The sequence below is a fragment of the Klebsiella sp. GG_Kp173 genome (assembly GCF_040062415.1).
In the GTDB taxonomy this organism is placed as follows: Bacteria; Pseudomonadota; Gammaproteobacteria; order Enterobacterales; family Enterobacteriaceae; genus Klebsiella; species Klebsiella quasipneumoniae.
On the sequence record NZ_JBEAFZ010000008.1, the window covers coordinates 1 to 57,131 of the forward strand.

At 57.8% G+C, this 57,131-nt stretch carries 53 protein-coding genes, 1 pseudogene and 1 other annotated feature (1 of these 55 running past the window's edge); of the genes and pseudogenes, 41 read left to right on the top strand and 13 right to left on the bottom strand.

Annotation, left to right across the window (positions count from 1 at the left end):
• Positions 1-225: 225 nt before the first annotated feature.
• A complete protein-coding gene (rsmC, locus tag ABLU50_RS07005) occupies positions 226-1,254 on the bottom strand; it encodes a 16S rRNA (guanine(1207)-N(2))-methyltransferase RsmC (RefSeq protein ID WP_087833135.1) in 1,029 nt (342 codons plus the stop codon).
• A gap of 102 nt (positions 1,255-1,356) precedes the next feature.
• Here rsmC and ABLU50_RS07010 point away from each other — a divergent pair, with 102 nt between their 5' ends.
• The 13 genes from ABLU50_RS07010 to deoD all read left to right on the top strand — a co-directional run bounded on the left by ABLU50_RS07010 (position 1,357) and on the right by deoD (position 13,839).
• Complete coding sequence (locus ABLU50_RS07010) at positions 1,357-1,770, top strand: DNA polymerase III subunit psi (RefSeq protein WP_004886506.1); 414 nt, start codon at positions 1,357-1,359, stop codon at positions 1,768-1,770.
• Positions 1,739-2,185: a ribosomal protein S18-alanine N-acetyltransferase gene (rimI, locus tag ABLU50_RS07015; RefSeq protein ID WP_064151059.1), complete on the top strand. Its 447-nt coding sequence runs from the start codon at positions 1,739-1,741 to the stop codon at positions 2,183-2,185. The genes ABLU50_RS07010 and rimI overlap by 32 nt, the downstream gene beginning before the upstream one ends.
• A 14-nt stretch (positions 2,186-2,199) precedes the next feature.
• The gene (gene yjjG, locus ABLU50_RS07020) at positions 2,200-2,877 is read left to right on the top strand and encodes a pyrimidine 5'-nucleotidase (protein WP_087833134.1); all 678 of its coding nucleotides are present in this window, start codon (positions 2,200-2,202) and stop codon (positions 2,875-2,877) included.
• Positions 2,878-2,967: 90 nt separating this feature from the next.
• Positions 2,968-4,557: a peptide chain release factor 3 gene (gene prfC / locus ABLU50_RS07025; protein WP_002887711.1), complete on the top strand. Its 1,590-nt coding sequence runs from the start codon at positions 2,968-2,970 to the stop codon at positions 4,555-4,557.
• Between the two features lie 219 nt (positions 4,558-4,776).
• A complete protein-coding gene (gene osmY / locus ABLU50_RS07030) occupies positions 4,777-5,397 on the top strand; it encodes a molecular chaperone OsmY (RefSeq protein ID WP_017901234.1) in 621 nt (206 codons plus the stop codon).
• 129 nt (positions 5,398-5,526) lie between these two features.
• On the top strand, positions 5,527-5,688 hold the full coding sequence (locus ABLU50_RS07035; protein WP_002887716.1) for a DUF1328 family protein: 162 nt from the start codon (positions 5,527-5,529) through the stop codon (positions 5,686-5,688).
• A gap of 153 nt (positions 5,689-5,841) precedes the next feature.
• A complete protein-coding gene (locus tag ABLU50_RS07040; protein ID WP_004886521.1) occupies positions 5,842-6,915 on the top strand; it encodes a patatin family protein in 1,074 nt (357 codons plus the stop codon).
• Positions 6,912-7,706, top strand: coding sequence for a metal-dependent hydrolase (locus ABLU50_RS07045; protein ID WP_017901233.1), 795 nt, complete (start codon positions 6,912-6,914; stop codon positions 7,704-7,706). Before ABLU50_RS07040 ends, ABLU50_RS07045 begins: the two co-directional genes overlap by 4 nt.
• Positions 7,707-7,835: 129 nt before the next feature.
• Positions 7,836-9,113, top strand: a complete 1,278-nt coding sequence (locus ABLU50_RS07050; protein WP_017901232.1) for a NupC/NupG family nucleoside CNT transporter — start codon at positions 7,836-7,838, stop codon at positions 9,111-9,113.
• A 415-nt stretch (positions 9,114-9,528) separates the two neighbouring features.
• Positions 9,529-10,308 carry a deoxyribose-phosphate aldolase gene (deoC, locus tag ABLU50_RS07055; RefSeq protein ID WP_004886530.1) on the top strand — a complete coding sequence of 260 codons (780 nt, stop codon included), beginning with the start codon at positions 9,529-9,531 and terminating at the stop codon, positions 10,306-10,308.
• A gap of 109 nt (positions 10,309-10,417) precedes the next feature.
• Positions 10,418-11,740, top strand: coding sequence for a thymidine phosphorylase (gene deoA, locus ABLU50_RS07060; protein ID WP_087833133.1), 1,323 nt, complete (start codon positions 10,418-10,420; stop codon positions 11,738-11,740).
• A 52-nt stretch (positions 11,741-11,792) separates the two neighbouring features.
• Positions 11,793-13,016 carry a phosphopentomutase gene (gene deoB, locus ABLU50_RS07065; protein ID WP_004886536.1) on the top strand — a complete coding sequence of 408 codons (1,224 nt, stop codon included), beginning with the start codon at positions 11,793-11,795 and terminating at the stop codon, positions 13,014-13,016.
• 103 nt (positions 13,017-13,119) lie between these two features.
• On the top strand, positions 13,120-13,839 hold the full coding sequence (gene deoD / locus ABLU50_RS07070; RefSeq protein ID WP_004886539.1) for a purine-nucleoside phosphorylase: 720 nt from the start codon (positions 13,120-13,122) through the stop codon (positions 13,837-13,839).
• Positions 13,840-13,928: 89 nt separating this feature from the next.
• Here deoD and lplA read toward each other — a convergent pair.
• Together lplA and ABLU50_RS07080 are read right to left on the bottom strand one after the other, a co-directional pair.
• Positions 13,929-14,944 (bottom strand): annotated as a pseudogene (lplA, locus tag ABLU50_RS07075) (lipoate--protein ligase LplA).
• A complete protein-coding gene (locus tag ABLU50_RS07080; RefSeq protein ID WP_017901229.1) occupies positions 14,944-15,591 on the bottom strand; it encodes a YtjB family periplasmic protein in 648 nt (215 codons plus the stop codon). Before ABLU50_RS07080 ends, lplA begins: the two are co-directional and overlap by 1 nt.
• A gap of 104 nt (positions 15,592-15,695) precedes the next feature.
• Here ABLU50_RS07080 and serB point away from each other — a divergent pair, with 104 nt between their 5' ends.
• The 3 genes from serB to nadR are packed head-to-tail and all read left to right on the top strand — an operon-like array spanning position 15,696 to position 19,313.
• The gene (serB, locus tag ABLU50_RS07085; RefSeq protein ID WP_004886545.1) at positions 15,696-16,667 is read left to right on the top strand and encodes a phosphoserine phosphatase; all 972 of its coding nucleotides are present in this window, start codon (positions 15,696-15,698) and stop codon (positions 16,665-16,667) included.
• Between the two features lie 9 nt (positions 16,668-16,676).
• The gene (gene radA / locus ABLU50_RS07090; RefSeq protein ID WP_002887800.1) at positions 16,677-18,059 is read left to right on the top strand and encodes a DNA repair protein RadA; all 1,383 of its coding nucleotides are present in this window, start codon (positions 16,677-16,679) and stop codon (positions 18,057-18,059) included.
• A gap of 21 nt (positions 18,060-18,080) precedes the next feature.
• Positions 18,081-19,313 (top strand): multifunctional transcriptional regulator/nicotinamide-nucleotide adenylyltransferase/ribosylnicotinamide kinase NadR, encoded by a 1,233-nt coding sequence (gene nadR / locus ABLU50_RS07095; protein ID WP_057213322.1) that lies wholly within the window; start codon positions 18,081-18,083, stop codon positions 19,311-19,313.
• A gap of 256 nt (positions 19,314-19,569) precedes the next feature.
• On the opposite strand, the gene ettA is transcribed toward nadR, so the two are convergent.
• Positions 19,570-21,237, bottom strand: a complete 1,668-nt coding sequence (gene ettA, locus ABLU50_RS07100) for an energy-dependent translational throttle protein EttA (protein ID WP_004204211.1) — start codon at positions 21,235-21,237, stop codon at positions 19,570-19,572.
• Between the two features lie 228 nt (positions 21,238-21,465).
• Here ettA and sltY point away from each other — a divergent pair, with 228 nt between their 5' ends.
• A complete protein-coding gene (gene sltY, locus ABLU50_RS07105; protein WP_004204212.1) occupies positions 21,466-23,403 on the top strand; it encodes a murein transglycosylase in 1,938 nt (645 codons plus the stop codon).
• Positions 23,404-23,491: 88 nt separating this feature from the next.
• Positions 23,492-23,821, top strand: coding sequence for a trp operon repressor (gene trpR, locus ABLU50_RS07110; protein WP_004204213.1), 330 nt, complete (start codon positions 23,492-23,494; stop codon positions 23,819-23,821).
• Here trpR and yjjX read toward each other — a convergent pair.
• Positions 23,808-24,323 carry an inosine/xanthosine triphosphatase gene (yjjX, locus tag ABLU50_RS07115; RefSeq protein ID WP_087833131.1) on the bottom strand — a complete coding sequence of 172 codons (516 nt, stop codon included), beginning with the start codon at positions 24,321-24,323 and terminating at the stop codon, positions 23,808-23,810. The genes trpR and yjjX overlap by 14 nt on opposite strands.
• A 113-nt stretch (positions 24,324-24,436) precedes the next feature.
• Between yjjX and gpmB the strand changes: the two genes are divergently transcribed.
• On the top strand, positions 24,437-25,084 hold the full coding sequence (gpmB, locus tag ABLU50_RS07120; RefSeq protein ID WP_004204216.1) for a 2,3-diphosphoglycerate-dependent phosphoglycerate mutase GpmB: 648 nt from the start codon (positions 24,437-24,439) through the stop codon (positions 25,082-25,084).
• On the opposite strand, the gene robA is transcribed toward gpmB, so the two are convergent.
• The gene (robA, locus tag ABLU50_RS07125; RefSeq protein ID WP_004204217.1) at positions 25,081-25,950 is read right to left on the bottom strand and encodes an MDR efflux pump AcrAB transcriptional activator RobA; all 870 of its coding nucleotides are present in this window, start codon (positions 25,948-25,950) and stop codon (positions 25,081-25,083) included. The genes gpmB and robA overlap by 4 nt on opposite strands.
• Positions 25,951-26,159: 209 nt before the next feature.
• Here robA and creA point away from each other — a divergent pair, with 209 nt between their 5' ends.
• From creA to creD, 4 genes are read left to right on the top strand one after another with little or no spacing between them, the layout of a single operon-like run.
• Entirely contained in the window at positions 26,160-26,633 is a 474-nt protein-coding gene (creA, locus tag ABLU50_RS07130) for a protein CreA (protein ID WP_004204218.1), read from the top strand.
• Positions 26,634-26,645: 12 nt separating this feature from the next.
• A complete protein-coding gene (gene creB / locus ABLU50_RS07135) occupies positions 26,646-27,335 on the top strand; it encodes a two-component system response regulator CreB (protein ID WP_087833130.1) in 690 nt (229 codons plus the stop codon).
• On the top strand, positions 27,335-28,759 hold the full coding sequence (gene creC, locus ABLU50_RS07140) for a two-component system sensor histidine kinase CreC (RefSeq protein ID WP_087833129.1): 1,425 nt from the start codon (positions 27,335-27,337) through the stop codon (positions 28,757-28,759). The genes creB and creC overlap by 1 nt, the downstream gene beginning before the upstream one ends.
• A 59-nt stretch (positions 28,760-28,818) precedes the next feature.
• Positions 28,819-30,177: a cell envelope integrity protein CreD gene (gene creD / locus ABLU50_RS07145; RefSeq protein ID WP_057213326.1), complete on the top strand. Its 1,359-nt coding sequence runs from the start codon at positions 28,819-28,821 to the stop codon at positions 30,175-30,177.
• Between the two features lie 63 nt (positions 30,178-30,240).
• Here the strand turns inward: creD and arcA are convergent, their stop codons facing one another.
• Positions 30,241-30,957, bottom strand: coding sequence for a two-component system response regulator ArcA (gene arcA / locus ABLU50_RS07150; RefSeq protein WP_002887843.1), 717 nt, complete (start codon positions 30,955-30,957; stop codon positions 30,241-30,243).
• 95 nt (positions 30,958-31,052) lie between these two features.
• On the opposite strand from arcA, the gene yjjY reads away from it, so the two are divergent.
• The 6 genes from yjjY to thrC all read left to right on the top strand — a co-directional run bounded on the left by yjjY (position 31,053) and on the right by thrC (position 37,315).
• On the top strand, positions 31,053-31,193 hold the full coding sequence (gene yjjY / locus ABLU50_RS07155; protein ID WP_004146984.1) for a protein YjjY: 141 nt from the start codon (positions 31,053-31,055) through the stop codon (positions 31,191-31,193).
• Positions 31,194-31,590: 397 nt separating this feature from the next.
• Entirely contained in the window at positions 31,591-32,277 is a 687-nt protein-coding gene (locus tag ABLU50_RS07160) for a tRNA/rRNA methyltransferase (protein ID WP_057213328.1), read from the top strand.
• A 210-nt stretch (positions 32,278-32,487) separates the two neighbouring features.
• Positions 32,488-32,556 (top strand): thr operon leader peptide, encoded by a 69-nt coding sequence (gene thrL / locus ABLU50_RS07165; RefSeq protein WP_004222578.1) that lies wholly within the window; start codon positions 32,488-32,490, stop codon positions 32,554-32,556.
• Positions 32,495-32,612: a sequence feature (Thr leader region), on the top strand. It overlaps the preceding gene by 62 nt.
• 25 nt (positions 32,613-32,637) lie before the next feature.
• Complete coding sequence (thrA, locus tag ABLU50_RS07170) at positions 32,638-35,100, top strand: bifunctional aspartate kinase/homoserine dehydrogenase I (protein ID WP_087833128.1); 2,463 nt, start codon at positions 32,638-32,640, stop codon at positions 35,098-35,100.
• A gap of 1 nt (position 35,101) precedes the next feature.
• Positions 35,102-36,031 carry a homoserine kinase gene (thrB, locus tag ABLU50_RS07175; protein WP_002887853.1) on the top strand — a complete coding sequence of 310 codons (930 nt, stop codon included), beginning with the start codon at positions 35,102-35,104 and terminating at the stop codon, positions 36,029-36,031.
• A 3-nt stretch (positions 36,032-36,034) separates the two neighbouring features.
• Positions 36,035-37,315, top strand: coding sequence for a threonine synthase (thrC, locus tag ABLU50_RS07180; protein WP_002887863.1), 1,281 nt, complete (start codon positions 36,035-36,037; stop codon positions 37,313-37,315).
• Positions 37,316-37,363: 48 nt separating this feature from the next.
• Here thrC and yaaA read toward each other — a convergent pair whose 3' ends face one another.
• Both yaaA and ABLU50_RS07190 read right to left on the bottom strand, forming a co-directional pair.
• Entirely contained in the window at positions 37,364-38,137 is a 774-nt protein-coding gene (yaaA, locus tag ABLU50_RS07185; protein ID WP_087833127.1) for a peroxide stress protein YaaA, read from the bottom strand.
• Between the two features lie 77 nt (positions 38,138-38,214).
• Complete coding sequence (locus tag ABLU50_RS07190) at positions 38,215-39,645, bottom strand: sodium:alanine symporter family protein (RefSeq protein WP_004204227.1); 1,431 nt, start codon at positions 39,643-39,645, stop codon at positions 38,215-38,217.
• Positions 39,646-39,847: 202 nt separating this feature from the next.
• Between ABLU50_RS07190 and tal the strand changes: the two genes are divergently transcribed.
• From tal to ABLU50_RS07205, 3 genes are all read left to right on the top strand, one after another.
• Positions 39,848-40,801: a transaldolase gene (gene tal, locus ABLU50_RS07195; RefSeq protein WP_004204228.1), complete on the top strand. Its 954-nt coding sequence runs from the start codon at positions 39,848-39,850 to the stop codon at positions 40,799-40,801.
• A 99-nt stretch (positions 40,802-40,900) separates the two neighbouring features.
• Positions 40,901-41,488 (top strand): molybdopterin adenylyltransferase, encoded by a 588-nt coding sequence (mog, locus tag ABLU50_RS07200; protein ID WP_004204229.1) that lies wholly within the window; start codon positions 40,901-40,903, stop codon positions 41,486-41,488.
• Between the two features lie 119 nt (positions 41,489-41,607).
• Entirely contained in the window at positions 41,608-42,909 is a 1,302-nt protein-coding gene (locus ABLU50_RS07205; RefSeq protein WP_004204230.1) for an MFS transporter, read from the top strand.
• 56 nt (positions 42,910-42,965) lie between these two features.
• Here ABLU50_RS07205 and satP read toward each other — a convergent pair whose 3' ends face one another.
• From satP to ABLU50_RS07220, 3 genes are all read right to left on the bottom strand, one after another.
• Positions 42,966-43,532, bottom strand: coding sequence for an acetate uptake transporter (gene satP / locus ABLU50_RS07210; RefSeq protein ID WP_004204231.1), 567 nt, complete (start codon positions 43,530-43,532; stop codon positions 42,966-42,968).
• Between the two features lie 88 nt (positions 43,533-43,620).
• Entirely contained in the window at positions 43,621-44,370 is a 750-nt protein-coding gene (gene msyB, locus ABLU50_RS07215) for an acidic protein MsyB (RefSeq protein ID WP_060656767.1), read from the bottom strand.
• A 28-nt stretch (positions 44,371-44,398) separates the two neighbouring features.
• Positions 44,399-44,803 carry a DUF2541 family protein gene (locus ABLU50_RS07220; RefSeq protein ID WP_087833126.1) on the bottom strand — a complete coding sequence of 135 codons (405 nt, stop codon included), beginning with the start codon at positions 44,801-44,803 and terminating at the stop codon, positions 44,399-44,401.
• A gap of 396 nt (positions 44,804-45,199) precedes the next feature.
• Between ABLU50_RS07220 and dnaK the strand changes: the two genes are divergently transcribed.
• The 4 genes from dnaK to nhaR all read left to right on the top strand — a co-directional run bounded on the left by dnaK (position 45,200) and on the right by nhaR (position 50,639).
• Positions 45,200-47,116 carry a molecular chaperone DnaK gene (gene dnaK / locus ABLU50_RS07225; RefSeq protein ID WP_004204234.1) on the top strand — a complete coding sequence of 639 codons (1,917 nt, stop codon included), beginning with the start codon at positions 45,200-45,202 and terminating at the stop codon, positions 47,114-47,116.
• 87 nt (positions 47,117-47,203) lie between these two features.
• The gene (gene dnaJ / locus ABLU50_RS07230) at positions 47,204-48,337 is read left to right on the top strand and encodes a molecular chaperone DnaJ (RefSeq protein WP_002887955.1); all 1,134 of its coding nucleotides are present in this window, start codon (positions 47,204-47,206) and stop codon (positions 48,335-48,337) included.
• A gap of 176 nt (positions 48,338-48,513) precedes the next feature.
• Entirely contained in the window at positions 48,514-49,689 is a 1,176-nt protein-coding gene (nhaA, locus tag ABLU50_RS07235) for a Na+/H+ antiporter NhaA (protein WP_087833137.1), read from the top strand.
• Positions 49,690-49,742: 53 nt separating this feature from the next.
• On the top strand, positions 49,743-50,639 hold the full coding sequence (nhaR, locus tag ABLU50_RS07240; protein ID WP_323084021.1) for a transcriptional activator NhaR: 897 nt from the start codon (positions 49,743-49,745) through the stop codon (positions 50,637-50,639).
• A gap of 108 nt (positions 50,640-50,747) precedes the next feature.
• On the opposite strand, the gene rpsT is transcribed toward nhaR, so the two are convergent.
• Complete coding sequence (gene rpsT / locus ABLU50_RS07245) at positions 50,748-51,011, bottom strand: 30S ribosomal protein S20 (protein WP_002887965.1); 264 nt, start codon at positions 51,009-51,011, stop codon at positions 50,748-50,750.
• Positions 51,012-51,340: 329 nt separating this feature from the next.
• Between rpsT and ribF the strand changes: the two genes are divergently transcribed.
• The 5 genes from ribF to ispH form a co-directional block, all read left to right on the top strand.
• Positions 51,341-52,279 (top strand): bifunctional riboflavin kinase/FAD synthetase, encoded by a 939-nt coding sequence (gene ribF / locus ABLU50_RS07250; protein WP_004204236.1) that lies wholly within the window; start codon positions 51,341-51,343, stop codon positions 52,277-52,279.
• Positions 52,280-52,322: 43 nt separating this feature from the next.
• Complete coding sequence (gene ileS / locus ABLU50_RS07255; protein ID WP_087833136.1) at positions 52,323-55,139, top strand: isoleucine--tRNA ligase; 2,817 nt, start codon at positions 52,323-52,325, stop codon at positions 55,137-55,139.
• Positions 55,139-55,639 carry a signal peptidase II gene (gene lspA / locus ABLU50_RS07260; protein ID WP_017901219.1) on the top strand — a complete coding sequence of 167 codons (501 nt, stop codon included), beginning with the start codon at positions 55,139-55,141 and terminating at the stop codon, positions 55,637-55,639. Before ileS ends, lspA begins: the two co-directional genes overlap by 1 nt.
• 116 nt (positions 55,640-55,755) lie before the next feature.
• Positions 55,756-56,205, top strand: a complete 450-nt coding sequence (gene fkpB, locus ABLU50_RS07265) for an FKBP-type peptidyl-prolyl cis-trans isomerase (RefSeq protein WP_004204241.1) — start codon at positions 55,756-55,758, stop codon at positions 56,203-56,205.
• 1 nt (position 56,206) lies between these two features.
• Positions 56,207-57,131 carry the 5' portion of a 4-hydroxy-3-methylbut-2-enyl diphosphate reductase gene (gene ispH, locus ABLU50_RS07270; protein WP_002887979.1) on the top strand. 26 nt of this gene lie beyond the right edge of the window, so only the first 925 of its 951 coding nucleotides appear in the window; it begins with the start codon at positions 56,207-56,209; its stop codon lies beyond the right edge, outside the window.

The window sequence follows — 57,131 nt, forward strand, 5'->3', positions numbered from 1 at the left end:
CGTAAGGACACTAACACCTGAAGCTAGCGCGTCTACCAATTCCGCCACCTTCGCATACCATCGACACTATGAAAGTATCGTTACCACGGAGGCGCATTCTAGTGGTTTTCGGCGACACGTCAATAGTTAATTATGCAGGTTGTATCGATTGCTGCAAAAATGGGCGGATTTGCCCGCAGGAAGCGCCAGCGGCACCAGGAGCGGGCCGCCGGCGTGAAAAGACGATTATTTTTTCGCCTGACGGGTCATGATGGTGCGATAGACCTTAAAACGTCCGGTCTGGGCGATCACCTCATGGAAGCCGAACGTCTCATCCAGCACCTGCGGATACGGCAGGAAGGCGTTGGCGACAATGCGCAGCTCGCCGCCGCTGTTGAGATGGCGAACCGCGCCGCGGATCAGCGCCTGGGCGGCTTCGAGGCTGGTCTGCAGGCCGTCATGGAATGGCGGGTTGGAGATGATCATGTCGAAGCGGCCATTGACCTCGGAGAAGACGTTGCTGGCAAACACATCGCCAGCCAGGTCGTTAGCGGCAAGCGTCGCGCGGCTGGCTTCAACCGCCGGGGCGCTGACGTCGCACAGGGTGAGGCGCACTTTCGGCGAATGGCTGGCCAGCGCGGCGGCCAGCACACCCGCGCCGCAGCCGACGTCCAGCACTTTCCCTTTGGTATGCGGCTCGAGGGTGGAGAGCAGCAGCTGGCTGCCGACGTCCAGACCGTCGCGGCTGAAGACGCCCGGTAGGGTTTTAATCGTCAGATTATCCAGTGTGTATTCGCCCCAGAAAGCTTCGGCGTCGAAGGCGGGCTGCTTTTCCAGACGGCCATGATAGAGGCCACAGCGGCGAGCGCTATCCACTTTGTTTAATGGCGCGTATTCAGCCAGCATCTGCTCCGCGCTGCGGACGCCGCTGCGGTTTTCACCGACGACGAAAATGTCGCTTCCCACCGGCAGCAGAGAGAGCAGGTTCATCAGCTGGAACTGCGCCTCTGGTTTGTTCTTTGGCCAGTAGTAGATCAGGGTGTCGCACTCGGCGACGTCAGCCGCCTCAGCCACTAAGCTAAAACGGACGGTGTCACCCATCTGGCGGCTGAGGACCTGCCAGTGGTGGAACTGCTGGGTGTGGGCGCGGCTGGCCGCGGTATCCAGACGCGCAGGCAGGTCATCCTGCAGGTCACCGGCAAACAGAACGCGGGCGGACTCGAAATCATCACTGTGGCGCAGCAAGACTTCACTTGCCGGGGTAAAAGCGGACATGAAACACTCCTTCATTAAGACTGGCGCCGATTATAGTAGTTTGTTGGCGCAGATACGACGGATTTGCTATATTGCGCGCTTGTTTAACAGGAGTGTTTCGCTATGACATCCCGACGAGACTGGCAACTACAGCAGCTGGGCATTACCCAGTGGTCGCTGCGCCGACCGGGGGCGTTACAGGGCGAAATCGCTATCTCGCTTCCTGAACATATTCGTTTGGTGATGGTGGCGGAAACCCCGCCGTCGCTGACAGAGCCGCTGATTGGCGACGTATTGCGCGCGCTGGCCGTAACGCCAGATCAGGTCCTGCAGCTGACCCCGGAGCGGGTGGCGATGCTGCCGCAGGACAGCCGCTGTAACAGCTGGCGGTTGGGCACAGAGGCGTCGCTGCCGCTGGCGGGCGCCCAGGTGTCCACCCCCGCTTTTGATGAACTCCAGACCAGCGCGCCGGCTCGCAGGGCGCTCTGGCAACAAATCTGCGCACATGAACACGATTTCTACCCTCAGCACGGCTGATTTAACCCGAGCCTGGCAAATCGAAACCCGCGCCCACGCTTTCCCGTGGAGCGAACAGACCCTGGCCAGTAACCAGGGGGAACGCTATCGCAACTATCAGCTGTCGGTGGATGGCGAAATGGCGGCTTTCGCCATTACGCAAGTGGTGCTGGATGAGGCGACGCTGTTCAATATCGCTGTCGATCCCGCTTACCAGCGCCGTGGCCTGGGGCGAGCGCTGCTGGAACATGTCATTGATGAAGTCGAAAAGCTCGGCGTCGTCACGCTATGGCTGGAGGTGCGCGCCTCCAACGTTGCCGCCCTCGCGCTGTATGAAAGCTTAGGCTTCAATGAAGCGACGATTCGCCGCAACTACTACCCGACGGCCGACGGGCGCGAAGACGCCATTATTATGGCTCTGCCAATCAGTATGTAAGACAAGGTGATACGATGAAATGGGACTGGATTTTCTTTGATGCCGATGAAACGCTGTTTACGTTTGATTCTTTCAGCGGCTTACAGCGGATGTTTCTCGACTACAGCGTGACCTTTACCGCCGAAGATTTTCAGGACTATCAGGCCGTGAATAAGCCGCTATGGGTGGATTACCAAAACGGCGCCATCACCTCGCTGCAGCTGCAGCACCAGCGTTTTGACAACTGGGCGCAACGTTTGAATGTGCCGCCGGGGGAGCTCAACGACGCGTTTATGAATGCGATGGCGGAAATCTGCGCGCCGCTGCCGGGTGCGGTCTCTCTGCTCAACGCGCTGCAGGGCAAGGTCAAAATGGGCATCATCACCAACGGCTTTACCTCGCTGCAGCAGACTCGTATGGAGCGGACCGGTTTACGCGATCACTTTGATTTGCTAATTATTTCTGAAGAAGTGGGCGTCGCTAAACCGGACGCGCGCATTTTCGATTACGCGCTGGCGAAGGCGGGTAACCCACCGCGCTCGCGGGTGCTGATGGTCGGCGATACCGCCGAGTCGGATATTCGCGGCGGCGTGAACGCCGGACTGGCGACCTGCTGGCTCAATGCGCATCAGCGCGAGCTGCCGGCGGATCTCGAGCCGGACTGGACGGTGACCTCGTTAAGCGAACTGGAGCAGCTCCTGTGTAAACACTGATTGCCTCCCCCCCGTTGATGGGTAAAATAGCCGCAATTTTTCGTATTCCACATGCGTGGCCCATGGCCGCGTTTACTTAGAAGATTAATTATGACGTTGTCTCCTTATCTGCAAGAGGTGGCCAAACGCCGCACTTTTGCCATTATCTCTCACCCGGATGCCGGTAAGACCACCATCACCGAAAAGGTGCTGCTGTTCGGACAGGCGATTCAGACCGCCGGTACCGTAAAAGGCCGTGGCTCCAGCCAGCACGCGAAATCCGACTGGATGGAGATGGAAAAGCAGCGTGGTATCTCGATCACCACCTCGGTAATGCAGTTCCCGTATCATGACTGCCTGGTGAACCTGCTGGATACCCCGGGGCACGAAGACTTCTCCGAAGATACCTACCGTACCCTGACGGCGGTGGACTGCTGCCTGATGGTGATTGACGCGGCAAAAGGCGTCGAAGATCGGACCCGTAAGCTGATGGAAGTCACCCGTCTGCGCGATACGCCGATCCTCACTTTTATGAACAAACTCGACCGTGATATCCGCGATCCGATGGAGCTGCTGGATGAAGTCGAGAACGAGCTGAAAATTGGCTGCGCGCCGATTACCTGGCCTATCGGCTGCGGTAAGTTGTTCAAGGGCGTCTATCATCTCTACAAAGATGAAACCTACCTGTATCAGACCGGTAAAGGCCATACCATCCAGGAAGTGCGCATCGTGAAGGGGCTCAACAACCCGGATCTTGACGCGGCGGTGGGGGAAGATCTCGCGCAGCAGCTGCGTGACGAGCTGGAGCTGGTGCAGGGCGCGTCGAACGAGTTCGATAAAGATCTGTTCCTGGCCGGGGAAATCACCCCAGTGTTCTTCGGGACCGCGTTAGGTAACTTCGGCGTTGACCATATGCTGGATGGCCTGGTGGAGTGGGCGCCGGCGCCGATGCCGCGTAACACCGACACCCGTGAAGTCACCGCCACGGAAGAGAAGTTCACTGGCTTCGTGTTTAAAATTCAGGCCAATATGGACCCGAAACACCGCGACCGCGTGGCTTTCATGCGCGTGGTGTCAGGTAAATATGAGAAAGGCATGAAGCTGCGTCAGGTGCGCATCGGTAAAGACGTGGTGATCTCCGACGCGCTGACCTTTATGGCCGGCGACCGTTCACACGTCGAGGAAGCCTATCCTGGGGATATTATCGGCCTGCATAACCACGGCACCATTCAGATTGGCGATACCTTCACCCAGGGCGAGATGATGAAGTTCACCGGTATTCCGAACTTCGCACCGGAACTGTTCCGTCGTATTCGCCTGAAGGATCCGCTGAAGCAGAAACAGCTGCTGAAAGGGCTGGTTCAGCTCTCTGAAGAGGGCGCGGTGCAGGTCTTCCGTCCGATCGCCAATAACGATCTGATCGTCGGCGCCGTGGGGGTGTTGCAGTTTGACGTCGTCGTGGCGCGCCTGAAAAGCGAATACAACGTGGAAGCGATTTACGAATCGGTCAACGTGGCCACCGCGCGCTGGGTTGAATCCACTGACGTGAAGAAATTCGAAGAGTTCAAGCGTAAAAACGAAGTTCAGCTGGCACTGGATGGCGGCGATAACCTGACCTACATCGCTCCGACGATGGTCAACCTGAACCTGACGCAGGAGCGTTATCCTGACGTGGTGTTCCGCAAAACGCGCGAGCACTAATCCCTGACGAAGCGCGGCGCAGGCCGCGCTTTTTTCTTCTTCTGCCCGCGCTTCCTTCCTTCTGGAAAGTTCTTAAAACGCCGCTAATTCGTCTGTTTTTTATCCATATCCTCCGCAACCCCTTCGCCTGTCTACTATATTTAATTCGTGTTTTTAAAAATGCTGGCGTAATTCACTGCGATAAGACGCCAGCGCTGGTGAAAAAACGAGGACATCACGATGACCAGACTAAAGAATGCCAATATGTTGCTGGCGCTCTTCTTAGGCTTAGCCGCGTTGAACGCCTCGGCAGAGACGGAAAAAACAACGGTAGACAGTGCGAAGTCAGCTGCCAGCAATGCGGGAGAGGCGGTAGACAATTCGATTAATAAAGTCGGCGATTTTATGGACGACAGCACCATTACCGCGCGGGTAAAGGCGGCGCTGATCGACCATAAGGATATTAACTCCGGCGATATTTCGGTGAAAACGGAAAACAAAGTGGTCACCCTCAGCGGCGACGTCACCAGTGCTGAACAGAAAAGTCAGGCGCTGAGCGTGGCAAAAGCGGTCGAAGGCGTCTCTCAGGTTAACGACAAACTGACGGTGCAGCACAAATCGTCGAGCGAGACGGCGACGCTGAAAGGCTATGCCGGGGATACCGCTATTACCAGCGAAGTGAAAGCCAAGCTGCTGGCGGATGACATTGTCCCTTCGCGCAATGTGAAAGTAGAAACTAACGCCGGCGCCGTGCATCTGACCGGTACGGTGGCTTCCGCTGCGCAGGCTGAGCGCGCCGCAGAGATTGCGAAAGCGGTCTCCGGTGTGAAAAGCGTCCGCAACGATCTTAGCGTGAAGTAAATCGAGTTATTAACAAAAGTGTTGTCTGGCCAAGGTTGCCGAACGAATAGCAGCATCCACTGAGCGATGAGCTAGACAGAAAGGGTGCGCAAACCGCTGTTCACCGTCCATTATGGTAAGGAGAAAAGTATGTTTCGATGGGGAATTATTTTTCTGGTCATTGCATTAATTGCTGCGGCCCTGGGCTTCGGTGGTCTGGCGGGTACTGCCGCTGGCGCCGCGAAAATCGTCTTTGTCGTCGGGATTATCCTGTTCCTGGTGAGCCTGTTTACTGGACGCAGACGTCCTTAGGTGGCCCGCGATGCGGGCGATGCTGAGGCCTGAGCATTTTTACTGACACGTCGTCTTACACAAAGCCAGTCCTGCGGACTGGCTTTCGCGGTTTAAGCGGCGGGCAAATTGCGTTACCTTGTCAGGAGAAGACCAATCGAACAGGAAAGCAGGGTGGGGCAACGCATTCCCGTCACGCTGGGCAATATCGCCCCGCTGGCGGTTAAACCCTTCCGACCAGGCAAGCTGGCGCTGGTGTGTGAAGGCGGGGGACAGCGAGGGATTTTCACCGCCGGGGTTCTGGACGAATTCATGCGCGCCGGATTTAACCCCTTTGACCTGATGCTGGGGACCTCCGCGGGGGCGCAAAACCTCTCCGCCTACATGTGTAATCAGCAAGGCTATGCCCGCAAAGTCATCACCCGCTACACCACCTCACGCCAGTTTTTCGATCCGATGCGCTTTGTGCGCGGCGGCAACCTTATCGATCTCGACTGGCTGGTCGAGGCCACCTCGCAGCAGATGCCGCTGGCCATGAACTATGCTGAAACGCAGTTCGCGCAGGGAAAAGAGCTGTGGATGTGCGCCTGTCGCGGCGACGATTACTCCGCCAGCTATTTTTCACCAACGCCGCAAACCTGGCTGGATCTGATCCGCGCCTCCAGCGCCATCCCTGGATTTTATCGCAGCGGCGTATTGCTTGACGGCGTCAGCTACCTTGACGGCGGCGTCAGCGATGCGATCCCGGTTCAGGAGGCGGCCCGCCGCGGCGCTCAGACCATCGTGGTGATCCGCACCGTCCCCTCGCAGATGTTTTATACCCCGGAGTGGTTTAAGCGGATGGAGCGCTGGCTGGGGGAGAGCAGCCTGCAGCCGCTGGTCAATCTGGTGCATCACCACGAAACCACCTATCGCGCCATCCAGCAGTTCATCGAGAAACCGCCCGGTAAGCTGCGGATCTTCGAAATCTATCCCCAGCGGCCGCTGCGCAGCATGGCGCTTGGCAGCCGACTGCCGGCGCTGCTGGAGGACTACAAAACCGGACGCCAGTGCGGCCGTTATTTCCTGGCCACCGTGGGTAAACTGCTGGCTGACCGGCCGCCGCTGTTGCGCCACGCGCCGCGTGTTGCCCGGCCCTCGCCGGTGGTGGTGCCGCCGGTGCCGGTGGCCAATGAAGCGCCGCAGGCGACCATCATCGCTGCGCCGCAGGCCAATGACGCAAGCTTTAATCATGAGGATCTGGCGTGACGCACCGTTTTATCGATACCCACTGCCACTTCGATTTTCCCCCCTTCGCGGAAGATGAGGTCGCCAGCCTGGCGCGTGCGGCGCAGGCCGGCGTCGGACGAATTATCGTTCCGGCCATCTCCGCTGAGCGTTTTAGCCGCGTGCTGGCGCTGGCGGCGCAGCACGAGGCGCTGTATGCCGCGCTGGGCCTGCATCCGATTGTCATTGAGCAGCATACCGATGAGGGGCTGGCGCAACTGGAGGCGTCGCTGGCGCAGCGCCCGCCAAAACTGGTGGCGGTGGGGGAGATTGGTCTCGATCTCTATCGCGACGAGCCGCAGTTCGATCGTCAGCAGGCGCTGCTGGAAGCGCAGCTGCGTCTGGCGAAGCGTTACGATCTGCCGGTGATTCTCCACTCCCGACGCACCCACGATAAGCTGGCGATGCTGCTGAAAAAACATGCCCTGCCGCGTACTGGGGTGGTACATGGCTTCGCCGGCAGTCTGCAGCAGGCCGAGCGCTTTGTGCAGCTTGGCTATAAGATCGGCGTTGGCGGCACCATTACCTATCCCCGCGCCAGCAAAACCCGCGAGGTGATGGCGCGTCTGCCGCTTTCAGCCCTGCTGCTGGAGACCGATGCCCCGGATATGCCGCTCAATGGCTTTCAGGGACTGCCCAATCGCCCGGAGCAAGCTGCGCGGGTATTTGAGGCCCTGTGCGAACTGCGCCCTGAGCCTCCGGCAGCTATAGCCGAAGGGATAATGCGCAACACACTCGCCTTGTTTTCCTTACCCTCAGCCACTGTATGGTGATCGAATTCTCATAATTGTCCATCCATATCATTGATTTGCTTAAAATGTGTGAAGCCAGGCGGGCAGGATAGTTTCGGGCCGATATAATCACGCCGTTAGTGCTGGACTATCAAAACACAGGGAATCTGTATGCAAATCCTCATGGGACTTATCGGCATGGTGGCGCTGTTGGCCATTGCTGTGCTGCTCTCCAATAATCGAAAAGCCATTAACCTGCGTACCGTGCTCGGCGCCTGGATAATCCAGGTGGGTATCGGCGCGTTAATATTGTATGTACCGGCCGGGCGCTCGGCGCTGTTAGCGATGTCGAACGGCGTCGCCAGCGTTATTGCCTACGGCAATGAAGGGATTAGTTTCATCTTCGGCGGGCTGGTTTCCGATAAAATGTTCGAGGTATTTGGCGGCGGCGGCTTCGTCTTTGCCCTGCGCGTGCTGCCGGTGATCGTTTTCTTCTCGTCGCTGATTGCCGTGCTTTACTACCTGGGCATTATGCAGCTGGTCATTCGCATTCTCGGCGGCGCGCTGCGGGCGGTTCTGAAGACCTCGCGTACCGAGTCGCTGTCGGCCACGGCGAACATCTTCGTTGGTCAGACCGAAGCGCCGCTGGTGGTGCGTCCTTATATCGCCACCATGACCCGCTCGGAGCTGTTTGCGGTCATGTGCGGCGGCCTGGCCTCGGTGGCGGGTTCCGTGCTGGCGGGCTATGCGCAGATGGGCGTTCCGCTGGAGTACCTGATTGCCGCGTCGTTTATGGCGGCGCCGGGTGGACTGCTGTTTGCCAAAATTATCGTACCGGAAACGGAGAAACCGGACGATAACCCAGCTCATGACCGCCAGAGCGCGGATGCGGATAAACCGGCCAACGTGCTGGACGCCGCCGCCTCCGGCGCCGCGTCTGGTATGCAGCTGGCGCTCAACGTCGGCGCAATGCTGCTGGCGTTTATTGCGCTGATCGCTCTGCTGAACGGCATTCTGTCCGGCGTCGGCGGCTGGTTTAACCATCCGGAGCTGTCGCTGCAGATGATCCTCGGCTGGGTCTTCTCACCGCTGGCGTGGGTGATCGGCGTGCCGTGGCACGAAGCGACGGTAGCGGGGTCGTTTATCGGCCAGAAGCTGATCATTAACGAGTTCGTGGCCTATATGAACTTTGGCGAGTATCTGAAGGCGGACGCTGAGGTGGCGGCGGCCGGGCTGCAGGTCATTTCAGATCACACCAAAGCCATTATCTCTTTCGCGCTATGCGGATTCGCCAATCTGTCATCGATCGCCATCCTGATTGGCGGCCTCGGGGGGATGGCACCCAACAGGCGTCAGGATATCGCCCAGCTTGGGCTGCGTGCGGTGGCGGCGGGGACGCTGTCTAACCTGATGAGCGCCACCATCGCCGGGGTTTTCCTCGCCCTCTAAACCTGTTACCTGAACCAGCGGCCGTCGCGTCGCTGGTTTTATTGAGTTTGTGAAAATTCCATCATTTCTGATTTTCAGAGAAACTATTTACATTTCAAATGATAATCATTTTTTCACCGGCAGTGCGGACAAAATGTGCGCCACGTTGTCGAGTGGCGCTGTCATTATGTGTTAGAATTGTCACATCCTCATTGGTTGCAGAGTTTTGATTATGCTTAAGAGGGGCATGATGATAATTGTCGCGGTATGCACTGATGTTTCGTGATTAAAATCACATTACAGTAATGCAAATTAGTAAGTAGTTTTCATTAACTGTGATGAATGTCGAAGTGTAACGGCGAGTGAATGTTACAATAGTAACAGACTCGCAAGGTGAACAAACTATTGAACCGGCACTGCGCCGGCGGAGTATGAAATGACTGATTTAAAAGCAAGCAGCCTGCGCGCGTTAAAACTGATGGACCTGACCACCCTGAACGACGACGACACCAATGAGAAGGTGATTGCCCTGTGTCATCAGGCGAAAACCCCGGTGGGTAACACCGCGGCGGTCTGTATCTATCCGCGCTTCATCCCGATTGCCCGTAAAACGCTGAACGAGCAGGGAACGCCGGATATCCGCATCGCCACGGTCACCAACTTCCCGCACGGTAATGACGATATCGACATTGCGCTGGCGGAAACCCGCGCGGCGATCGCTTACGGTGCTGATGAAGTGGACGTGGTTTTCCCGTACCGCGCGCTGATTGCCGGTAACGAACAGGTCGGCTTCGAGCTGGTGAAAGCCTGTAAAGAGGCCTGCGCGGCGGCCAACGTGCTGCTGAAAGTGATCATCGAAACCGGTGAGCTGAAAGAAGAAGCGCTGATCCGTAAAGCGTCTGAAATCTCTATCAAAGCCGGGGCCGATTTCATCAAAACCTCGACCGGTAAAGTACCGGTGAATGCCACGCCGGAAAGCGCGCGCATCATGATGGAAGTCATTCGTGATATGGGCGTTGAGAAAACCGTTGGCTTCAAACCGGCGGGCGGCGTGCGCAGCGCGGAAGATGCGCAGCAGTTCCTGGCGATCGCCGATGAGCTGTTTGGCGCCGACTGGGCCGATGCCCGTCACTACCGCTTTGGCGCCTCCAGCCTGCTGGCCAGCCTGTTGAAAGCCCTGGGCCACGGCGACGGCAAGAGCGCCAGCAGCTACTGATTGTCAGACATTGCCGGATGAGGCTTCACTTATCCGGCCTACAGGATCGTAGGGCGGGTTAGCGTAGCGCCACCCGCCACCATTCACCCGATTCCTCATGGGGGTTACCGTGTTTCTCGCACAAGAAATTATTCGTAAAAAACGTGATGGTCAGGCATTAAGCGATGAAGAGATCCGCTTTTTCATCAACGGCATCCGCGACAATACTATCTCAGAAGGGCAGATCGCCGCGCTGGCGATGACCATCTTCTTCCATGATATGTCTATGCCGGAGCGCGTTTCGCTGACCATGGCGATGCGGGATTCCGGTACCGTTCTGGACTGGAAAAGCCTCAACCTTAACGGCCCGATCGTCGATAAACACTCCACCGGCGGCGTCGGGGATGTCACTTCGCTGATGCTGGGGCCGATGGTGGCCGCCTGTGGCGGCTATGTGCCGATGATTTCCGGCCGCGGCCTCGGCCATACCGGCGGTACCCTGGATAAACTGGAAGCCATCCCGGGCTTCGATATCTTCCCGGACGACAACCGCTTCCGCGAGATTATTAAAGATGTCGGCGTGGCGATTATCGGGCAGACCAGCTCCCTCGCTCCGGCGGACAAACGTTTCTATGCCACCCGCGATATTACCGCGACGGTGGACTCCATCCCGCTGATCACCGCCTCGATCCTTGCCAAAAAGCTGGCGGAAGGGCTGGATGCGCTGGTGATGGACGTTAAAGTCGGCAGCGGCGCGTTTATGCCGACTTATGAGCTTTCCGCCGCGCTGGCGGAAGCGATCGTCGGGGTCGCCAACGGCGCCGGCGTGCGCACCACCGCGCTGCTGACCGATATGAACCAAGTGCTGGCCTCCAGCGCCGGGAACGCCGTTGAAGTTCGCGAAGCGGTTCAGTTCCTGACCGGCGAATACCGCAACCCGCGCCTGTTCGACGTGACGATGGCGCTGTGTGTGGAGATGCTGATTTCCGGCAGTCTGGCGAAAGATGACGCCGAAGCCCGGGCGAAGCTGCAGGCGGTGCTGGATAACGGTAAAGCAGCGGAAGTCTTTGGTCGCATGGTCGCGGCGCAGAAAGGACCGAGCGACTTTGTCGAGAATTATGATCATTATCTGCCGACGGCGATGCTGAGCAAAGCAGTCTATGCTGATACCGAAGGTTTTATCAGCGCGATGGACACTCGCGCGCTGGGCATGGCAGTGGTTTCTATGGGCGGCGGCCGCCGTCAGGCATCAGACACCATTGACTATAGCGTTGGCTTTACCGAGATGGCGCGTCTGGGTGACCGCGTGGACGGACAGCGTCCGCTGGCGGTGATCCATGCCAAAGACGAGAACAGCTGGCAGGAGGCCGCGAAAGCGGTCAAAGCGGCCATTAAACTGGACGATAAAGCTCCGGAAATTACACCGACAGTCTATCGCCGTATCACTGAATAGCGATATACTGATCTGATCGCTTTTTTGCAGCGCAAGATGTATGGAGAACAAGATGAAACGTGCATTTATCATGGTGCTGGACTCCTTTGGGATTGGCGCAACGGAAGACGCAGACCGCTTTGGCGACGTCGGCGCCGATACGCTGGGCCACATTGCGGAAGCCTGCGCCAAAGGCGAAGCTGACCACGGCCGCAAAGGCCCGCTGAATTTACCGAACCTGACCCGTCTGGGGCTGGTGAAAGCGCATGAAGGCTCCACCGGTAAAATTGCCGCCGGAATGGATGGCAATGCCGAAGTGATTGGCGCCTATGCCTGGGCGCATGAACTCTCTTCTGGTAAAGATACGCCGTCCGGCCACTGGGAAATCGCTGGCGTGCCGGTACTGTTTGACTGGGGCTACTTCAGCGATCACGAAAACAGCTTCCCGCAGGAGCTGCTGGATAAGCTGGTGAAACGCGCCAACCTGCCGGGCTACCTCGGCAATTGCCACTCTTCCGGGACGGTGATCCTCGATCAGCTCGGCGAAGAGCATATGAAAACCGGGAAACCGATTTTCTATACCTCCGCTGACTCCGTATTCCAGATCGCCTGTCATGAAGAGACCTTTGGCCTCGACAAACTGTATGAGCTGTGCGAAATCGCCCGTGAAGAGCTGACCGAAGGCGGCTACAACATTGGCCGCGTCATCGCCCGTCCGTTTATCGGCGATAAAGCCGGCAACTTCCAGCGTACTGGCAACCGTCACGATCTGGCGGTCGAACCGCCGGCGCCGACCGTGCTGCAGAAGCTGGTTGACGAGAAGAACGGCCACGTGGTGTCCGTCGGTAAGATAGCGGATATCTACGCCAACTGCGGCATCACCAAAAAAGTGAAAGCCACCGGGCTGGACGCGCTGTTCGACGCAACCATTAAAGAGATGAAGGAAGCTGGCGACGAGACTATCGTCTTCACCAACTTCGTCGACTTTGACTCCTCCTGGGGCCACCGTCGCGATGTCGCCGGCTACGCGGCGGGTCTGGAACTGTTCGACCGCCGTCTGCCGGAGCTGATGGAGCTGGTAGGGGAAGACGACATTCTGATCCTCACCGCCGACCACGGCTGCGACCCGACCTGGACCGGTACCGACCACACCCGCGAGCATATTCCGGTGCTGGTGTACGGCCCGAAAGTGAAACCAGGTTCGCTCGGTCACCGTGAAACCTTCGCGGACATCGGCCAGACTATCGCGAAATACTTTGGTACGTCTGACATGGAATATGGCAAAGCCATGTTCTGAGGTCATTGCCCGGTGGCGCACAGCGATCCGGGCCTACTATTTTGTAGGCCGGGTAAGGCGTAGCCGCCACCCGGCAAAAACAACAATATAAAAGGAACTGAAGATGGCAACTCCTCACATTAACGCAGAAATGGGCGATTTCGCTGACGTAGTTTTGATGCCGGGCGACCCGCTGCGCGCCAAGCACATTGCCGAAACCTTCCTCGAAGACGTGCGTGAAGTGAATAACGTGCGCGGCATGCTGGGCTTCACCGGCACCTATAAAGGCCGCAAAATCTCCGTAATGGGCCACGGGATGGGTATCCCGTCCTGCTCTATCTACACCAAAGAGCTGATCACCGATTTCGGCGTTAAGAAAATCATCCGCGTCGGCTCCTGCGGCGCAGTGCGCGAAGACGTCAAACTGCGCGATGTGGTGATCGGCATGGGCGCTTGCACCGACTCCAAAGTGAACCGTCTGCGTTTTAAAGACCATGACTTCGCGGCGATTGCCGATTTCGGCATGGTGCGTAACGCGGTAGACGCGGCGAAAGCGTTGGGCGTTGACGCGCGCGTCGGCAACATCTTCTCCGCAGACCTGTTCTATACCCCGGACCCGTCCATGTTCGACGTGATGGAAAAATACGGCATCCTGGGCGTGGAAATGGAAGCGGCGGGTATCTACGGCGTGGCGGCGGAGTTCGGGGCGAAAGCGCTGACCATCTGCACCGTGTCTGACCATATTCGTACCCACGAGCAGACCACTGCCGCGGAGCGTCAGACCACGTTCAACGACATGATTAAAATCGCGCTGGAATCGGTACTGCTGGGCGACCAGGAGTAAGCGTGGTATAGCCCGGTGGCGCTTTGTTTACCGGGCTTGAGTCAAATCTGTAGGCCGGATAAGGCGTAGCCGCCATCCGGCTTTTTTTATCAGCGCACCGCGCCGGCAATCCATGCCGACAGTTCTTTCAGTTCCGCTTCTTGCTCCGGGAAATCGCCGACCAGCGCCTCACACTGCTGCTGCAAAACCTCAGCCCGATACTGACAGCCGACTAAGCGTGCCGCCAGCGCCTCCAGCGGCGCCGGATTCAGGCTATCGGTAAAGGCCTGCGCGCGGGTGATATGGCCTTTCTCAACGTCAAAATGCAGCTCGACGCCGCCCAGGGGAAGCGCTCGTCCAGCAGGTGGGAAAAGGCGGGCGCCTGGCCGAAGTTCCATCCCCAGCTGCTCTGGCGAGCGAAAGTGTCGGCAAAGTTCGGCAGGTCCGGCGTGTTGTCCGGGGAGATCACCTCGGCGTCTACCCGTTCGCCGTAATGGCTGAAGAACGCCTCCTGGATCGCCTCGCAAACTTGCTGATGGGTAATGCCCGGCAGTAGCTCAACCAGATTCGCCACTCGCCCGCGCACCGAGGTAATGCCTTTAGCCTGCAGCTTTTTCTGGTCCGGGTTGAGGTAGTTGGCGAGACGGCTTAAATCGGCGTTGAGCAGCAGGGTGCCGTGGTGAAAACCGCGGTCCATGGTTTCACGATAGGCGGAGCCGGAGACTTTGCGGTCGCCGCTGTTGGTTTTGACCACCAGATCGTTGCGCCCGGAGGCTTCGGCGGTTACGCCGAGTGAATTGAGCGCCGCCAGCACAATAGCGGTGGAGACGGTTTTGTCGTACTCCGGTTTGCCAGCCATAAAGGTAAAGCAGGTATTGCCGAGGTCGTGGAACACCGCACCGCCGCCGCTGCTGCGACGGGCCAGCCGCACATGATCTTCTTCCATTCGGCGGGTATTACACTCCTTCCACGGGTTCTGCGCGCGGCCGATGACCACGGTATCGGCATTGCGCCACAGGAACAGCACCCGCTGGGTGGCGGGCATCTGGCGGAAGATGCACTCCTCGACCGCCAGGTTGAACCACGGGTCGTAAGAGTCAGAAAGCAGGAGGCGCAGTGTGGACATTATAGATTTCCTTTCTTTTCATCGTCTTCATCCTCAACCGGCTTGTTGGCGGTGAGCAGGAAGGGCGATTGCTGCCAACGGGTGCGTTTGCCCTGCAGCAGCGTGCGGGTCAGTACCACGCCGATGGCCAGGGACAGCAACAGCATCAGGCGTAAGATATTGGTGGTATTATCCACCTGCTTCGCCTCGGTCGCCAGAGTATGGGTATCGAGGGTCAGACGCAGATAGCCCAGCGGGCCATTTTTTCCCGGCACCGGTTCGACAATCTGCTGGTTGAAGTAGCCGCCGGCTTTCTTACCATCCAGCGCCAGCCGGTCGCGAACCTCGACGCTTTCGCCAGAGCGCGCCACCAGGTCGCCCTGTTCGTCATATACCCCGGCGTCAAGTACGCGGCTGTTGTGGGTGAGCTGCGTCAACAGCTGATGGATGCGCTTCTCGTCCGGCGTCTCGCTGCGCATCAGCGGCGCGAGATTCAGCACCACCTGCTGCGCCAGCGTGCGGGCCAGCTCTTCCAGCTGCGGATTGCGTTGTTTCTGACTGTTCTGACTGAACCACGAGGCGCCCTGCATCAGCGCGACGAGCAGGGCGAGACAGATAAGGACAATGACCGCACGATGCAGCCGGAATTTCAGTTTTGCGCGAACCATATTCCACCTTTGAAAATTTGCAGCTTAATGTTGCCAGAAGCGCTGGTTACAAGGTAGCCTCATGCGTTATTTTCCTCGCCTGAATGAAGAGATGTGGAGCCGTAATGCCTAACAGTTTGACCTGGTGCGACCTGCCTGAAGACGTTTCCCTGTGGCCTGGGTTGCCGCTTTCCCTGAGCGGTGACGAGGTCATGCCGCTGGATTATCACGCCGGGCGCAGCGGTTGGCTGCTGTACGGACGTGGGCTGGATAAACGCCGTCTGACGGCGTGGCAGCGCGAGCTGGGCGCCGCGTTAGTGATCGTCGCCTCCTGGGTGGTCGAGGATTATCAGGTAATCCGCCTGGCGGGCTCGCTTACCCCGCGTGCGACGCGACTGGCGCATGAGGCGGGGCTGGACGTCGCGCCATTGGGTAAAATTCCCCATCTGCGCACCCCAGGGCTGCTGGTGATGGATATGGACTCCACGGCGATCCAAATTGAATGCATCGATGAGATCGCGAAACTGGCCGGCACCGGCGAGCTGGTGTCAGAAGTGACCGAGCGGGCGATGCGTGGCGAGCTGGACTTCACCGCCAGCCTGCGCCAGCGCGTGGCGACACTAAAAGACGCCGATGCCAACATTCTGCTGCAGGTTCGCGACGCGCTGCCGCTGATGCCGGGCCTGGCGCAGCTGGTGCTCAAGCTGGAAACGCTGGGCTGGAAGGTGGCGATCGCCTCCGGCGGCTTTACCTTCTTTGCGGAGTATCTGCGCGACAAACTGCATCTCGACGCGGTGTTCGCCAACGAACTGGAGATCCGCGACGGTAAGCTTACCGGCAACGTGCTCGGCGATATCGTCGATGCCAAATACAAAGCCAATACGCTGCGCAAGCTGGCGGAAAAGTATGAGATCCCAACGGCGCAGACCGTGGCCATCGGCGATGGCGCCAACGACCTGCCGATGATTAAGGCTGCCGGGCTTGGTATCGCGTATCATGCGAAGCCTAAAGTGAATGAACAGGCGGAAGTGACTATCCGCCACGCTGACCTGATGGGGGTATTCTGTATTCTCTCGGGCAGCATGAACCAAAAGTAAGAGGTAAACGTGGCGAAAGCTCCAAAACGCGCATTTGTCTGTAATGAATGTGGTGCGGATTATCCGCGGTGGCAGGGGCAATGCAGCGCCTGCCATGCCTGGAATACCATCACCGAGATGCGCATCGCCGCGTCGCCGCAGGTGGCGAGAAACGAGCGTTTGTCAGGCTACGCCGGTAACGCCGGCGTCTCGAAGGTGCAGAAGCTGTCAGACATCAGCCTGGAAGCGCTGCCGCGTTTCTCCACCGGGTTTAAAGAGTTCGATCGCGTACTCGGCGGCGGCGTGGTGCCGGGCAGCGCGATCCTGATTGGCGGCAACCCCGGCGCGGGGAAATCGACCCTGCTGCTGCAGACTTTGTGCAAGCTGGCGGAAGGGATGAAAACGCTGTACGTCACCGGGGAGGAGTCCCTACAGCAGGTGGCGATGCGCGCCCATCGCCTTGGGCTGCCGACGGCGAACCTGAACATGCTCTCGGAAACCAGCATTGAGCAGATCTGTCAGATTGCCGATGAAGAAAAACCGCAGCTGATGGTGATCGACTCAATCCAGGTGATGCATATGGCCGACGTTCAGTCGTCGCCGGGCAGCGTCGCCCAGGTACGTGAAACGGCGGCCTACCTGACGCGCTTTGCCAAAACTCGCGGCGTGGCGATCGTTATGGTCGGCCACGTCACCAAAGACGGTTCGCTGGCCGGCCCGAAGGTGCTGGAGCACTGTATTGACTGCTCGGTGCTGCTGGACGGCGATGCCGACTCCCGCTTCCGCACTCTGCGCAGCCACAAAAACCGCTTTGGCGCGGTGAATGAGCTGGGCGTTTTCGCCATGACCGAGCAGGGGCTGCGCGAAGTTAGCAACCCGTCCGCTATCTTCCTCAGCCGGGGAGATGAAATCACCTCCGGCAGCTCGGTGATGGTGGTCTGGGAAGGGACCCGCCCGCTGCTGGTGGAGATCCAGGCGCTGGTGGATCACTCGATGATGTCCAACCCGCGCCGCGTGGCGGTGGGGCTGGAACAGAACCGTCTGGCGATCCTGCTGGCGGTGCTGCATCGCCACGGCGGCCTGCAGATGGCCGATCAGGACGTTTTCGTCAACGTGGTCGGCGGGGTGAAGGTCACGGAAACCAGCGCCGATCTGGCGCTACTGCTGGCGATGGTCTCCAGCCTGCGCGATCGCCCGCTGCCGCAGGACCTGGTGGTCTTTGGCGAAGTGGGGCTGGCCGGCGAAATTCGCCCGGTGCCGAGCGGTCAGGAGCGTATCTCCGAAGCAGCGAAGCATGGCTTCCGCCGCGCCATCGTCCCGGCGGCCAATGTGCCGAAAAAAGTGCCGGAAGGCATGCAAATCTTTGGTGTGAAAAAGCTTTCAGACGCGCTAAGCGTTTTTGACGACTTATAATAAGTTAAAAGGAGATTAGCGATGTCGTCATTTGACTATTTAAAAAGCGCCATAAAGCAGAAAGGCTGTACCCTGCAGCAGGTGGCGGAAGCCAGCGGGATGACCAAGGGGTATCTCAGCCAGCTGTTGAACGCCAAAATCAAAAGCCCGAGCGCGCAGAAGCTTGAAGCGCTGCATCGCTTCCTCGGGCTGGAGTTTCCCCGCCGACAGAAAAGCGTCGGCGTGGTGTTTGGTAAGTTTTACCCGCTGCATACCGGGCACATCTATTTGATTCAACGCGCCTGTAGCCAGGTCGATGAGCTGCATATCATCATGGGTTATGACGATACCCGCGACCGCGAGCTGTTTGAAGAGAGCGCCATGTCGCAGCAGCCGACGGTGCCTGACCGCCTGCGCTGGCTGCTACAGACCTTTAAGTATCAGAAGAATATTCGCATCCATGCGTTCAATGAAGAGGGGATGGAGCCCTATCCGCACGGCTGGGATGTGTGGAGTCATGGGATCCGCGCTTTTATGAGCGAAAAAGGGATCGAGCCGAACCGGATCTATACCTCGGAAGAGGCCGATGCGCCGCAGTACCTTGAGCATCTGGGGATCGAGACGGTGCTTATCGATCCTAAGCGGACCTTTATGAATATTAGCGGCGGCCAGATCCGCGAGAACCCGTTCCGCTACTGGGAATATATTCCGACGGAAGTGAAACCGTTCTTTGTGCGGACGGTGGCGATCCTCGGCGGCGAGTCGAGCGGTAAATCAACGCTGGTCAATAAGCTCGCCAATATCTTCAATACTACCAGCGCCTGGGAATATGGCCGGGATTATGTCTTTTCGCATCTCGGCGGCGATGAGATGGCGCTCCAGTATTCTGATTACGATAAAATTGCCCTCGGGCATGCCCAGTATATTGATTTCGCAGTGAAATATGCCAACAAGGTGGCATTTATCGATACCGACTTCGTCAGCACTCAGGCGTTCTGTCTGAAGTACGAGGGGCGTGAGCACCCGTTCGTGCAGGCGCTGATTGATGAATACCGCTTTGACCTGGTGATCCTGCTGGAGAACAACACCCCGTGGGTGGCTGATGGGTTACGCAGTCTTGGGAGTTCGGTGGATCGTAAAGAGTTTCAGTCGCTGCTGGTGTCGCTGCTGAAAGAGAACGAGATCGATTTCGTCCATGTTAAGGAGTCGGACTATGATACGCGCTTCCTGCGCTGCGTCGAGCTGGTGAAGCAGCTGATGGGGGAGCAGGGGTAGGTCCTCTGCGGGCTGATGCCCTCACCCCGGCCCTCTCCCGGTGGGAGAGGGAGCAAACCCTAAAAAAGGCAACTTGCGTTGCCTTTTTACTTTTACCTTGCCCTCACCCCGGCCCTCTCCCGGTGGGAGAGGGAGTAAACCCTAAAAAAGCAACTTGCGTTGCCTTTTTACTTTTACCTTGCCCTCACCCCGGCCCTCTCCCAGTGGGAGAGGGAGCAAACATTAAAAAAGGCAACTTACGTTGCCTTTTTGCATTTTATTTTGAGATACGTTTGTACTTGATTCGCTTCGGCTCCAGCGCGTCGGCGCCGAGAGTGCGTTTCTTGTACTCTTCGTACTCGGTAAAGTTACCTTCGAAGAACTCCACCTTACCTTCATCCTGGTAATCCAGAATGTGGGTGGCAATACGGTCAAGGAACCAGCGGTCGTGCGAGATAACCATCGCGCAGCCCGGGAACTCCAGCAGGGCGTTTTCCAGCGCGCGCAGGGTTTCGATATCCAGGTCGTTGGTCGGTTCATCGAGCAGCAGGACGTTACCGCCGACCTGCAGCAGCTTCGCCAGGTGCAGACGACCGCGTTCACCGCCGGACAGCTCGCCAACGCGTTTACCCTGGTCGACGCCTTTGAAGTTAAAGCGGCCCACGTAGGCGCGGCTCGGCATTTCGGTGTTGCCGATCTTCATGATATCCAGGCCGCCGGACACTTCTTCCCACACGGTTTTGCTGTTGTCCATCGCGTCGCGGAACTGATCGACGGAAGCCAGCTTAACGGTTTCACCCAGGGTGATGGTGCCGGAATCTGGCTGTTCCTGGCCAGACATCATGCGGAAGAGGGTGGATTTACCCGCGCCGTTCGGACCGATGATGCCGACGATAGCGCCTTTCGGTACCGAGAAGCTCAGATCGTCGATCAGCACGCGGTCGCCGTAGGATTTGCGCAGATGGCTGACTTCCAGAACTTTATCGCCCAGACGCGGGCCTGGCGGAATGAACAGTTCGTTGGTCTCGTTACGTTTCTGGTATTCAACGTTGTTAAGCTCTTCAAAGCGCGCCAGACGGGCTTTGCCCTTAGACTGACGACCTTTCGCGCCCTGGCGTACCCACTCGAGCTCTTTCTCAATGGATTTGCGACGTGCGGCTTCCTGAGAAGCTTCCTGCGCCAGACGCTGATCTTTCTGCTCCAGCCAGGAGGAGTAGTTGCCTTCCCACGGAATACCTTCGCCGCGGTCAAGTTCGAGGATCCAGCCGGCGACGTTATCGAGGAAGTAACGGTCGTGGGTAATCGCCACCACGGTGCCTTCGAAGTCGTGCAGGAAGCGTTCCAGCCAGGCGACGGACTCGGCGTCCAGGTGGTTAGTCGGTTCGTCGAGCAGCAGCATATCCGGTTTTTCCAGCAGCAGGCGGCACAGCGCGACGCGGCGGCGTTCACCACCGGAAAGATTAGCGATTTTCGCATCCCAGTCCGGCAGGCGCAGGGCGTCGGCCGCGCGCTCCAGCTGCACGTTCAGGTTGTGGCCGTCGTGCGCCTGGATAATCTCTTCGAACTTGCCTTGCTGTGCGGCAAGCTTATCGAAGTCCGCATCCGGCTCGGCGTATTTGGCATAGACTTCGTCCAGACCCTTCAGCGCGTTAACCACTTCGGCGACCGCTTCTTCCACGGACTCGCGCACGGTGTGCTCCGGGTTGAGCTGCGGTTCCTGCGGCAGGTAGCCAATTTTAATGCCGGGCTGCGGACGCGCTTCACCTTCGATCTCGGTGTCGATACCGGCCATGATGCGCAGCAGGGTAGATTTACCGGCGCCGTTCAGACCGAGCACACCGATTTTCGCGCCAGGGAAAAAGCTGAGGGAGATATTTTTCAAAATATGACGTTTCGGCGGAACCACTTTGCCGACACGATGCATGGTATAAACGAATTGAGCCACGTTGGACTTCGCCTCTTTCTATTTTGATAGATAGTTCAAAGCCGAAGTGTAGCCTTTTTCGCGCGCTAATCCCAGCGAGGCGACAGGATTCACAGAAGCGTAAAAAAATGTTCAGGACATGGCGCGTTTAGCGTTGTCTGATTAGCATAAGTAAAGCCGCCTGCCGAACCGGTAGGGGCTTTTAAGCGGCACGATGCTGCGAAAATGCACCTGAAAGAGGAAGAGCTTGTGGAAAAAGCCAAAAAAATGGCGTGGCATCTTTTGGCTGCCAGCGTTGGTCTGTTGGCGTTGAGTCAGCTGGCGCATGCGGATTCACTGGATGAACAGCGCAGCCGCTACGCACAAATTAAGCAGGCGTGGGATAACCGGCAGATGGATGTGGTTGACCAGCTGATGCCCACGTTAAGCACCTATCCCCTGTATCCCTATTTGCAGTACCGGCAGATCACCGACGATCTGATGAACCAGCCGGCGCTGGTGGTGAAAAACTTTATTGACGCCAACCCGACGCTGCCCCCGGCGCGTTCATTACGTTCGCGTTTCGTGAATGAACTGGCCCGGCGCAGCGACTGGCGCGGCTTGCTGGCGTTTAGCCCCGATAAGCCGACCAGCACCGAGGCGCAGTGCAACTACTACTACGCCAAACTGAGCGTGGGTCAGTCGCAGGAGGCCTGGAGCGGAGCGAAAGCGCTCTGGCTGACGGGCAAGAACCAGCCCGGCGCCTGTGAACCGCTGTTCAGCGCCTGGCGCGACTCCGGCCAACAGGATCCGCTGGCCTATCTCGAACGGATCCGCCTGGCGATGAAGGCCGGCAATATTGGGTTGGTGAAATCGCTGGCCCAGCAGATGCCTGCCAACTACCAGAGCATCGCCAGCGCCGTGGTCGCCCTGGCTAACGATCCTAACAGCGTTCTGACCTTTGCCCGCACCACCGGGGCGACGGACTTTACCCGCCAGATGGCCGCCGTCGCTTTCGCCAGCGTCGCCCGTCAGGATGTGGAAAATGCCCGTTTGATGATCCCTTCGCTGGTGCAGGCCCAGCAGCTCAATGAGGATCAGACCCAGGAGCTACGCGATATTGTCGCCTGGCGCCTGATGGGGAACGATGTGACCGAAGAGCAGGCCATCTGGCGCGACGATGCGATTATGCGCTCGCAGTCCACGCCGCTGGTGGAGCGGCGGGTACGGATGGCGCTGGGGACGGGCGATCGCCATGGTCTGAATACCTGGCTGGCGCGCCTGCCGATGGAGGCGAAAGAGAAAGACGAATGGCGCTACTGGCAGGCGGATCTGTTGCTGGAGCGCGGCAGGGACGAGGAAGCGCAGGCGATCCTCCGGTCGTTGATGCAGCAGCGGGGTTTCTACCCGATGGTCGCTGCGCAGCGTCTCGGCGAGGAGTATACCTTCCGCATTGATAAAGCGATTGGCACGCTCGATCCGGCGCTGGCCTCCGGTCCGGAGATGGCCCGGGTGCGCGAGCTGATGTACTGGAATATGGATAACACCGCGCGCACTGAATGGGCGAACCTGGTCACCAGCCGTAGTAAATCCCAGCAGGCGCAGCTCGCGCGTTACGCTTTTGATCAACACTGGTGGGATCTGAGCGTGCAGGCGACGATCGCCGGAAAACTGTGGGATCAGCTGGAGGAGCGCTTCCCGCTGGCCTATAACGATCTGTTTGCCCGCTATATCAGCGGTAAAGATATTCCGCAGAGCTACGCGATGGCGATTGCCCGCCAGGAGAGCGCCTGGAACCCGAAAGTGCGCTCGCCGGTCGGCGCCAGCGGGCTGATGCAGATTATGCCGGGCACCGCGACGCATACCGTCAGCATGTTCAGCATTCCCGGCTACAGCGGCCCGTCGCAGCTGTTGGATCCGGAAACCAACATCAACATCGGCACCAGCTATCTGCAGTACGTTTACCAGCAGTTCGGTAATAACCGCATTTACGCCTCGGCGGCCTATAACGCCGGGCCGGGTCGGGTACGCACCTGGCAGGGGAACAGCGCCGGACGGATCGACGCCGTGGCGTTTGTCGAGAGTATTCCGTTCTCGGAAACACGCGGCTACGTGAAGAATGTCCTCTCCTATGACGCCTACTATCGCTACTTTATGGGTCAGCAGGATAAGCTCTTCAGCGATGCGGAGTGGCGGCAGCGTTACTGATCGCCGGGAAGTATGTTATGCTTTGTACTCGTTGATGAGTACATTCGACGGGCAGCGTAAGCTGCCCGTCTCAATATGGTGGCGCGATATGACCCAACAATCTCCCTATTCCGCGGCCGTTGCCGAACAACGTCATCAGGAGTGGCTGCGCTTTGTGGCGCTGCTACAGCAGGCCTATGCGCAGGATCTGCATCTACCGTTGCTGCAGCTCATGCTGACCCCTGATGAGCGTGAAGCGCTGGGGACTCGGGTGCGCATTATCGAAGAGCTGCTGCGCGGTGAGATGAGCCAGCGCGAGCTGAAAAATGAGCTCGGTGCCGGCATTGCGACCATTACCCGCGGGTCCAACAGCCTGAAGTCGGCGCCGGTTGAGCTGCGCCAGTGGCTGGAGCAGACGCTGTTGGCTAGCGATAAATAGCGTTGTGGAACGGGCTTAACGCCAGCACGACCGCCTGATGGTAAACGCTGCTGCGGGTTAATTTGCCGCCGGTGAAAACCCCAATCGCTCCCTCTTTACGACCAATCTGATCGATGCCGGTATACTGCGACATGACCGGCCCGAGGGCTTCGCCAGCGCGAACCTGCTCAAGAATAACGTCAGGCAACGGCAGCGTGGCTGAGCGCGCTTCTCCGCGCTGGCTGGCGCTTTCGATGACCACCCAGCTAAAGGTACTGTCATCGTCAATTCCGGCTTCGATGGCGACCCAGAAATCGGCATGGGGCTGTGCGAGGCGCGCATTGGCGACGCGATTTCGTGCGCCAGCGCGCGTTTCCTCGCTGCCGAAGGGCTGTTCCGGCACGCCGCTCTCGACGGAGACGGACTCAATGTGGCAGGATCCTTCGCCGAAAATCTCGTCAAAAGCCTGCAGAATTGACTGAATTTTGGCGGGATTAGTGGTCGCTGAGACAACATGGTGCATAATCAAAACAACTCAGAATAAACTAACGTCATCGCAGTATACTCTAAATCACCCCCAGGGCAGTCGGTAATGCCCGCAAGCGGTCGATAACGAGTTCAGAACGGAATAAAAGCATGTTACAGGTATACCTTGTTCGCCACGGTGAAACGCAGTGGAACGCCGAGCGACGTATTCAGGGTCAGTCCGACAGCCCGCTGACCGCACACGGTGAGCGCCAGGCCTGGCAGGTTGGCGAGCGCGCCAGAACGCTGGGGATCACCCATATCATTACCAGCGATCTGGGACGAACCCGTCGCACAGCAGAGATTATTGCCGAAGCCTGCGGCTGCAGCGTGATCGCTGATGCGCGCCTGCGCGAGCTGGATATGGGAGTGCTGGAGAAGCGCCATATTGACTCGCTCAGCGAAGAAGAAGAGGGCTGGCGCCGCCAGTTGGTCAACGGCACGCCGGATGGTCGCATTCCGCAGGGCGAATCGATGCAGGAGCTTAGCGAACGTATGCATGCGGCGCTGGCCGCCTGTCTGGAATTACCGGCCGGTAGTCGACCGCTGCTGGTGAGTCATGGTATCGCGCTGGGCTGCCTGGTGAGTACGATTTTAGGGCTGCCGGCATACGCAGAGCGTCGTCTGCGCCTGCGCAACTGCTCGATCTCGCGCGTCGATTATCAGCAAAGCCCGTGGCTGGCTTCCGGGTGGGTGGTGGAAACGGCGGGCGACGTCTCGCATCTTGACGCCCCCGCGATGGACGAGCTGCAGCGTTAACGGCGGATCGGGATCAGATACTCGCAGCGCAACTGAATAGGCGTGGCCTGATCCCGGCTTTCATCTTCAGGATAGAAGCGTTCAATATCCAGCCCCTTGCGGCGCGTCAGGTTCAGCATCGGCATGCAGGTGCCGTAGACCGTCAGGATGAATTCCTGCAGGCCGGTACCCAGCCCTTCATACGTAAACATGACATACTCGCCGCCCTCCAGCGTCACTGGATGGGCGTTCTGCAGGTGGCCGTTAGCCATCTCCGGCGTCAGCGCGGTGGTATAGAACACTTCCTGCTCATCGTCTTTCTCCAGGCTCGGACGCGGTTCATGCAGCCCGTAGAGCACTGGGGGGATCGACGGCGAGTTGCCGAGGAAATCTCGCCAGAACTGGACCCGCATCTGGTTGCGGAAGTCGGAGATTTCCTCCAGCTTACAGGTATAGCTCTGAGTCACACCGAGCAGTTGAGTCGTGGGTAGGGCGACAAATTCATGTTTCGGCAGGGTAAACTCGCCAAGACGTAGCGGCGGACGCATACCGAACGAGCTCCAGTCCGGCGAGCGGCGGTAGAGAGCCGGCGTCAGCGAGAATTGCTTCTTGAACGCCCGGGTGAAGGTCTGCTGGGAGTCGAAACGGTACTGCAGCGCAATATCAAGGATTGGACGGGCGGTAAGGCGTAATGCGACAGCTGATTTCGACAACCGGCGCGCGCGAATATAGGCACCGATAGCGTGGCCGGTGACATCCTTAAACATTCGCTGCAGATGCCACTTGGAATAACCTGCCTTCGCCGCCACATTGTCCAGAGAAAGCGGCTGATCCAGGTGACCTTCCAGCCAGCTAAGGAGATCGCGAATAATCCCTGCTTGATCCATAAAATGTCCCCATCCTTAAACACAGGTGCCTGATATTAAAGTAGCGGATAATAGCATTTTTTGATGTTTTAGCATTCAGTGTTTTTTTTGCTTTTAAATGCGGTAGGTCAGTGGATCTGAACGATAATTTTGTAAAGCTGTGATCTATAAACCTTTTCTGCTAAGTCCGTGATAATCACTTAGCTATATTTTTTAATAATGGTAACAATATGAAATACAAGAAGTTTGCGATGGGCCTGCTGTTGCTGGCCGGCTGTCAGATTGCTCAGGCGGAGCAGATTGGTTCCGTGGATACGGTCTTCAAATGGTTAGGACCGGATCACAAAATTGTCGTCGAAGCCTTTGACGATCCGGATGTCCAGAACGTGACCTGCTATATCAGCCGGGCGAAGACCGGCGGGATCAAAGGCGGGCTGGGTCTGGCGGAAGATACCTCCGACGCGGCCATCTCCTGCCAGCAGGTCGGGCCGATTGAGCTGACGGACAAAATCAAAAATGGCAAAAGCCAGGGCGACGTGGTGTTCCAGAAGCGCACCTCGCTGGTGTTTAAAAAGCTACAGGTCGTTCGCTTCTATGATGCGAAACGCAATGCGCTGGTCTACCTGACCTATTCGGATAAAGTAGTTGATGGTTCGCCGAAGAACGCCATCAGCGCCGTGCCGATTATGCCCTGGAATAAATAAACGGGAGCGCGCATGCAGCAGCCACGGATTTGGTTAGTTGAGGATGAACAGAGTATCGCCGATACCCTGGTTTATATGCTCCAGCAGGAGGGCTTCCAGGTCACCGTCTTCGACCGCGGGTTGCCCGCGCTGGAGGCGACGGCGCATCAGGCGCCCGATGTCGCCATCCTCGACGTTGGCTTGCCGGATATCAGCGGCTTCGAGCTCTGTCGGCGCCTGCTGGCGCGCTTTCCGGCGCTGCCGATGCTGTTTCTCACGGCGCGGAGCGATGAGGTCGATAAGCTGCTGGGGCTGGAAATCGGCGCTGACGATTACATCGCCAAGCCGTTTTCGCCGCGCGAAGTTTGCGCGCGGGTGCGCAGCGTGCTGCGACGGCTGCAAAAATTTGCCGCGCCTTCGTCGGTAGTTCGCGTCGGCGAGTTTGTGCTTGACGAGCAGGCGGCGTCGATAAGCTGGTTCGGCCAGCCCCTGAACCTGACGCGCTATGAATTTCTGCTGTTGAAAACTTTGCTTCACGCGCCCGGTCGCGTTTTCTCCCGTCAGCAGCTGATGGAGCGGGTATGGAGCGATGCCTGGGAAAGCCTCGACCGCACCGTCGACACCCACATCAAAACCCTGCGCGCTAAACTGCGGGCCGTGAATCCTGATTTGTCGCCAATCAATACCCATCGCGGGATGGGTTACAGCCTGGGGCGCTGCTGATGCGCATCGGCATGCGCCTGCTGCTGGGCTATTTTCTTATCGTCGCGATCGCCGCGTGGTTTGTACTGTCGATCTTTGTCCAGGAAGTGAAGCCGGGCGTGCGCCGGGCGACGGAGGGGACCCTCAACGATACCGCCACCCTGCTGGCGGCGCTGGCGCGTGAGGACCTGCTGGCGGCAAACCCGCAGCAGGGCAGGCTGGCGCAGGCCTTTCAACAGCTCAACCAGCAGCGGCTAAACGCCAACATTGGCGGAATTAAAAAGGTGCGTAATGAGTACCGCGTCTATCTGACCGATGCCCGGGGCAAGGTCGTGTTTGACTCCAGTGGAGAGGCGACAGGGCAGGACTATTCACGCTGGAACGACGTCTGGCTCACCCTGCGCGGGCAGTATGGCGCGCGCAGTTCGCGCAGCGATCCGCATGATGAAGCCAGCTCGGTGATGTATATCGCCGCGCCGGTGATGGATAAGGGGCGGATTATCGGCGTGCTGAGCGTCGGTAAACCCAACCTGGCGATGACGCCGGTCATTAAGCGCAGCGAGCGGCGGATCCTCTGGGCCGGCGGCGCCCTGCTGGGCATTGCGCTGTTGATCGGCTGCGGCGTCGTCTGGTGGATTAATTTCTCTATCGGTAAGCTGGTGCGCTATGCGGACTCCGTGACCGCTGACCGCCCGCTGCCGTTGCCGGAGGTCGGCAGCAGCGAACTGCGTAAGCTGGCCCAGGCGCTGGAGAGCATGCGGGTGAAGCTCGAAGGCAAAAACGCCATCGAAAACTATGTCTATGACCTGACGCACGAGCTGAAAAGTCCGCTGGCGGCCATTCGCGGTGCGGCGGAGATTCTGCGCGAAGGGCCGCCGCCTGCGGTGGCGGCGCGGTTTACTGGGAATATCCTCGCGCAGAACAGCCGCATGCAGCTGCTGGTGGAGCGGTTACTCCAGCAGGCGCGACTGGAAAGCCGGCTGGAGATAAAGCTACAGCCGGTGTCGATAGATGCGCTATACCAACGCCTGGCGGAGGAGCGCGACATCGCCCTGGCGGCGAAAGCCATTACTCTGCGCTGGCAGGCGAGTGGGATGCTGGTCAATGGCGATGGCGAACTGCTGGCCCAGGCGCTGGGTAATCTGCTCGACAACGCGATTGATTTTACCCCCCAGGGCGGCGAGATCGCCCTGGGGGTAGAGAAACGAAATGCAGAGGTGCAACTGAGCGTAACGGATAACGGATGCGGTATTCCGGAGTATGCCCTGACGCGGATCTTTGATCGGTTCTACTCGCTGCCGCGTGAAGACGGCCACAAGAGCAGCGGCCTTGGGCTGGCCTTCGTTCGTGAAGTGGCGCGCCTGCATCATGGCGATATCCGTCTGCACAATCGGCCCGAAGGCGGCGTGGTCGCTACGCTGAGACTTCACCGTCCCTTCACATAGCTTCAAATTCTCCCCACACAGCCGCCCTATGGTGAGGCCATCACGATAGGGAGAAAGCTATGTTGAAATCACCGTTATTCTGGAAAATCACCACGCTAATCGGCTGTATTGTGCTGTTATCTCTACCTTTAATGATGGTCAGGGAGCTCATCAATGAGCGGGCTGATTATCGCAGCGAGGTAGTGGACGCCATTGAGCAGAGCACCAGCGGTTCGCAAAAACTCGCCGGGCCGCTGATCGCTATTCCGGTAACCGAGACGCTGACCCGCAGGGAGAACCAAAAAGAGGTCGCCTATCAGCGTAGCTGGGTGTACTACTGGCTGCCGGAGTCGCTGGCGGTCACCGGCAAACAGACCGTGGAGTCGAGAAGGGTGGGCATCTACAGCGGGCAGGTATGGCATAACGCCCTGCAGATTAAGGCCACCTTCGATCCGCTGCGTCTGGCGTCGCTGCGAAAAACGCATATCACCCTGGGCCAACCGCGGCTGGTGGTGAGCGTTGGCGATGCCCGCGGCATTGGCGCCATCCATGCCCCGGAGGTCAATGGTAACGTATTAAGCGTGGAGCCGGGGCTGGGGATCAGCGGCGATGGGGCGGGCATCCATATGCCGATGCCTGCGCTGGCGGAGGACAACAAGCCGCTTGAGATTGCTTTTTCGCTCGATCTGAACGGAACGGGCGCATTTTCACTGGCGCCGCTCGGGCGCAACAGCGAGCTGCAGCTGACCAGTAACTGGCCGCATCCCGGCTTTCTCGGCAGCTTCCTGCCAACGAAACGCGAAGTGAATGCTGCCGGCTATCGCGCCCACTGGCAAAGCAGCTGGTTCGCCAATGATATGGGCAGCTATTTCAAGGATGATATGGAGATCCCGTGGTCGCGCTTACCGGCGTTCAGTGCCGATGTCATGTCGCTTGCCGACCAGTACCAGCTAACCGATCGGGCGACAAAATATGCCATCCTGTTAATCGGGCTGACGTTTATGGCCTTTTTCGCTTTCGAGAGCCTGACCCATCGGCCCCTGCATCCGATGCAATATTTGCTGGTGGGCTTATCGCTGGTGCTGTTTTACCTAGTGCTGCTGGCGCTTTCGGAGCACATTGGCTTTACCGCCGCCTGGCTGGCCGCCAGTCTGTGCGGCGCGGTGATGAATGGGATCTACCTCCAGGCGGTGCTCAGGGGATGGCGCAACAGCCTGCTGTTTGTCGCCGCGCTGCTGCTGCTGGATGGGGTGATGTGGTTTCTGCTGCACTCCGAGGACAGCGCGCTGCTGTTGGGGACCGGTGTGCTGGCGCTGGCGCTGAGCATTCTGATGTTTTTGACCCGGCGAGTGGACTGGTATGCGTTATCGTTACCGAAAGGCAGTGCGCCTCCGCCGCCATCTGCCGATGACGACAAACTGCGCCTGTGGAAAGAGTGACGGCATAAAAAAACGGCGCCCTCGGGGCGCCGTTTTCACATCATAGCTGCGGAATAACTCGCATTATTCCTGCAGATCGCCACAGAAACGGTAACCTTCACCGTGAATGGTAGCGATGATTTCCGGAGTATCCGGAGTGGATTCGAAGTGTTTACGAATCCGACGAATGGTCACGTCAACGGTACGGTCATGCGGCTTCAGCTCGCGACCGGTCATTTTCTTCAGCAGCTCGGCACGAGACTGAATTTTGCCCGGGTTTTCGCAGAAGTGCAGCATCGCGCGGAATTCACTGCGCGGCAGCTTGTACTGTTCGCCGTTCGGGCTAACCAGGGAACGGCTGTTGATATCGAGTTCCCAGCCGTTGAACTTGTAGCTTTCCACGCTGCGACGCTCTTCGCTCACGGTACCGAGGTTCATGGTACGGGAGAGCAGGTTGCGCGCGCGGATAGTCAGTTCACGCGGGTTAAACGGTTTAGTGATATAGTCGTCAGCGCCGATTTCGAGGCCAAGGATCTTATCCACTTCGTTGTCGCGGCCGGTTAAGAACATCAGCGCGACGTCGGCCTGCTCGCGCAGTTCGCGCGCCAGCAGAAGACCATTTTTACCCGGCAGGTTGATATCCATGATCACCAGGTTGATATCATTTTCAGACAGGATCTGATGCATTTCCGCGCCATCGGTCGCTTCGAATACATCGTAACCTTCTGCTTCGAAAATACTTTTTAACGTGTTGCGTGTTACCAACTCGTCTTCAACGATAAGAATGTGCGGGGTCTGCATGTTTGCTACCTAAATTGCCAACTAAATCGAAACAGGAAGTACCAAAGTCCCTGACCTGCCTGGTGCATGTCGCAAATTAACATGCGCGGCGTAACATGACTAAAGTACGTAATTGCGTTCTTGATGCACTTTCCATCAACGTCAACAACATCATTAGCTTGGTCGTGGGTACTTTCCCTCTGGACCCGACGGTGTCAAAAACGGCTGACATCCTAACCATTTTAACAGCAACATAACAGGCTAAGAGAGGCCGAACACCCAATAAAACTACGCTTCGTTGACATATATCAAGTTCAATTGTAGCACGTTAACAGTCTTGTGAAATCATTGCATCGCCATGCTCTTTATAGTCACAATCTTTACCCGGCTCAACTAGTTGCGTGGATAAATTAATAAATACAGTGAATCCAATGTCTGGAACGATGCGTCAGATGAAATTTCATTGCCCATCATATGGATAAATGGGTTCTGTTAACATACTCCTTGTCATGGCCTCCTGAGAACAGTTTAGATTTTTTTATGGGTAAGAAAACGCAATTTTAGTGATTTTTGTTGCAAATTTGTAAATTTTCACCGCGTAAAATGGGGGGCTACGCGCCTCAGACAACGCCTGAGAGAGAGAATAAAACCGCAATGCGTTTAACGATTATTTTGGTCGGTCCTGCCCGGGCCGAGAACGTCGGTGCCGCCGCCAGGGCGATGAAAACCATGGGATTTCGCGAGCTGCGGATCGTGGACAGTGAAGCCCATCTGGCGCCGGCGGCACGCTGGGTGGCGCACGGCTCAGGCGACATCCTCGATGGCATCACCACCTATTCCACCCTTGCTGAGGCGCTGCACGACGTCGATTTTACCGTCGCCACCACTGCCCGCAGTCGCGCGCGGTTTCACTATTACGCCACGCCGCAGCAGTTGTTGCCGCTGCTGGAGGAGAAGGCGAACTGGATGACCCATACCGCGCTGGTATTTGGCCGTGAAGACGCCGGATTGACCAATGAGGAGCTGGCCCTGGCCGATGTGCTGACCGGCGTGCCGATGGTCGCGGATTATCCGTCGCTGAACCTCGGTCAGTCGGTGATGGTTTACTGCTATCAATTAGCATCGCTTATGCAACAATCGGCTCCCGCCGCTGCCGCGGCAGACCATCATCAGCTGCAGGCGTTGCGCCTCCGCACCATGGCCTTGCTTTCGCGTCTGGGCGTGGAGGACGATGCCAAACTGGCCGACTGGCTGTCGCAACGATTGGGGCTGCTGCAGCAGCGAGACACGGCAATGTTGCATCGTTTGCTGCATGACATTGAAAAAAACCTACCAGAATAAAGTTCTGTCATTTTTTTTATTTATAGTTTTATGTGCTGTTTTTGCGGGGGTGTCCCGCCAATCTGGGTGTTTTTTCTTGTCGGGGTGGCGCAATACGTAAGCCGGCTGAAATGGGGTTAATTGAGAAATTCATTGACTTAAGACGGCAGATACTTTAACCAATATAGGCAGGACACACAGACAGATAAAAATACAGAGTACACAACATCCATGAATCGCATCGGCATGATTACCACCATTATCACCACCACCATTACCACAGGTAACGGTGCGGGCTGACGCGTACAGGAAACACAGAAAAAAGCCCGCACCTGAACAGTGCGGGCTTTTTTTTTGACAAGAGATCAAGGGGTAAGAACCATGCGAGTGTTGAAGTTCGGCGGTACATCAGTGGCAAATGCGGAACGGTTTCTGCGGGTTGCCGATATTCTGGAGAGTAATGCCAGGCAGGGGCAGGTAGCGACCGTCCTGTCTGCCCCGGCGAAGATCACCAACCATCTGGTAGCGATGATTGAAAAGACCATTGGCGGCCAGGATGCCCTCCCCAATATTGCCGACGCTGAACGCATTTTTGCCGAACTTCTTCAGGGCCTTGCCGACGCCCAGCCCGCTTTCCCGCTCGCCCAGTTGAAAGCCTTTGTTGAGCAGGAGTTTGCTCAGATTAAGCATGTCCTGCACGGTATTAGCCTGCTGGGTCAGTGCCCGGATAGCGTCAATGCCGCGCTGATCTGCCGAGGCGAAAAGCTCTCCATCGCCATCATGGCGGGTCTGCTGGAAGCCCGTGGTCATAAAGTCAGTGTCATTAACCCGGTGGAAAAACTGCTTGCCGTTGGTCACTACATGGAGTCCACGGTCGATATCGCCGAATCCACCCGCCGCATCGCCGCCAGCCAGATCCCGGCAGACCATATGATCCTGATGGCCGGGTTTACCGCTGGCAATGAGAAGGGCGAGCTGGTGGTGCTGGGGCGCAACGGCTCCGACTATTCGGCTGCGGTGCTGGCCGCCTGCCTGCGCGCCGATTGCTGCGAAATCTGGACCGATGTCGACGGAGTGTACACTTGCGACCCGCGCCAGGTGCCGGATGCGCGTCTGCTGAAATCGATGTCTTATCAGGAGGCGATGGAGCTCTCCTACTTTGGCGCGAAAGTGCTGCACCCACGCACCATCGCCCCTATCGCCCAATTCCAAATCCCATGTCTGATTAAAAATACTGGCAACCCGCAGGCGCCGGGAACGCTCATCGGCGCCAGCCGCGACGAGGACGATCTGCCGGTTAAAGGCATCTCTAACCTCAACAACATGGCGATGTTCAACGTCTCCGGGCCGGGGATGAAAGGCATGGTCGGCATGGCGGCCCGCGTCTTCGCCACCATGTCCCGCGCCGGCATCTCGGTAGTGCTGATCACCCAATCCTCCTCCGAGTACAGCATCAGTTTCTGCGTGCCGCAGAGCGACTGCGCGCGAGCCAAACGTGCGATGGAAGATGAGTTTTACCTCGAGCTGAAAGAGGGACTGCTGGAGCCGCTGGCCATTATGGAGCGTCTGGCTATTATCTCGGTGGTGGGCGACGGGATGCGCACCCTGCGCGGTATCTCGGCAAAGTTTTTTGCCGCGCTGGCTCGCGCCAATATCAATATCGTGGCGATTGCTCAGGGCTCCTCCGAGCGCTCCATTTCGGTGGTGGTCAGCAATGACGATGCTACCACCGGCGTGCGCGTGACCCATCAGATGCTGTTCAACACCGATCAGGTGATCGAAGTGTTCGTCATCGGCGTCGGCGGCGTCGGCGGCGCGCTGCTGGAGCAGATCAAACGCCAGCAGGGTTGGCTGAAGAGCAAACATATCGATCTGCGCGTTTGCGGCGTGGCTAACTCTCAGGCGCTGCTGACCAGCGTGCATGGTCTGAATCTGGAAAACTGGAGTGAAGCGCTGGCGGAGGCGAAAGAACCCTTTAATCTTGGCCGCCTGATCCGCCTGGTAAAAGAGTACCACCTGCTGAATCCGGTGATCGTCGACTGTACCTCCAGCCAGGCGGTCGCCGATCAGTACGCCGACTTCCTGCGCGAAGGTTTCCATGTGGTCACGCCGAATAAAAAGGCCAATACCTCTTCACTGGATTACTATCATCAGCTGCGCCACGCGGCGAGCAGCTCGCGCCGCAAGTTCCTCTATGACACGAACGTTGGCGCTGGCCTGCCGGTGATTGAGAACCTGCAGAACCTGCTCAACGCCGGCGATGAACTGCGCCATTTCTCCGGGATCCTTTCCGGTTCGCTGTCGTTTATCTTCGGCAAGCTGGATGAGGGCGTGAGTTTCTCGGCGGCGACGGCAATGGCCCGTGAGATGGGGTATACCGAGCCGGATCCGCGCGACGATTTATCCGGGGTGGACGTCGCGCGTAAGCTGCTGATTCTGGCCCGTGAGATCGGGCGTGAACTGGAGCTGTCGGACATTATCGTCGAGTCGGCGCTGCCGGCGGACTTCGACGCCAGTGGTGATGTCGAGACCTTTATGGCTCGCCTGCCGTCGCTGGATGATGAGTTCGCCTCGCGGATTGCTAAGGCGCGCGATGAAGGTAAAGTCTTGCGCTATGTCGGTAACATCGAAGAGGATGGTACCTGCCGGGTGAAAATTGCCGCCGTTGACGGTAACGATCCGCTGTACAAAGTCAAAAATGGCGAGAACGCGCTGGCCTTTTACAGCCACTATTATCAGCCATTGCCGCTGGTGCTGCGCGGCTATGGTGCCGGGAACGACGTCACGGCGGCCGGCGTATTCGCCGACCTGCTGCGCACCCTTTCCTGGAAGTTAGGAGTTTAAGATGGTCAAAGTATATGCCCCGGCTTCCAGTGCCAATATGAGCGTCGGGTTTGATGTGTTGGGCGCGGCGGTCACGCCGGTCGATGGCACGCTGCTTGGCGACAACGTCACTGTCGAAGCGGCGGAGCAATTCAGCCTGCAGAATCTGGGACGCTTCGCCAGCAAACTGCCGACGGCGCCGCAGGAGAACATTGTTTACCAGTGCTGGGAAAGCTTTTGCCGGGAGATCGGTAAGACGGTGCCGGTGGCGATGACGCTGGAAAAAAACATGCCGATTGGTTCCGGGCTGGGTTCCAGCGCCTGCTCGGTGGTCGCCGCGCTGGTGGCGATGAACGAGTTTTGCGGTAAGCCGCTGAACGAGACGCGCATGCTGGCGCTGATGGGGGAGATGGAAGGGCGTATCTCCGGCAGCATTCACTACGACAACGTGGCGCCGTGCTATCTTGGCGGCATGCAGTTGATGATCGAAGAGAACGGGATTATCAGCCAGCAGGTGCCCGGGTTTGATGAGTGGCTGTGGGTGCTGGCCTATCCGGGGATTAAAGTCTCCACCGCCGAAGCGCGGGCGATTCTGCCGGCGCAGTACCGCCGTCAGGATTGTATCGCCCATGGTCGCCACCTCGCGGGCTTTATTCATGCCTGCTACACCCGCCAGCCGCAGCTGGCGGCAAAATTGATGAAAGATGTGATTGCCGAACCGTACCGAACCAAACTGCTGCCGGGCTTTAGCGAAGCGCGTCAGGCGGCCATGGAGATGGGGGCCCAGGCTTGCGGCATCTCCGGCTCTGGCCCAACGCTATTCGCGTTGTGCGATAAGCCGGACACCGCACAGCGCGTCGCCGACTGGCTTGGCGCGCACTATCTACAGAATCAGGAAGGCTTTGTTCATATTTGCCGGCTGGATACGGCGGGCGCACGCGTAGTGGGATAACCAATGAAACTGTATAACTTAAAAGATCACAATGAGCAGGTCAGCTTTGCGCAGGCCGTTACCCAGGGACTTGGCAAGCATCAGGGCCTGTTCTTTCCGCACGATCTGCCGGAATTCAGCCTGACTGAAATCGACGATATGCTGGCGCAGGACTTTGTCACCCGCAGCGCCAAAATTTTATCCGCCTTTATCGGCGATGAGATCCCGCAGGATGTCCTGCAACAGCGGGTCCGCGCGGCGTTTGCGTTTCCTGCGCCGGTGAGCAAGGTTCAGGAGGATGTCGGCTGTCTGGAACTGTTCCATGGCCCCACGCTGGCGTTCAAGGATTTCGGCGGCCGCTTTATGGCGCAGATGCTGACCCACATTGCGGGCGACAAGCCGGTCACCATCCTCACGGCGACCTCTGGCGATACTGGTGCGGCGGTGGCGCATGCTTTCTATGGTCTGCCGAACGTTAAGGTGGTGATCCTCTATCCGCGCGGCAAGATCAGCCCGCTGCAGGAGAAGCTGTTCTGTACTCTCGGCGGCAACATTGAAACCGTGGCGATCGACGGCGACTTCGACGCCTGCCAGGCGCTGGTGAAGCAGGCGTTTGACGATGAAGAACTGAAGGCGACGCTGGGGCTGAACTCGGCTAACTCCATTAACATCAGCCGCCTGCTGGCGCAGATCTGCTACTACTTCGAAGCGGCGGCGCAGCTGCCGCAGGAAGCCCGCAATCAGCTGGTGATTTCTGTGCCGAGCGGCAACTTCGGCGATCTGACCGCCGGTCTGCTGGCGAAGTCGCTGGGTCTGCCGATCAAACGCTTTATCGCTGCCACCAACGCCAACGACACTGTTCCGCGCTATCTGCAGGGCGGCGAGTGGGCGCCAAAAGCCACCCAGGCGACGCTGTCCAACGCCATGGACGTCAGCCAGCCGAACAACTGGCCGCGTGTCGAAGAGCTGTTCCGCCGTAAAATCTGGCGTCTCAGCGAGCTGGGCTATGCCGCGGTCGATGATGAGACCACCAAAGCGGCAATGCGCGAGCTGAAGGCCATCGGCTACATCTCTGAGCCGCACGCGGCGATTGCCTGGCGCGCGCTGCGCGATCAGCTGCAGCCGGGAGAGTACGGTCTGTTCCTCGGTACTGCGCATCCGGCGAAGTTCAAAGAGAGCGTGGAGGAGATCCTGCAGGAGACCCTGCCGCTGCCGAAAGAGCTGGCCGACCGCGCCGACCTGCCGCTGCTGTCTCACAACCTGCCGGCGGATTTCGCCGCGCTGCGTAAGCTGATGATGGGCTAAATCCTTACCGTCCCCCTGTCGCGTCGAACGCCGCAGGGGGACGCTTACTTACTGCTCGTGGCGTTTAAACACCAGTTCGCCTTTCTCCGAAGCCTCCGCATCAAAGAAATAGCCTTCGCTATTAAAGGATTTCAGCTGCTCCGGCTGGGTTAAGCGATTTTCAATAATGTAGCGGCTCATCAGGCCACGGGCTTTCTTGGCATAGAAGCTGATCACTTTGAATTTGCCGTTCTTCTCATCGAGGAAGACCGGCTTGATCAGCTGGCCCTGCAATTTTTGCGTTTTCACCGATTTAAAATACTCATCGGAAGTCAGGTTGATGACGATATCGTCGCCCTGAGCCTGCAGCGCCTGATTCAGCTTCTCGGTAATGGTATCGCCCCAGAACTGGTACAGATCTTTACCGCGCGGGTTTTCCAGACGGATCCCCATCTCCAGGCGGTAGGGCTGCATCAGGTCCAGCGGGCGCAGCACGCCATACAGGCCGGAGAGCATGCGCAGGTGTCGCTGGGCGAAGTCAAAGTCGTCCTCAGTGAGCGTCTCTGCCTGCAGGCCGGTGTAGACATCGCCCTTAAAGGCGAGGATCGCCTGGCGGGCATTTTGCGGCGTGAAGTCAGGGTGCCAGTCGTGGAAACGGGTGGCGTTCAGATCCGCCAGCTTGTCGCTGATGCTCATCAGCTTGCCGATTTGCGGCGCGGTCAGCTGACGGGCGATGCTGATAAGCTGTTGAGAATACTCGAGGAGTTCGGGCTGGGTATAGCGAGTCGTTGCCAGCGGGCTTTGATAATCGAGCGTTTTAGCAGGTGAAATCAGAATCAGCATATCCAGTCCTTGCAGGTAATTTCGACGAATTTTAACAAAAAAAGTGCATGGTGGGATCGATAGCTGCGATTGCCGCGCTATTCTCGCGGCAGTTCATTCCACGCGCCCGGGGCCAGCTGCTGGTGAATTTCGGGATAGCGCGACGCATCAAAAGTGGGCTGGATGCCCAGCTGGCGCTGACGCAGATAATCACTGGCGATAATTCGCACCGTCGGGGAGAGCAGCAGGATGGCCGTCAGGTTGGTCATCGCCATCAGCGCCATAATGATATCCGCGCTCTGCCAGACGACCGGCAGGCTAACCAGGGTCCCCAGCAGCACCATCAGGACGGTGAGTATTCGCAGACCCCAGATATAGCGCGGCTTATCCAGATGCAGAAAGATCAGATTATTTTCCGCATACACGTAGTTGGCCACGATAGAGCTAAAAGCGAACAGTAGCACGATGAGGGCGATAAAATCCGCTCCCCAGCCGCCGACCAGCACGCTCATCGCGTGTTGCAAGTCCTGAATACCATTGAGCGTATATTCATTGTCGGGCCGCGGCGCCAGCATGACGATAATCGCGCTGGCGGTACAGATCACGATGGTATCGATAAACACGCCAATCATCTGCACGATACCCTGCGCCGCCGGGTGCGGCGGCCATGAGGCGGCGGCTGCGGCGGCATTAGGCGAAGAGCCCATCCCTGCTTCATTGGAGAACATGCCGCGCTGAAAGCCGCTGGTCAGCGCCTGGCTGATGGTGTAGCCCACCGCGCCGGCGGCGGCTTCCTGCCAGCCGAAGGCGCAGCGAAAGATGGTGGCGAAAATCGTCGGCAGGGCGGTGATATGCCACAGGCCGATAAGCAGGCTGGTGGCGATCCATAGCAGCGCCATGATGGGCACTATCCACTGCATCAGGCGCGCCACGCCGCGTAAACCGCGGAGGATGGCCAGCAGAACGACAACGGCCAGCACGCCGCCGCTGACCGCCGCCGGCAGATCGAACGCATAGCGCAGGGCATGAGCCACGGAGTTGGCCTGCACGGTATTGAAGATAAAGCCATAGGCCAGCAGCAGGAGGATCGAAAACAGGACGCCCATCCAGCGCATGCCGAGCCCGCGCGCCATATACCAGGCCGGGCCGCCGCGGAACTGGCCGCGGCTATCGCGTTCTTTATACAACTGGGCAAGGGAACATTCGGCGAAGCTGCTGGCCATGCCGAGCAGGGCGGAGACCCACATCCAGAATACCGCTCCTGGTCCGCCGGCGGCGATGGCCAGCGTGACGCCGGCAAGATTACCGCTGCCAACCCTGGCGGCAAGACTGGTACATAACGCCTGAAAAGAAGTTAAACCGCCCGGCTGCGGGTGCAGGCTTTTTTTCAGACTGCGGCTAAATTTGCGCACGTAACGGAACTGAATACCCCGGGTTTGCCAGCTAAACCAGATCCCTGCGCCCAGTAGCAGATAAATCATCACTGAGCCCCAGAGTATTTCATTGATAAATGAGAGAAAATCAGGCATTAAACATCCTCTTGTCCATGCCGGCACGCCAGTGTAAGCGTTACCAATTAAGTGACAATCCTTGCGCTTTCAGCAAATTAATCTGCATAGTTTATCACACTCTGCGCTCTTCTCTCGTCGGCGGTTGCGCTGACCCGGCAGCGTGTTATCATCTGGGCAGACCGGTTACATCCCCTTAACTGCTGTTTAAGAGAAATATATCATGACGGATAAATTAACTTCTCTGCGTCAGTACACCACTGTCGTCGCTGACACCGGAGATATTGCGGCAATGAAGCTGTATCAGCCTCAGGATGCCACCACCAACCCTTCCCTGATCCTCGGCGCGGCTCAGATCCCTGAGTACCGTAAGCTGATTGACGACGCTGTGGCCTGGGCTCGTAGCCAGAGTAGCGATCGCGCGCAGCAGATCCTTGATGCTTCCGATAAGCTGGCGGTGAACATCGGTCTCGAAATCCTGAAACTGATCCCGGGCCGTATCTCCACCGAAGTGGATGCACGTCTCTCCTACGACACCGAAGCGTCTATCGCCAAAGCTAAGCGCATCATCAAGCTGTATAACGACGCGGGCATCAGTAACGATCGTATTCTGATCAAGCTGGCTTCCACCTGGCAGGGCATTCGCGCCGCTGAGCAGCTGGAAAAAGAAGGCATCAACTGCAACCTGACCCTGCTGTTCTCCTTCGCTCAGGCTCGTGCTTGCGCCGAAGCGGGCGTCTTCCTGATTTCGCCGTTCGTTGGTCGTATCCTCGACTGGTACAAAGCAAACACCGACAAGAAAGAGTACGCGCCGGCAGAAGATCCGGGCGTGGTTTCCGTCAGCGAAATCTACGAGTACTACAAGCAGCACGGTTATGAAACCGTAGTGATGGGCGCTAGCTTCCGTAACGTTGGTGAAATTCTTGAACTGGCTGGCTGTGACCGCCTGACCATCGCCCCGGCGCTGCTGAAAGAGCTGTCCGAGAGCGAAGGCGCCGTTGAGCGTAAACTGGTGTATACCGGTGAAGTGAAAGCGCGTCCGGAGCGTATTACCGAATCTGAGTTCCTGTGGCAGCATAACCAGGATCCGATGGCGGTAGACAAACTGGCGGAAGGTATCCGTAAGTTTGCGATCGACCAGGAAAAACTGGAAAAAATGATCGGCGAACTGCTGTAATCCCGCAGGTGGCCGACGCCCGTCGGCCACATTACACTGTCTGTCCCGCCAGCAGCAGTGTATCATTTCGTTTAACGCTACAGTTTGAACGGAATAACCATGAATACCTTACGAATCGGCTTAGTTTCCATTTCCGATCGCGCCTCCAGCGGCGTCTATCAGGACAAAGGCATCCCGGCACTGGAAGAGTGGCTGGCGCGTGCCCTCACTACCCCTTTTGAACTGCAGACTCGCCTGATTCCGGATGAGCAGGTCATTATTGAGCAAACGCTGTGCGAACTGGTTGACGAGATGGGGTGCCACCTGGTGCTGACCACCGGCGGAACCGGCCCTGCGCGTCGCGATGTGACGCCCGACGCCACGCTGGCGATTGCCGATCGCGAGATGCCGGGCTTCGGCGAGCAAATGCGCCAGGTTAGCCTACACTTTGTGCCGACGGCGATCCTTTCCCGGCAGGTCGGGGTGATCCGCAAGCAGGCGCTGATCCTCAATCTACCAGGACAACCGAAAGCGATTCAGGAGACCCTGGAAGGGGTGAAAGATGCTGACGGCAACGTGCTGGTGCACGGTATTTTCGCAAGTGTACCTTATTGTGTACAGTTGCTGGAGGGGCCTTATGTGGAAACCGATGGTCGTGTGGTAGAAGCATTTCGTCCAAAAAGCGCCAGACGCGAAACTTTATCCTGAATTTGATGCATTTGTGACATAACCTGCATCGCTGATGGTGTGCCGTTTTATTTACGATATAGTGCTGTTTACTTTACACACTATAAAATACGCTGCACACCTCAGGATGAAATCGCGTTATGTCATATGCAAACCGACCGCTCAACCGCCAGGATTATAAAACGCTAACGCTGGCCGCCCTTGGCGGCGCGCTGGAGTTTTATGACTTTATCATCTTCGTTTTCTTCGCCGCCGTCGTCGGCGAGCTCTTCTTCCCCGCGGATATTCCGGAATGGCTGCGCCAGGTACAGACCTTTGGCATTTTCGCCGCCGGTTACCTGGCGCGTCCGCTGGGGGGGATCATCATGGCCCACTTTGGCGATCTGGTAGGGCGTAAGAAAATGTTTACCCTCAGCATTCTGCTGATGGCGGTGCCGACCCTGGCGATTGGTCTGCTGCCGACCTACAGCTCGGTGGGCATCGTCGCGCCGCTGCTGTTGCTGCTGATGCGTATTCTGCAGGGGGCGGCGATCGGCGGCGAGGTGCCTGGCGCTTGGGTGTTTGTCGCCGAGCATGTTCCGGAAAAACGCATTGGTATCGCCTGCGGCACGCTGACGGCCGGCCTGACCGTAGGCATCCTGCTGGGATCGGTGGTGGCGACGCTTATCAACACCAGCCTGACGCCGCAGGGGATCCACGACGGCGGCTGGCGGATCCCCTTCCTGCTGGGGGGCGTATTTGGCCTGGTGGCGATGTATCTGCGCCGCTGGCTGCAGGAGACGCCGATTTTTCTTGAGATGCAGCAGCGCAAAGCGCTGGCGCAGGAACTGCCGGTAAAGGCGGTCGTCCTCAAGCACCAGAAGGCGGTGGCGGTCTCTATGCTGCTGACCTGGCTGCTGTCGGCAGGCGTGGTGGTGGTGATCCTGATGTCGCCGGTCTGGCTGCAGAAACACTATGGCTTCGCCCCGGCGATGACCCTGCAGGCCAACAGCATTGCCACGATTATGTTGTGCATCGGCTGTCTGCTCGCCGGGCTGGCGGCGGACCGCTTCGGCGCCAGCCGCACCTTTATCGTCGGCAGCCTGCTGCTGGCGGTTGCCAGCTGGGCATTTTATCACCTGTCCGGCGCCAGCCCGCAGCGGCTGTTTCTGCTGTACGGTACGGTGGGACTCTGCGTGGGTGTGGTGGGGGCGGTGCCTTATGTCATGGTGCGGGCCTTCCCGGCGGAAGTGCGCTTCACCGGCATTTCCTTTTCCTACAATCTGTCGTACGCGATTTTTGGCGGCCTGACGCCGATTGCCGTCACGATGCTGATGGGGGTGTCGCCGATGGCCCCGGCCTGGTATGTTCTGGCCTTGTCGCTGATGGGCTTGGGATTAGGTATCTGGCTGCGTCAGGGGCTGACGGCGGCGAGGTTGCCGGAAGGGGAGCTGCAGCGCTAAGCAGGGTTTACCGATGATGACCAGCCGCCGCCCTGTCACAGGGCGGCGGCGGAAGATTAACGCGGTTCGCCGATCGGCAACACGGTGCGGCCGAACTGCTCGTTCAGCACTTCGCCCATCGCCAGGTAAATGGCGCTGGCGCCGCAGATCAGGCCGATCCAGCCGGCTACTTTCACGATGCCTTCGTTATCTACCAGATGCCCAATCGCCAGCAGCGCGAACAGCACCGTCAGGCTCAGGAACACGAACTGCAGCATACGTGCGGCTTTCAGCGTGCCGAAGAACATGAACAACGTAAAAATACCCCACAGGCCGAGATACATACCGAGGAAGTGCGCGTTCGGCGCATCAGCCAGGCCCATTTTCGGCATCAGAAGGATAGCAACCAGCGTCAGCCAGAAGCTGCCGTAGGAGGTAAAAGCGGTCAAGCCAAAGGTGTTGCCTTTTTTGTATTCCAGCAGGCCGGCAAAAATTTGCGCAATGCCACCGTAAAAAATGCCCATCGCCAGGATAGCTACATCGAATGCGAAGAGGCCGCTATTCGCCAGGTTAAGCAGAATAGTGGTCATGCCGAAGCCCATAAGGCCCAGCGGTGCCGGATTAGCCAACTTAGTGTTGCCCATAATTCCTCAAAATTATCATTAAAAGGGAAGCATTACCCCGCGACTTGGCGGCGGGGCGCGGCATAATAATGAGGCGCGTAAAGGCTGTCTATGATCTGGCGGGGTATTTTTCACCAATTTCAGTTGCGCCCGACGACGAGTGGAGCATTTGTCGTAAACAGGCAATTTGCAGGACCGCGGGGATGGTGACCCGATAAGCGCTGCCGCTCACCGCTTTCACGCTGTTCAGCGCGGCGCCAAGCGGCCCCCCCAGCCCGGCGCCGCGTACCAGGCCATGACCGATGACGCTCACGGCGGCGTGCGTGCGCAGGATGGCGGTTAACCGCTCATCCAGTAGCAGGGCAACGCCTTCACTCAGCTTGCGGCGTCTCAACAGATGGGGCAGTAGGCTTTCCAGCTCATGACTCGGGCACTCCACCGCGGCGAGAAACTGCGTTTTTTGTGCCGCATCCAGCTTATTCCAGCTGTGCTGCAGAAAATGCGTCAACAACTGTTGCTCAATCTGCGGCGTCGTCATCTGTTTATCGACCTTTGCCTTCAGCCTCTTACACACATCCAGCAGGATGGCGCGATAAAATTTGCCATGGCGGCGCAGCGTATTGGCGATGCTGTCGCCGCCGAAATGCTGTAGCTCGCCGGCGATCAACTGCCAGTTGCGGCGATAGCGCTCCGGGTGGCCCTCCATAGACAGAAAGGTTTCGTTGCGCAGCAGCGTACTGGAGAGACGGGGTTTGCCATTTTCCCCGTGGGTCAGAATACGGGTAAACGCTTCCAGATGCGCCTCGCTGCACTCAGGCAGAAAGGCGAGATCGTCATCATCCAGATAATTAATACGCATAACGTTTTCTCTCGGGCAGGGGACGACGTTAGTCGTCGCCGATAATTTTCAGTGAGGCCATATCTGAGGAGTTGACCGTCTGGCCGGAGAAGGCGATTTTTTTCACACAGCGCTTGTTGTCGTTATCGCTGTTGAGGGTGATCCAGCCGGTGGTGTTGCCCTCTTTGATCCCGGCGGGCACGTTCAGCGTGTGGCTGGCGCCGTGGCTGGCCTTAAAGTAGACGGTTGCTCCGGAGAGCTGTATATCGCCGCGCTCGGCGCTGAGCTGAATACGTTTGACCACCCGGCAGACGGGGAGCTTCAGCGTCAGATCGTTGGTCTCATTGCGCGGCATGGCAATCACGCCGAGGATCTTATGGTCGTTGGCGGCCGCCGAGGTGATAACTGACATGCTAAGGATAAGCCCCGCTGAAAGCCGGAATAGTGATTTCATTAATCTGTCCCCTGAATAAGTAAAGTGCGAGGGCGGGGATCTTATCACTGCGAAAACGGGGCTTTTAGCGCACAAGTATTGCGTTTTATGTCAATGATATTATGAATATATTTGGTTATTTTATTCGTTATTTATATGGATGTTTCGCCATCTTTTTTGCCGCCCGGCAACATCGTTTGCTGAGCCATCGGCGACAGGGGGCGAGGGCGTCGGCTGGTACCCGGCAAAAAATTTTTCTACTTGCCCCTTGATGCCGGAGTGGGCGACCCCATCTTGTAGTCAACCGCAGTGAAGAACCTGAAAAAAAATGATGTCTGGGCAGTTGAAACCGCAGGTTTCGCCCTTATTACAGGTTCACAACCACATGTTGATCGAATTTTTAGTGGAGACGTTTAGATGGGTAAAATTATTGGTATCGACCTGGGTACTACCAACTCTTGTGTAGCGATTATGGATGGCACTACTGCACGCGTGCTGGAGAACGCCGAAGGCGATCGCACCACGCCTTCTATCATTGCCTATACCCAGGATGGTGAAACTCTGGTTGGTCAGCCGGCTAAACGTCAGGCAGTGACAAACCCGCAAAACACCCTGTTTGCGATTAAACGCCTGATTGGCCGCCGCTTCCAGGACGAAGAAGTTCAGCGTGACGTTTCTATCATGCCATACAAAATTGTTGCCGCAGACAATGGCGACGCATGGCTGGATGTGAAAGGCACCAAAACGGCACCGCCGCAGATCTCTGCTGAAGTGCTGAAAAAAATGAAGAAAACGGCTGAAGATTACCTGGGTGAACCGGTAACTGAAGCGGTTATCACCGTACCGGCTTACTTCAACGATGCGCAGCGTCAGGCCACCAAAGATGCTGGCCGTATCGCCGGTCTGGAAGTCAAACGTATCATCAACGAACCGACCGCGGCCGCGCTGGCGTACGGTCTGGATAAAGAAGTGGGCAACCGTACTATCGCGGTTTACGACCTCGGTGGTGGTACTTTCGATATCTCTATTATCGAAATCGACGAAGTGGATGGCGAAAAAACCTTCGAAGTACTGGCGACCAACGGTGACACCCACCTGGGCGGCGAAGACTTCGATACCCGTCTGATCAACTACCTCGTTGATGAATTTAAGAAAGATCAGGGCATTGACCTGCGTAACGACCCGCTGGCGATGCAGCGTCTGAAAGAAGCCGCTGAGAAAGCGAAGATTGAACTGTCTTCTGCTCAGCAGACCGACGTTAACCTGCCGTACATCACTGCAGATGCGACCGGTCCGAAACACATGAACATCAAAGTGACTCGCGCGAAACTGGAAAGCCTGGTAGAAGACCTGGTTAACCGTTCCATCGAGCCGCTGAAAGTAGCCCTGCAGGATGCCGGTCTGTCCGTTTCCGATATCAACGACGTGATCCTCGTTGGTGGTCAGACTCGTATGCCGATGGTGCAGAAGAAAGTGGCCGAGTTCTTTGGTAAAGAACCGCGTAAAGACGTTAACCCGGATGAAGCCGTGGCGATCGGTGCTGCCGTTCAGGGCGGTGTACTGACTGGTGATGTGAAAGACGTTCTGCTGCTCGACGTGACCCCGCTGTCGCTGGGTATCGAAACCATGGGCGGCGTGATGACTGCGCTGATCAGCAAAAACACCACCATCCCGACCAAGCACAGCCAGGTGTTCTCTACCGCTGAAGACAACCAGTCTGCGGTCACCATCCATGTGCTGCAGGGTGAGCGTAAACGCGCGTCTGATAACAAATCTCTGGGTCAGTTCAACCTGGATGGTATCAACCCGGCGCCGCGCGGCATGCCGCAGATCGAAGTGACCTTTGACATCGATGCTGACGGTATCCTGCACGTCTCCGCGAAAGACAAAAACAGCGGTAAAGAGCAGAAGATCACCATCAAAGCCTCTTCCGGTCTGAATGAAGAAGAAATTCAGAAAATGGTTCGCGAAGCGGAAGCTAACGCCGAATCTGACCGTAAGTTCGAAGAGCTGGTACAGACCCGCAACCAGGGCGACCATCTGCTGCACAGCACTCGCAAGCAGGTTGAAGAAGCAGGCGATAAACTGCCGGCTGACGACAAAACTGCCATTGAGTCTGCGCTGACCGCGCTGGAAACTTCGCTGAAAGGTGAAGACAAAGCGGACATCGAAGCGAAAATGCAGGCGCTGGCGCAGGCTTCCCAGAAGCTGATGGAAATCGCCCAGCAGCAGCATGCTCAGCAGCAGGCGGGTTCCGCTGACGCTCAGGCGAGCAACGCGAAAGACGACGATGTTGTCGACGCTGAGTTCGAAGAAGTGAAAGATAAAAAATAATCGCCCTTTGAACGGGTAAAACACTGGCACGGGCGAAGAGGTTTCCTCTCCGCCCGTGCACGCATGTTAAGGGGCTGAAAAACACCGATGGCAAAGCAAGATTACTACGAGATTTTAGGCGTCTCCAAAACAGCGGAAGAGCGTGAAATCAAAAAGGCTTATAAGCGCCTGGCCATGAAGTATCACCCGGACCGCAACCAGGGTGATAAAGAGGCCGAAGCCAAATTTAAAGAAATCAAAGAAGCGTATGAAATCCTGACTGATGCCCAGAAGCGTGCGGCCTACGATCAGTACGGCCACGCGGCCTTTGAGCAGGGCGGCATGGGCGGCGGCGGCGGTTTTGGCGGCGGTGCGGACTTCAGCGATATCTTTGGCGATGTTTTCGGCGATATCTTTGGCGGCGGACGTGGCCGGCAGCGCGCGGCGCGCGGCGCCGATCTCCGTTACAACATGGAGCTGACGCTGGAAGAAGCGGTACGTGGCGTCACCAAAGAGATCCGTATTCCGACGCTGGAAGAGTGCGACGTCTGCCACGGCAGCGGCGCCAAAGCAGGCAGCAAACCGCAAACCTGTCCGACCTGTCATGGCGCAGGCCAGGTACAGATGCGTCAGGGCTTCTTTGCGGTACAGCAGACCTGTCCGCACTGTCAGGGACGCGGTACGCTGATTAAAGATCCGTGCAATAAATGTCATGGTCACGGCCGCGTTGAGAAGACCAAAACCCTGTCGGTTAAAATCCCGGCGGGCGTGGATACCGGAGACCGGATCCGTCTGGCGGGCGAAGGTGAAGCCGGCGAGCATGGCGCACCGGCAGGCGATCTGTACGTTCAGGTCCAGGTGAAGCAGCACGCTATCTTTGAGCGTGAAGGCAACAACCTGTACTGCGAAGTGCCGATCAACTTCACCATGGCTGCGCTGGGCGGCGAGATTGAGGTCCCGACGCTCGACGGCCGCGTCAATCTCAAGATTCCGGGCGAAACCCAGACCGGCAAACTGTTCCGCATGCGCGGCAAAGGCGTGAAATCCGTTCGCGGCGGCGCGCAGGGCGATCTGCTGTGCCGGGTGGTGGTGGAGACGCCGGTGGGGCTGAACGAGAAGCAGAAGCAGCTGCTGAAAGAGCTACAGGAAAGCTTCGGCGGCCCGACCGGGGAAAACAACAGCCCGCGTTCGAAAAGCTTCTTTGACGGTGTGAAGAAGTTCTTCGACGATTTGACCCGCTAATTCCGCTTTCGCTGACTCCTGGCCCGGGCCTTTGCTGCCCGGGCTTTTTTTGTCTTATCGCTCCTCTTTTGCTCGTAAAAATCGAATGTTTGCTCAACTTAAATCTGATTTTTTCGAGTTATCAGTTTGTGTATTATGCTTTTATCGAGTTATTCACCAACAGGATGAAAGTAAAAGTGAAACATCTGCAACGATTCTTCAGTAGCGATGCTTCCGGCGGCATTGTCTTAATCATCGCCGCGGTGCTGGCGATGGTCATGGCAAATACCAGCGTGACCAGCGGTCTGTATCACTCCTTCCTTGATACGCCTGTACAGCTGCGGGTGGGGGCGCTGGAGATCAACAAGAATATGCTGCTTTGGATCAATGATGCTCTGATGGCGGTGTTCTTCTTGCTGATTGGCCTGGAGGTCAAACGCGAGCTGATTCAGGGCTCGCTGGCGAGTCGTCGTCAGGCGGTCTTTCCGGTGATTGCCGCGCTCGGCGGGATGATCGTCCCGGCGCTGGTCTATCTGGCCTTTAACGCTCAGGATCCTGTCGCCAGAGAGGGATGGGCGATCCCGGCAGCGACGGATATTGCCTTTGCCCTTGGCGTGCTGGCGCTGTTAGGCAGCCGCGTCCCGACGGCGCTAAAGATTTTCCTGATGGCGCTGGCGATCATTGATGACCTGGGGGCTATCGTGATTATCGCGCTGTTTTATACCCACGACCTGTCAATGCTCTCGCTGGGCGTGGCGGCGGCGGCGATTGCGGTGCTGGTGGCCCTGAATCTGAGCGGCGTGCGGCGCACTGGGATCTATATTCTGGTCGGCGCGGTGCTGTGGACGGCGGTGCTGAAGTCCGGCGTTCACGCGACGCTTGCCGGGGTCATCGTCGGCTTTATGATTCCGTTACAGGAAAAGCAGGGTAAATCCCCGGCCAAAGCGCTTGAGCATGTCCTGCACCCGTGGGTCGCGTTTATGATCCTACCGCTGTTTGCCTTTGCCAACGCGGGTGTCTCGTTGCAGGGGGTCACACTTGATGGACTGACGTCGCTGCTGCCTCTGGGCATCATGGCCGGCCTGTTTATCGGTAAGCCGCTGGGGATCAGCCTGTTCTGCTGGCTGGCCCTGAAGCTGAAGTGGGCCTCGCTGCCGGAGGGGACCACCTGCGGGCAGATTATGGCGGTGGGTATCCTGTGCGGGATTGGCTTTACGATGTCGATTTTTATCGCCAGTCTCGCCTTTGGCAACGTGGATCCCGCGTTGATCAACTGGGCCAAGCTTGGCATCTTGATCGGCTCAGTGTTATCGGCCGTCACCGGATACTTCATACTGCGTCAGCGCGCGACGGATACTCGCCTCGCGGTATAACCTTTCTGCGGAGGGCCTCTCCGGCCCTCCAGGACATTATCAGGGAGAGAAGCATGTCACATATCAACTACAACCATCTGTACTACTTCTGGCACGTCTATAAAGAAGGGTCTGTCGTGGGCGCGGCGGAGGCGCTGTTTCTGACGCCGCAGACCATTACCGGGCAGATCAAAGCGCTGGAGGAGCGTCTGCAGGGTAAATTATTCAAGCGCAAGGGAAGAGGGCTGGAGCCGAGCGAGCTCGGGGAGTTGGTCTTCCGCTATGCCGACCGGATGTTTACCCTGAGCCAGGAGATGCTCGACATCGTCAACTATCGCAAAGAGTCTAATCTGCTGTTTGACGTCGGCGTGGCCGATGCGCTCTCGAAGCGGCTGGTCAGCGGCGTGCTGGATGCCGCCGTTGTCGAAAGCGAGCAGATTCATCTGCGCTGTTTTGAATCCACCCATGAGCTGCTGCTGGAGCAGTTGAGCCAGCATAAGCTCGATATGATTATCTCTGACTGCCCGATCGACTCGACGCAGCAGGAAGGGCTGTTTTCGGTGAAGATTGGCGAGTGTAGCGTCAGCTTCTGGTGTATGAACCCGGCGCCGACGAAGCCGTTCCCGGCTTGTCTCGAAGAGCGACGGCTGCTAATCCCCGGCCGACGATCGATGCTGGGACGTAAGCTGCTGAACTGGATTAATGTGCAGGGTCTGAAGGTGGAGATTCTCGGCGAGTTTGACGTCGCGGCGCTCATGAAAGCCTTTGGCGCTGCGCATAATGCGATATTTGTCGCGCCGACGCTCTACGCGCATGATTTCTATCATGATGAATCGATTGTCGAAATTGGCCGCATGGATAGCGTGATGGAGGAGTATCACGCTATTTTCGCCGAACGGATGATTCAGCATCCGGCGGTACAGCGCATCTGCAATCGCGATTATTCGTCGCTGTTTACTGAACCCAGATAGCCGGAAAGCGTGGCTGGCGTGGCTCAGGTCGCGCCAGGACGGGGAAGATGACAGGCATAAAAAAACCCGCTTTCGCGGGTTTTTTCACAAAGCGACAACAAGCAGCGATTAAGCCAGTTTGTTGATCTGAGCGGTCAGGTTAGCCTTATGACGCGCAGCTTTGTTTTTGTGGATCAGACCTTTAGCAGCCTGACGGTCCACGATCGGTTGCATTTCGTTAAATGCTTTTTGTGCAGCAGCTTTGTCGCCAGCTTCGATAGCTGCGTATACTTTCTTGATGAAAGTACGCATCATAGAGCGACGGCTAGCGTTGTGCTTGCGAGCCTTTTCAGACTGAACGGCGCGCTTCTTAGCTGATTTGATATTAGCCAAGGTCCAACTCCCAAATGTGTTCTATATGGACAATTCAAAGGCCGAGGAATATGCCCGTTTAGCCTTCTTTTGTCAATGGATTTGTGCAAATAAGCGCCGTTTAACACCACAGCGCTTCATTACGTAGTGATGGCGCAAGATTCTACCAGCTTGTTGCAGGCGAATACAGCTTTTCCACCATAAAAATCGCCGGGGGCGGGCGGTTTTCCCGCTTACCCGCGCTGAGTGAATGAATTCCTGAGAACTTTCGTTGCCGAGGAGCAATCGCTGGTTAACGTTGACAGTTGTACAAGGTATACTCGGACGATTTTCACTGTTTTGAGCCAGACATGAAGCTGATACGCGGCATACATAATCTCAGTCAGGCCCCGCACGGGTGCGTGCTGACCATTGGCAATTTTGACGGCGTGCATCGTGGGCATCAGGCGCTGCTGCAGCGATTGCGCGAAGAGGGCCGCCAGCGCGGTTTACCGGTGGTGGTGATGATTTTCGAACCCCAGCCGCTCGAGCTTTTTGCCGCCGATAAAGCCCCGGCGCGGTTGACCCGCCTGCGTGAAAAGCTGAGCTATCTGGCTGAAAGCGGGGTCGACTATGTGCTGTGCGTTCGCTTCGACCGCCGGTTCGCCGCGCTGACGGCGCAGGATTTTATCAGTGAACTGCTGGTGCGCCGCCTGGGCGTGCAGTTCCTTGCCGTCGGTGACGATTTCCGCTTTGGCGCTGGTCGCCAGGGGGATTTCTTGTTATTACAAAAGGCGGGGGCGGAATACGGCTTCGACGTCACCAGCACCCAAACCTTCTGCGAAGGCGGGGTGCGGATCAGCAGCACGGCGGTGCGTCAGGCGCTGGCCGATGACGATCTTCTTCTTGCGGAGACGCTGCTCGGCCATCCGTTTAGCATTTCCGGACGCGTCGTGCATGGCGACGAACTGGGCCGTACCATAGGTTTTCCGACGGCGAACTTACCGCTGCGTCGTCAGGTTTCCCCGGTTAAAGGGGTCTATGCGGTAGAAGTGACAGGTCTGGGCGACAAACCGATCGCCGGTGTCGCCAATATTGGCACCCGTCCAACGGTAGCGGGCGTGCGTCAGCAGCTCGAAGTGCATCTGTTGGACGTTGTAATGGACCTCTACGGTCGCCATATCAATGTAGTACTGCGTAAAAAGATACGTAATGAGCAGCGGTTTGCGTCGCTGGACGAGCTGAAGGCGCAAATCGCACGTGATGAGTTAACGGCCCGCGAATTATTTGGGCTGACCAGCCAGGCCTGAGCCACTGGTGTTTATCAAACCGAAATACGGAACCGAGAATCTGATGAGTGACTATAAATCGACCCTGAATTTGCCGGAAACAGGGTTCCCTATGCGTGGCGACCTCGCCAAACGCGAACCGGGAATGCTGGCGCGTTGGACCGATGATGACCTGTACGGCATCATTCGTGCAGCCAAAAAAGGCAAAAAAACCTTCATTCTGCATGATGGCCCTCCTTATGCGAATGGCAGCATTCATATTGGTCACTCGGTAAACAAGATTCTGAAAGACATTATCGTTAAGTCCAAAGGACTGACAGGCTATGACTCGCCTTACGTTCCGGGCTGGGACTGCCACGGTCTGCCGATCGAGCTGAAAGTAGAGCAGGAATACGGCAAGCCGGGCGAGAAGTTCACCGCAGCAGAATTCCGCGCCAAGTGCCGCGAATATGCCGCCGAGCAGATCGACGGCCAGCGTAAAGACTTTATCCGCCTCGGCGTGCTGGGCGACTGGTCGCATCCGTACCTGACCATGGACTTCAAAACCGAAGCCAATATCATTCGCGCGCTGGGCAAAATCATCGGCAACGGCCATCTGCATAAAGGCGCCAAGCCGGTGCACTGGTGCGTAGACTGCCGTTCCGCGCTGGCGGAAGCGGAAGTGGAGTATTACGACAAGACTTCCCCATCCATCGACGTAGCGTTCCACGCGGTAGATAAAGCCGCGGTGCTGGCGAAATTCGGCGTCGCCGACGTCAACGGACCGGTGTCGCTGGTTATCTGGACCACCACTCCGTGGACCCTGCCGGCTAACCGCGCCATCTCCCTGTCGCCGGAGTTCGACTATGCGCTGGTGCAGGTTGACGGTCAGGCGCTGATCCTGGCGAAAGACCTGGTCGAGAGCGTGATGAAGCGCGTTGGCGCGGCCGATTACACCATCCTGGCGGCGGTGAACGGCGCCGAGCTTGAACTGATGCGTTTCCAGCATCCGTTCCTGGATTTCGACGTGCCGGCGATCCTTGGCGACCACGTGACGCTGGATGCCGGTACCGGCGCGGTGCATACCGCCGGCGGTCACGGTCCGGACGACTACACGATCAGCCAGAAATACGGTCTGGAAATCGCTAACCCGGTTGGCCCGGACGGAGCTTATCTGCCAGGCACCTATCCGTCCCTGGACAGTATCAACGTCTTCAAAGCCAACGATATCATCGTTGAGATGCTGCGTGAGCGCGGCGCGCTGCTGCATGTGGAAAAAATGCAGCACAGCTATCCGTGCTGCTGGCGCCACAAGTCGCCGATCATCTTCCGCGCCACCCCGCAGTGGTTCGTGAGCATGGATCAGAAAGGCCTGCGCGCGCAGTCGCTGAAAGAGATCAAAGGCGTGCAGTGGATCCCGGACTGGGGCCAGGCGCGTATCGAATCGATGGTCGCCAACCGTCCTGACTGGTGTATCTCCCGTCAGCGTACCTGGGGCGTGCCGATGTCGCTGTTCGTGCATAAAGAAACCCACGAACTGCACCCGCGTACCCTTGAGCTGATGGAAGAAGTCGCGAAGCGTGTTGAAGTCGACGGCATCCAGGCGTGGTGGGATCTCGATTCCCGCGACATCCTTGGCGATGACGCTGACAGCTACGAGAAAGTGCCGGATACCCTCGACGTCTGGTTTGACTCCGGATCGACCCACTCTTCCGTGGTTGACGTGCGTCCGGAATTCGCCGGTCACGCCGCCGATATGTATCTGGAAGGCTCCGACCAGCATCGCGGCTGGTTCATGTCCTCGCTGATGATTTCCACGGCGATGAAAGGCAAAGCGCCCTATCGTCAGGTACTGACCCACGGCTTCACCGTCGATGGTCAGGGGCGCAAAATGTCCAAGTCTATCGGCAACACCGTTAGCCCGCAGGACGTGATGAACAAGCTGGGCGCCGATATCCTGCGCCTGTGGGTGGCTTCCACCGACTACACCGGCGAAATGGCGGTCTCTGACGAGATCCTCAAACGCGCCGCGGACAGCTATCGTCGTATCCGTAACACCGCGCGCTTCCTGCTGGCGAACCTGAACGGTTTCGATCCGGCAAAAGACATGGTCAAACCGGAAGAGATGGTGGTGCTGGATCGCTGGGCGGTCGGCTGCGCGCAGGCGGCACAGGAAGATATCCTGAAAGCCTACGAGTCCTACGACTTCCACGAAGTGGTGCAGCGCCTGATGCGCTTCTGCTCTATTGAGATGGGCTCGTTCTACCTCGACATCATCAAAGATCGCCAGTACACCGCTAAGGCGGACAGCGTTGCGCGTCGCAGCTGCCAGACCGCGCTGTTCCACATCGTGGAAGCGCTGGTGCGCTGGATGGCGCCGATCATGTCCTTCACTGCGGACGAAATCTGGGGTTACCTGCCGGGCGAGCGTGAGAAATACGTCTTTACCGGCGAATGGTATCAGGGTCTCTTCGGCCTGGCCGACGACGAAGCGATGAATGACGGCTTCTGGGATGAGCTGCTGAAAGTCCGTGGCGAAGTCAACAAAGTGATCGAGCAGGCGCGTGCGGATAAGAAAGTCGGTGGTTCGCTGGAAGCTGCGGTGACGCTGTATGCTGATGCCGACCTGGCCGCTAAGCTCAACGCACTGGGGGATGAATTGCGATTTGTCCTGTTGACCTCCGGGGCGAACGTCGCAGACTATGCGAGCGCATCTGCTGATGCGCAGCAGAGCGAACTGCTCAAAGGGCTGAAAGTCGCATTGAGTAAAGCTGAAGGTGAGAAATGCCCGCGCTGCTGGCATTACACCACCGATATCGGCAAGGTGGCGGAACACGCGGAAATCTGCGGACGCTGTGTGAGCAACGTCGCCGGTGACGGCGAGCAACGTAAATTCGCCTGATGAGTAAATCGATCTGTTCAACGGGGCTACGCTGGCTGTGGGTGGTCGTAGCCGTGCTGATTATCGATCTGGGCAGCAAATTCCTGATCCTCCAGAACTTCGCTCTGGGGGAGACGGTTCCGCTGTTCCCGTCGCTTAATCTGCATTATGCCCGCAACTATGGCGCGGCCTTTAGCTTCCTCGCCGACAGCGGCGGCTGGCAGCGCTGGTTCTTTTCCGGGATCGCAATCGGCATTTGCGTGGTGCTGACGGTGCTGATGTACCGTTCGAAGGCGACGCAAAAGCTGAACAATATTGCCTACGCCCTGATTATTGGCGGCGCGCTGGGCAACTTGTTCGATCGCCTGTGGCACGGCTTTGTGGTCGATATGATCGACTTCTACGTCGGCGACTGGCACTTCGCCACTTTCAACCTCGCCGATAGCGCTATCTGCATCGGCGCGGCGATGATTGTGCTGGAAGGCTTCCTGCCGAAACCGACCGCAAAAGAGCAGGTGTAAATGTTAATGCCGGGTGGTGCCACGCCTGCCCGGCCTACAGAATGTGTGGTCTCCCGTCGCCCGGTAAGCGTAGCGCCTCCGGGCAACAGGTGACCTAAAACAAGCGAGCAATTTGCATGTCTAAATCCGTACAGAGCAACAGCGCGGTTCTCGTTCACTTCACGCTGAAGCTGGACGATGGATCCACCGCCGAGTCCACCCGTAACAATGGCAAACCGGCGCTGTTTCGCCTCGGCGACACCTCCCTGTCTGAAGGGCTGGAGCAACAGCTTCTTGGTCTGAAAGAGGGCGAGAAAAAGGCCTTTTCGCTGGAGCCTGACGCCGCTTTTGGCGTCCCGAGCCCGGACCTGATTCAGTATTTCTCTCGCCGCGAGTTTATCGACGCCGGCGAGCCGGAGATCGGCGCGATTATGCTCTTTACCGCAATGGATGGCAGCGAAATGCCTGGCGTGATCCGCGAAGTGAACGGCGATTCCATCACCGTCGACTTCAACCATCCGCTGGCCGGGCGCACTGTTCATTTTGATATTGAAGTGCTGGAGATCGATCCGGCGCTGGAGGAGTAACATGCAGATCCTGTTGGCTAACCCGCGCGGCTTTTGCGCTGGCGTTGACCGCGCTATCAGCATTGTAGAAAACGCGCTGACGCTGTACGGCGCGCCGATTTATGTTCGTCATGAAGTGGTGCATAACCGCTATGTGGTGGATAGCCTGCGCAAGCGCGGCGCCATATTTATCGAACAGATCAGCGAAGTACCGGACGGCGCGATCCTGATTTTCTCCGCTCACGGCGTATCGCAGGCGGTACGGAATGAAGCGAAGAGCCGCGACCTGACGGTGTTCGACGCCACCTGTCCGCTGGTGACGAAAGTGCATATGGAAGTCGCCCGCGCCAGCCGCCGTGGCGAAGAGTCGATTCTGATCGGCCATGCCGGACACCCGGAAGTCGAAGGCACTATGGGGCAGTACAATAACCCGCAAGGGGGCATGTACCTGGTCGAGTCGCCGGAAGACGTTCTCAAGCTGGAAGTCAAAAACGACGCCCGGCTGTCGTTTATGACCCAGACCACCCTCTCGGTGGACGATACCTCTGATGTGATTGACGCGCTGCGCGCGCGTTTCCCGAAAATCGTCGGCCCGCGCAAAGACGACATTTGCTATGCCACCACTAACCGTCAGGAAGCGGTGCGCGCGCTGGCGGAGCAGGCTGACGTGGTGCTGGTGGTCGGTTCGAAAAACTCCTCCAACTCTAACCGCCTCGCCGAACTGGCGCAGCGGATGGGTAAGGCAGCCTACCTGATTGACGATGCCTCCGATATTCAGGAAGCCTGGGTCAAGGATGCGGCCTGCGTCGGCGTGACGGCGGGCGCATCGGCGCCGGATATTCTGGTGCAGAACGTTATCACCCGGCTGCAGGAGCTGGGCGGTGGCGAAGCGGTGCCGCTGGAAGGCCGAGAAGAGAATATCGTTTTTGAAGTGCCGAAAGAGCTGC

What these genes read in the sequence shown, in the direction of transcription:
- rsmC (WP_087833135.1), bottom strand. Translation starts at nt 1,254, where the DNA reads ATGTCCGCTTTTACCCCGGCAAGTGAAGTCTTGCTGCGCCACAGTGAT.
- ABLU50_RS07010 (WP_004886506.1), top strand. Translation starts at nt 1,357, where the DNA reads ATGACATCCCGACGAGACTGGCAACTACAGCAGCTGGGCATTACCCAG.
- rimI (WP_064151059.1), top strand. Translation starts at nt 1,739, where the DNA reads ATGAACACGATTTCTACCCTCAGCACGGCTGATTTAACCCGAGCCTGG.
- yjjG (WP_087833134.1), top strand. Translation starts at nt 2,200, where the DNA reads ATGAAATGGGACTGGATTTTCTTTGATGCCGATGAAACGCTGTTTACG.
- prfC (WP_002887711.1), top strand. Translation starts at nt 2,968, where the DNA reads ATGACGTTGTCTCCTTATCTGCAAGAGGTGGCCAAACGCCGCACTTTT.
- osmY (WP_017901234.1), top strand. Translation starts at nt 4,777, where the DNA reads ATGACCAGACTAAAGAATGCCAATATGTTGCTGGCGCTCTTCTTAGGC.
- ABLU50_RS07035 (WP_002887716.1), top strand. Translation starts at nt 5,527, where the DNA reads ATGTTTCGATGGGGAATTATTTTTCTGGTCATTGCATTAATTGCTGCG.
- ABLU50_RS07050 (WP_017901232.1), top strand. Translation starts at nt 7,836, where the DNA reads ATGCAAATCCTCATGGGACTTATCGGCATGGTGGCGCTGTTGGCCATT.
- deoC (WP_004886530.1), top strand. Translation starts at nt 9,529, where the DNA reads ATGACTGATTTAAAAGCAAGCAGCCTGCGCGCGTTAAAACTGATGGAC.
- deoB (WP_004886536.1), top strand. Translation starts at nt 11,793, where the DNA reads ATGAAACGTGCATTTATCATGGTGCTGGACTCCTTTGGGATTGGCGCA.
- deoD (WP_004886539.1), top strand. Translation starts at nt 13,120, where the DNA reads ATGGCAACTCCTCACATTAACGCAGAAATGGGCGATTTCGCTGACGTA.
- ABLU50_RS07080 (WP_017901229.1), bottom strand. Translation starts at nt 15,591, where the DNA reads ATGGTTCGCGCAAAACTGAAATTCCGGCTGCATCGTGCGGTCATTGTC.
- serB (WP_004886545.1), top strand. Translation starts at nt 15,696, where the DNA reads ATGCCTAACAGTTTGACCTGGTGCGACCTGCCTGAAGACGTTTCCCTG.
- nadR (WP_057213322.1), top strand. Translation starts at nt 18,081, where the DNA reads ATGTCGTCATTTGACTATTTAAAAAGCGCCATAAAGCAGAAAGGCTGT.
- trpR (WP_004204213.1), top strand. Translation starts at nt 23,492, where the DNA reads ATGACCCAACAATCTCCCTATTCCGCGGCCGTTGCCGAACAACGTCAT.
- yjjX (WP_087833131.1), bottom strand. Translation starts at nt 24,323, where the DNA reads ATGCACCATGTTGTCTCAGCGACCACTAATCCCGCCAAAATTCAGTCA.
- gpmB (WP_004204216.1), top strand. Translation starts at nt 24,437, where the DNA reads ATGTTACAGGTATACCTTGTTCGCCACGGTGAAACGCAGTGGAACGCC.
- robA (WP_004204217.1), bottom strand. Translation starts at nt 25,950, where the DNA reads ATGGATCAAGCAGGGATTATTCGCGATCTCCTTAGCTGGCTGGAAGGT.
- creA (WP_004204218.1), top strand. Translation starts at nt 26,160, where the DNA reads ATGAAATACAAGAAGTTTGCGATGGGCCTGCTGTTGCTGGCCGGCTGT.
- creB (WP_087833130.1), top strand. Translation starts at nt 26,646, where the DNA reads ATGCAGCAGCCACGGATTTGGTTAGTTGAGGATGAACAGAGTATCGCC.
- creC (WP_087833129.1), top strand. Translation starts at nt 27,335, where the DNA reads ATGCGCATCGGCATGCGCCTGCTGCTGGGCTATTTTCTTATCGTCGCG.
- creD (WP_057213326.1), top strand. Translation starts at nt 28,819, where the DNA reads ATGTTGAAATCACCGTTATTCTGGAAAATCACCACGCTAATCGGCTGT.
- arcA (WP_002887843.1), bottom strand. Translation starts at nt 30,957, where the DNA reads ATGCAGACCCCGCACATTCTTATCGTTGAAGACGAGTTGGTAACACGC.
- yjjY (WP_004146984.1), top strand. Translation starts at nt 31,053, where the DNA reads ATGACTAAAGTACGTAATTGCGTTCTTGATGCACTTTCCATCAACGTC.
- ABLU50_RS07160 (WP_057213328.1), top strand. Translation starts at nt 31,591, where the DNA reads ATGCGTTTAACGATTATTTTGGTCGGTCCTGCCCGGGCCGAGAACGTC.
- thrA (WP_087833128.1), top strand. Translation starts at nt 32,638, where the DNA reads ATGCGAGTGTTGAAGTTCGGCGGTACATCAGTGGCAAATGCGGAACGG.
- thrB (WP_002887853.1), top strand. Translation starts at nt 35,102, where the DNA reads ATGGTCAAAGTATATGCCCCGGCTTCCAGTGCCAATATGAGCGTCGGG.
- thrC (WP_002887863.1), top strand. Translation starts at nt 36,035, where the DNA reads ATGAAACTGTATAACTTAAAAGATCACAATGAGCAGGTCAGCTTTGCG.
- yaaA (WP_087833127.1), bottom strand. Translation starts at nt 38,137, where the DNA reads ATGCTGATTCTGATTTCACCTGCTAAAACGCTCGATTATCAAAGCCCG.
- ABLU50_RS07190 (WP_004204227.1), bottom strand. Translation starts at nt 39,645, where the DNA reads ATGCCTGATTTTCTCTCATTTATCAATGAAATACTCTGGGGCTCAGTG.
- tal (WP_004204228.1), top strand. Translation starts at nt 39,848, where the DNA reads ATGACGGATAAATTAACTTCTCTGCGTCAGTACACCACTGTCGTCGCT.
- mog (WP_004204229.1), top strand. Translation starts at nt 40,901, where the DNA reads ATGAATACCTTACGAATCGGCTTAGTTTCCATTTCCGATCGCGCCTCC.
- ABLU50_RS07205 (WP_004204230.1), top strand. Translation starts at nt 41,608, where the DNA reads ATGTCATATGCAAACCGACCGCTCAACCGCCAGGATTATAAAACGCTA.
- satP (WP_004204231.1), bottom strand. Translation starts at nt 43,532, where the DNA reads ATGGGCAACACTAAGTTGGCTAATCCGGCACCGCTGGGCCTTATGGGC.
- msyB (WP_060656767.1), bottom strand. Translation starts at nt 44,370, where the DNA reads ATGCGTATTAATTATCTGGATGATGACGATCTCGCCTTTCTGCCTGAG.
- ABLU50_RS07220 (WP_087833126.1), bottom strand. Translation starts at nt 44,803, where the DNA reads ATGAAATCACTATTCCGGCTTTCAGCGGGGCTTATCCTTAGCATGTCA.
- dnaK (WP_004204234.1), top strand. Translation starts at nt 45,200, where the DNA reads ATGGGTAAAATTATTGGTATCGACCTGGGTACTACCAACTCTTGTGTA.
- dnaJ (WP_002887955.1), top strand. Translation starts at nt 47,204, where the DNA reads ATGGCAAAGCAAGATTACTACGAGATTTTAGGCGTCTCCAAAACAGCG.
- nhaR (WP_323084021.1), top strand. Translation starts at nt 49,743, where the DNA reads ATGTCACATATCAACTACAACCATCTGTACTACTTCTGGCACGTCTAT.
- ribF (WP_004204236.1), top strand. Translation starts at nt 51,341, where the DNA reads ATGAAGCTGATACGCGGCATACATAATCTCAGTCAGGCCCCGCACGGG.
- ileS (WP_087833136.1), top strand. Translation starts at nt 52,323, where the DNA reads ATGAGTGACTATAAATCGACCCTGAATTTGCCGGAAACAGGGTTCCCT.
- lspA (WP_017901219.1), top strand. Translation starts at nt 55,139, where the DNA reads ATGAGTAAATCGATCTGTTCAACGGGGCTACGCTGGCTGTGGGTGGTC.
- fkpB (WP_004204241.1), top strand. Translation starts at nt 55,756, where the DNA reads ATGTCTAAATCCGTACAGAGCAACAGCGCGGTTCTCGTTCACTTCACG.